We start from the raw sequence: 55,595 nt of genomic DNA on the forward strand, positions 1-55,595 counted from the left end.
CGTCAGAACGTTAGAGACGTCGCCGGCCTTCGCGCGGTCCGTCGGCCGGACCGGGCGACCTCCGGCAGAGCGGCATGCTCAGTGCCGGAAGTGGCGCATGCCGGTGAACACCATGGCGATGCCGTGCGCGTCGGCCGCGGCGATCACCTCGGCGTCACGCATGGAGCCGCCGGGCTGGATCACCGCGGTGGCGCCGGCCTCGATCGCCGAGATCAGGCCGTCGGCGAAGGGGAAAAAGGCGTCGGAGGCGACGACCGAGCCATGCGTCAGCGGCGTGATGGCATGGCCGGCGGCGAGCCCCGCCACCTGCTCGGCGCCGCTGCGCTCGGTCAGAAGCGCCTTCGCCGCGTCCTCGGCCTTACGGGCGGCGATACGCGAGGAATCGATGCGGCTCATCTGCCCCGCGCCGATGCCGACGGCGGCAAGGTTCTTGGCATAGACGATGGCGTTCGACTTCACGTGCTTGGCAATGCGGAAGGCGAATTTCAGGTCCGCCATCTCCGCCTCGCTCGGCGCCCGCTTCGTCACCACCTTCAGCTCGATGTCGTCGATCACGCCATTGTCGCGCGACTGCACCAGGAGGCCGCCGGCGACCGACTTCACCATTGTGCCGCGGGCGCGGGGATCGGGCAGGCCGCCGGTGAGGAGGAGGCGGAGGTTCTTCTTGCCCGCGACGATGGCGATGGCGGCCTCGTCGGCATCGGGCGCGATGATCACCTCGGTGAACACCTCGACGATCGCCCGCGCCGCCTCGGCGTCGAGCGTGCGATTTATCGCGACGATGCCGCCAAAGGCCGAGACGGGATCGCAGGCGAGCGCCGCGCCATAGGCCTCGGCAAGGCTCGCGCCTTCCGCCACGCCGCAAGGATTGGCGTGCTTGATGATGGCGACCGCGGCGGTGCGCGCCGGGTCGAACTCGGCGACCAGCTCGAAGGCGGCGTCGGTGTCGTTGAGGTTGTTGTAGGAGAGCTCCTTGCCCTGCAGCTGGCGGGCGGTGGCAACGCCCGGCCGCTCGTCGCCATTGCGGTAGAAGGCCGCCGTCTGGTGCGGGTTCTCGCCATAGCGCAGCGTCTGGGCGAGCGTTCCGGCAAAGCTCGCTTGGCGGGGCGCGGCATCCTTCAGCGTTTCAGCGAACCAAGACGAGATCGCGCTGTCATAGGCGGCGGTCCGGGCAAAGGCCTTCGCCGCCAGCTGCTGGCGCAGCGCGAACGGCGTCTCGCCCGCGCCCTCCGTCAACGCCTCGAGGATCGCCGCATAGTCGGCGGGGTCGGTCGCGACGGTGAGATAGGCGTGGTTCTTCGCCGCCGCCCGGATCATTGCGGGACCGCCGATGTCGATGTTCTCGACCGCCGCGGCATAGTCGGCGCCGGCCTTCACCGTCGCCTCGAAGGGGTAGAGGTTGACCACCAGGAGGTCGATCCCGGCAATGCCGTGCGCCGCCATGGCCTCGGCATGGGCGGGATCGGCGCGCACCGCCAAAAGCCCGCCATGGACGCCCGGATGCAGCGTCTTCACCCGCCCGTCCATGATCTCGGGAAAGCCGGTGAGCTCGGCGACGTCGCGCACCGCAAGCCCCTCGCCCTCCAGCGCCTTGCGCGTGCCGCCGGTCGACACCAGCTCGACGCCGGCCGCCGCCAGTGCGCGGGCGAACTCGGCAAGGCCGCTCTTGTCGGACACCGAGAGCAGCGCCCGCTTCAGCGGCAGGCGGTCGGGCGCGGGATAGGCGTTGGCGGTGACGGCCATGGGAGCGGATCCTTCAGGAGAGGCGTGCGGGACCGGCCCCGCTGTTGCCGCCCTGATACCGCCCGCAGCCCGCGGTGACAACGCCGCAACATCGTGCGCGCGCGGTCTGGCGGGCTGCGGCAGCGTCCTTCCCGCCGTGGGCGCCCCCTCATCGGCCTGCCGGCCACTTCTCTCCGGAGGGGCGAAGAACGCAGTGCCTTCCAGCCCGCATCACGCCGCAACTGCTTTCTTCTCCCCAGCGGGGAGAAGGTCGCGGCAGCGGGATGAGGGGCGGTGCAAGCCTTGCAGGACGACGCACCAAAACTGTCGGCCGTTCCAGCCCGGCAGGCGGCCAGAGCCGCGCCCGCCTCAGCCCGCCGGCGGCACGCCCGGCGCCGGCGCCGGCGGGGTCTCGCCCCGGGCGGCGGCACGCTTGGCGGCGAGTTCGTCGAAGGTGTTCGGCAGGACGCCGACCGCGCGGTTCATGCCGCCGCAGCCGGCGAGGAGAAGGGCGAGGCAGAGGAGAGTGAGCTTGGCCATGGCTGGAGTGTAGCCGGGCTTTCGGCGTTTGTCAGGCCGGAGCGGGCGCTGGCGCCCTCACCCCGGAATACGGGCGATCACCTTGATCTCGAAGTCGAAACCGGCGAGCCAGGTGACCCCGACGGCGGTCCAGTTCGGATAAGGGGCGGCCGGGAAGACCTCCCCCTTCACCGCCATGACCGCGGGGAACTGGCGCTCGGGATCGGTGTGGAACGTCGTCACGTCGACGAGGTCCGCCATGGTGCAGCCGGCCGCGGCCAGGACCGCTGCGAGATTGTCGAAGGCGAGACGGACCTGGCGCTCGAAGTCCGGCTCCGGCGTGCCGTCGCTAAGGCTGCCGACCTGGCCGGAGACGAAGAGCAGGTCGCCCGACCGGATGGCGGCAGAATAGCCGTGCTGTTCGTAGAGAGCATGGCGGTCGGCGGGAAAAATGGTGTCGCGCGGGATCATGGCAGGGTCCGATGTCAGGCCGGCGGTCACCTCAGCCAGAAGCGATGGGAAGGCCGGGAGGCTACAGGAATGCGCCGAAGTCTGATATACGACGCGTATCCGAGTTACGCGGCATACGCCTCGTATGTCAACTCACATGCACTGCGTATCTCGATGGAGGGCCCGCCATGCCGCCCAGGCGCCGTCTCGAAACCATGGAAGAAAACCGCGCCAGACTGCTGGCGGCGGCGCGCCTTGCCTTTGCGGAAAAGGGCTTTGCCGCGGCGTCGATGGACGAGCTGACCGCTGCTGCCGGGCTGACGCGCGGGGCGCTCTACCACAACTTCGGCGACAAGAAGGGGCTGCTGGCCGCCGTGGTCGCCGCCATCGACGGCGAGATGGCAGCAGCGGCCCACAAGGCCGCGGCGGCAGCACCGACCGCCTGGGAAGGCCTTCTGGCGGAAGGATCGGCCTATATCGAAATGGCGCTTGATCCCGAGGTTCGCCGCATCGTGCTGCTCGACGGGCCCGCCTTCCTTGGCGATCCCTCGCAATGGCCGAGCCAGAACGCCTGCCTTGCCCTGACGCGGGAGGCCGTGGCCGGACTGATCGCGGACGGGATCGTCAGGCCGGTCGATACCGAGGCGGCGGCCAGGCTCCTCAGCGGCGCGGCGATGAACGCGGCCCTGTGGGTGGCCGCGAGCGAGACGCCGAGCGCCGTGCTGCCGGTCGCCGTCGAGGTGTTTTGCCTGATGGCGGCGGGGCTTCTGGTGGACGGCCCGGCAGCGGTAGCGACCGGAACCGCCCCTACCGCTTGACGAAGCGCCAGGCGATGTCGGTGCGCGACGCCGGGTCGAAGGTCACGACGATCTGCGTCGTGCGGCGGGCGCCGGCGCTGTCGGCGAAGAAGATGCTGTCCTCGAGTTCGACGTCGGCATCGCAGTGGAACTGCCAGACCTCCTTGCGCGCGGTGAGGATCACGCCGTCCGCCGTGCGCTCGGCGGATACGCCGGGGTGGAGGTGGAAGCGGATCGCCGCCGGCATGCGCGGCCGCGGCGACTTGGCGCTCGCCGCAAACAGCCGGTCGGTGCCCTCGATCACCCGCCCGTCGCGGGACAGGAACAGCGAGCGCTCGTGCACGAGGCCGTAGCGCTGGCGGTAGCCGTCATGCGCGGCGGTGAAGCGCTGGCCGGCATCGCTGTCCTCGCGCGTCGTCGGCACCCGTGTCGGCCCGGCGATCAGCGGCGCGCCGAGAAACCGCTCGACGAGGCCCGATTGCGAGAACCGCGCGGAGGAATGGTCGGCGACCGTCAGCGTCGAATGCGCCGCGGTGGTGCGGGCGAGCCGGCGCCAGTCCTCGTCCTGCCGCGCCGGGGCGCCACAGTTCACCACCAGGCGGCTCGATCCGGAGGAGAACTCGAAGGCGAGCGTCCCGGCATGCGCCTCGCCGGAAAGGTTGGAAGCCGGCGGCAGGCCGGTATCGGCGATCAGCACCGTGCCGGCGGCCGACAGCCGCTGGTAGCCGGACTGGCGGGCATGGCTGATCGGATCGCCGAGCGTCTCGTCATGGCGCAGGAGCGCGGTGATCAGCTGGCCCTCGGACACGCCGGCACCGTTGAACAGCGCCACCGCGCCATCGGCATGGCGGAAGAAGCGCAGCGCCGGCAGCATGCGGTCGATCGCGCGGATGAGGCCCTTCGGCACCGGCTGGTTCTGCTCGGCAAACGTCTGGCGCAGCGGCAGGAGCTCGGCGAGGATCTCGATATTGGCCGCCGGGTTGCGCGAGACATGGCCGCCATCGGCAAAGATCTGCCGGTCGAGCTCGTCGGACAGGTTGCGCGCGGCGACCCGCATGTGCCCGCCGCCGGTCGGCATGCACAGCGACAGGAAGGCCAGCGCGATGCGCGCCCGGAGCCGCGGCAGGCCGTCCGGCGCCTCGGCGGCGATCGAGCGGAGATAGCGCATCTCGCGCGACAGGCTGCGCAGGAACTTGCGGTAGAAGGCAAAGTCCGCGTCGACGAGGATCAGGTTGGAATGCGTCAGCCAGGCGATCACCCGCCGGGCGGTCACGTCGACCTCGTGCGTGCGCGGTCCCAGTGAAAAGCCGGTCTCGCGCTGCCAGTCGGCGATGAGGGCGCGGGCGTTGGCAGCGGCCAGCGCGTCGCCGGCCTCGCTGAGATGGCGCAGCCAGCCGAAGGAGTGCAGCTCGGCCGCCCAGCCGCGCGAGGGCGGCGTCACCTGGAAGGGCGAGCCGGTGTCGATCTCAACCAGCTGTCCGGCGAGGTAAAACTTGCCGGCATAGATGTCGGCCGCGATGATCGGGTCGCCGCGGCGCAGTTCGGGCGGGGTGACCAGCAGGCGATCGGGCGCGCTGCCGGCGAACCGCCAGCGGTGCAGGGGCCCGATGCGCAGCCGCCGACGGACCCGCCGCCAGGCTTCCGAGATCATCAATGCCGCTAGGCGCGGTCGATCCGCCAATTCCGCTGCCACTCCCGAATCCTGCCCGTGCCGGTTCCCGTACGCAGGCGAGCTGCGGGCGAACACGGCTGCATCCACCATGAAGACCTTTCGCAGATCAAGGTAAACGCAATGATAAGATCGGGTTCCTGACCGTTCGGATGCCCCGCGCAAAGCGGTATCGCGCGCCGGCCAGCCGGCCTTTCAAAGGCGCTGGTAAGCCGGCGCACTGCCTCTTTCTGAGGGCCCAAAATACCTGTGAACCAGACGGCGATACCGTCTCTCATCCGCGACGGCGGCCGACCGACGACGAATGTCGCCCTGTCGTCCTGTGTCTTACTGCCGCGTCGGCTTTGGCTGTCGGACCTAGCCCTGGAGGTCCGACAGCAGCCCTGCCGCCACGGTCAGGCGGGCGACCGATGTGTCGCCGCTGCCGGCGAGCGCCGAGATCTGCGCGACGATGCGCGAGACCACCGCCTGGCGGCTCTCGGCCCAGGCGGCAACCGGATCTTCCGCCGCGCCGAAATCGGCCAGTGCCCGTGTGGTAAGACGCCGCCTGGCGCCGGCGATCTGGCTGCCGGCGCGTTCCAGCGCCAGGATCTCGTAATAGTCCGTCGGCTCCAGCCGGTGGAGCGCCATCTCGAGCCGGCCGATCTCGAACAGCCGGGTAATGCCGAAATAGCTGGCGACGGCGGATTCCAGCGGCGTCGATGTTTCACGTGAAACATCGGCAATGTCCGGCACCAGGGCCACCAACGGCAGCAAGGTGACGTCGGCGGCCAGCGCCTCCGGCACCGCCGCCTCGGTCCATTTGGACTGCCGCTCAGTGGCGATCTCGCGCGCCCGCTCGCTGGCGAGACCGAGAAGCTTTGGCCGTAGCATTGCCACTGTGTCGCGGATTCCCTCGACCGCCGCGGTCAGGCCGCGGCCGGCCGCGCCGTTCTGCACATACCAGCGCGTCGTCGCTTGCAGGAACTGGCCGACGGCCTCGTAGAGCGCATTCTGTGTGTCGCCGTGGATCTGCCCGTCCAGCGCGTCGATGCGGGTGTAGAGCGCATCGGCGCCGAGCCCGTCATGCGCGGCGACGAAGGCCGCCACGATCTCGGCCGGTGACGCGCCCGTCGCCTCGCGCACCGCCGTCACATAGGTCGGCCCGAGACGGTTGATCGCGGCATTGGCAAGGATCGTCGCGACGATCTCGCGGGCCAGCCGGTGGCCCTCGATGTCGGCGGCATGACCGCCCCGCATGGGCGCTGGGAAGTAGCCGAACAGCCGCTCCCTGAGATAGGGGTCGTCCGGCAGGTCGCTGGCGATCAGCTGGTCGAAGAGGACGATCTTGGAATAGGCGACGAGGACCGCGATCTCCGGCCGGGTCAGCCCGCTGCCGGAAGCGCGCAGATCCGCGAGTCCCGCTTCGGTCGGCAGCGTCTCGACCTCGCGGCTGAGCAGCCCCGCTTCCTCCAGCACGGTCATGAAGCGCGACTGCAGCGGCAGTGCCGAGACGCCGCGGCGCTGCTCCAGCGACAACGCCAGCGACTGCTCGTAATTGTTGGCGAGCACGAGCTCGGCGACCTCCGCCGTCATCGACGCCAGCAGCACGTTGCGCGCCTCGCGCGTCAGCCGACCCTCGGCCATGGCGCTCTTCAGCGCGATCTTGATGTTCACCTCGACGTCGGACGTGTTGACGCCGGCCGAGTTGTCGATTGCGTCGGTGTTGATCCGCCCGCCGGCCCGCGCGAACTCGATGCGGCCGCGCTGGGTGACGCCGAGATTGGCGCCCTCGCCCACCACCTTCGCCCGCACCTGCGCGCCGGTGATGCGCACCGCGTCATTGGCGCGATCGCCGACATCGGCATTGGTCTCGGCGGTCGCGCGGATATAGGTGCCGATGCCGCCGAACCAGAGCAGGTCGGCCGGCGCCTTGAGGATCGCGGTGATGATTTCCGCGGGCGTGCCGGACGTCCGGTCCCAGCCGATCGCCGCAGCGGCCTCCTTTGACAGCCGGATCAGTTTCTCGCGCCGCGAGAAGACGCCGCCGCCGGCTGAGATCAGCGTCTTGTCGAAATCTGCCCAGGACGAGCGCGGCAAGGCGAACAGCCGCCGGCGTTCGGCGAGCGTCGTCGCTGCATCCGGCGAGGGATCGATAAAGATGTCGCGGTGGTCGAAGGCGGCGACGAGCCGGGTTTCGGGCGAGAGCAGCATGCCGTTGCCGAAGACGTCGCCCGACATGTCGCCGCAGCCGACGACGGTGAACGGCGTCGTCTGGATGTCGCGGTCCATCTCGCGGAAATGCCGCTTCACCGTCTCCCAGGCGCCGCGCGCCGTGATGCCCATCGCCTTGTGGTCGTAGCCGACCGAGCCGCCCGAGGCGAAGGCATCGTCGAGCCAGAAGCCGTTCGACTGCGCGATCGCATTGGCGGTGTCGGAGAAGGTCGCGGTGCCCTTGTCGGCGGCGACGACGAAATACGGGTCCTCGGCGTCGAAGCGCTTTACCCGGTCTGGGGTCACGATATCAGCGCCGTCGATGTTGTCGGTGACAGACAGGAGCGAGGCGATGAACACGACATAGGCCGAGCGGCCGGCCTCGAACCAGCTGTCGCGGTTCGCCGGATCGCCGAGGCGTTTCGGGAAGAAGCCGCCCTTGGCGCCGACCGGCACGATCACCGCGTTCTTCACCTGCTGCGCCTTGACGAGGCCGAGCACCTCGGTGCGGTAGTCCTGGCTGCGGTCGGACCAGCGCAAGCCGCCGCGCGCCACCCGGCCGAAGCGCAGGTGCACGCCCTCGACGCGGGCGTCGAAGACGAAGATCTCGCGGAACGGGACCGGCGCCGGCAGGCCCTCGACGAGGTGCGAGTCGAGCTTGAAGGCGAGCGCCGGCTGGACATGGCCGGGCTTCGAGCCCTCCTCGGCCGAGGTGCCGTCGACGGCGTAGAAATTGGTGCGCAGCGTCGCGAGAATGGTCGACAGGAAGCGCCGGAGGATGCGGTCGTCGTCGAGGCTCTCCACCGCGTCGAGCGCGGCGGTGATGGCGGTGTAGGTGGGCAGCGTCCCACGCGTGGCGGCCAGCTGCTTCAGCCGGTCCTCGGGTTCGGCCGGGGCCCCCTCACCCGCTTCCACCGGCGTCTCGGCAGCGGGGATCGGCCGCGCCGGGTCGAAGGCGGCATCGAACAGCTGCCAGAGCAGGCTGGCGATGCCGGGATGGCGCAGGAGCGTCGCGGCGATGAAGTCTTGGCCGAAGGCGATGCCGGCCTGTCTGAGATAGCGCGAATAGGCGCGCAGGACGTTCGCCTGGCGGTAGGCAAGGCCGGCCTCCAGCACCAGCGCGTTCAGCGGATCGTTCTCGATCTGCCCGGCCGAGACGGCGGCAAAGGTCTGCTGCAGCGCGTCGCCCTCGTCATCCAGCGCGATGTCGCCGCCGCTCTGGCGCACCAGGTCCATGTCGTGCAGGTGCACCGCGGCGCCGTCCGGCCGCAGGATCTCGAAGGTCCGTTCGGAGACGACGCCAAAGCCCATGTTCTCAAGGATTGGCACGCGCGTCGAAAGCGGCACGGCGCTGCCGAGATGATAGATCTTCAGCCGCAGCAGCGTGCGGGGGTCGCCCGGGCGGCGGTAGAAGTCGATGGCGAGGGCGTCGTCCGTGCCGAGCCGCGCCATCCGGCGGGTGTCGGTCACCGCCTCGGCGGGCGCCACCGCGTCGCGATAGCTCTCGGGCAGGCCGGGGGCGAAGCGGATCAGATCGGCGGTCCCACCGGCATCCTGCACGGCCCGGACGAAGCCGTCCTCCCAAGCCTTCGCCATCTCGGCGATCTCGGCCTCGAGCCGGGTGGCGTCGACCACCGGCGTCTGGCCCGACTTGCGGCCGATGATGAAATGGATGCGGGCGAGCGACCCTTCCGGGAAGCCCGGATAGACCGCCGAGACATGGCCGTCATAGGCTTCGGCGAGGAGATGGCCGATCCTCTCGCCGAGGCGGGAATCATAGCGGTCGCGCGGCACGAAGACGAGGATCGAGACGAAGCGGTCGAACCGGTCGATGCGCGGCAGCACGCGCACGCGCGGCCGCTCGCCGAGCTCCAGCACCGTGCCGGCAAACCGCTCGAGGCTGTCGACATCAATCTGGAACACCTCGTCGCGCGGATAGGCCTCGAGCACGTTGAGGAGCGCCTTGGCGCTGTGCGAGCCAGCCGCGAGGTCGAAGCGCTGGATCACCGTCTCGGCCTTCAGCCGGAGATAGGGAATGGTCAGGATCGAGCGGGTGTAGGCGGTGGAGGTGAACAGGCCGACGATGCGCAGCTCGCCGGCAAAGTTTCCGGCGGCGTCGTACTGCTTGACGCCGATATAGTCCATGTAGGCGCGGCGGTGCACCGTGGTGCGGCTGTTCGCCTTGGTGACGATCAGCGGGTTCGGCGCCTGCAGGAAGGCGCGGATTTCCGGCGTCACCGTCTGCGGCTGGCCGGCTCGGCCAAGCACGCGCACATCGGGGTCCGCAAGGATGCCGAGCGCCGGCTCGTCGCTGCGCTCGAGCGCCTCCTCGTTCTCGGCGCCGACATAGACGAACTCACGCGCGCCGAGGAAGATGAAGTTGTCGGCGAGCAGCCAGTCCAGGAGCTTCGCCGCCTCCGCGACCCGCACGGCCTCGGTGCCGTCGAGCATGGCGGCGCGGGCTTCCAGCGCAAGCTTGGCGGTACCGACGCGGGCGCGCATCGCCTTGAAGTCGCCGACCGCAAGCCCGACCTGGCGCAGGATTTTGAGGATCGCGGCGATTAGGTCGGCATTGCTGTGCGGGCCGCGCTCGATCGCCACCTGGATCAGGCTGACCCGCTCCGCCTTCTCTACCCCCGATCCCGGCCCCGGTCGGGTGGCGGTGAAGCCCGAGATACGGCCCTCCCCGTCGCGGACGATGTCGAGGATCGGGTGCGAGATGTAGAGGATTTCCGGCGCGCGCTCGGCGATCTCGGCCATCACCGAGTCGAACAGGAAGGGCATGTCGTCGTTGACGACGGTGATGAGGTCCATCGCCCCAAGGCCGTGCAGCGGCTCGATGGTGACCACCGGCGTCGCCGGGCGGTGCGCGTCGAGCGCCACCGCGGCGCGTTCGGCCGCCAGCGCGAGGGTCTTCGGCGAGAACACTGCGAGATCCTCGGCCGGCGGGCGCGCAAACAGCAGCGGTGCAAGGCTCGCCGCCGGGCTGCCGCCGGCGAGGACGCCAAGGATTCCCGTCAGAATGTTCGCCTTCGCCTGGCCCATGCTCGTCGCTCCCGCTGAGTCCGGCCGCGGATCGTCGCGGCCTTGATTCATCATGACGGCCGGTCAACCGGCCGCGAATCGCCATGGTTGTGCCGGACGAAGATGACGAGAGGATGCCGGATGGGGCTTGCATGCAAGCTGCGCTCCGTCAGCCCGTGCTGCCCGCCGGCGGACTTCCCTCTTCCGCCGGCCTCCATCGCCTTCAACCGGCCGCGTGGCCATAATCGCGCGCGCCAAAGATTGCCGATCCGACGCGCACGCCCGTCGCGCCCTCCGCCACCGCGACGGCGTAATCGCCCGACATGCCCATCGACAGCTTCGCGACGCCCGCTGCCTTCGCGAGCTCCGCCAGCCGCCGGAAATGCGGCGCCGGATCCTCGTCCGCCGGCGGAATGCACATCAGGCCCTCGATGGCGAGGCCGTGCACGTCGCGGCATCGCGCGACGAAGGCCACCGCCTCGTCCGGCGCGATGCCGGCCTTCTGCGGCTCCTCGCCGGTGTTCACCTGGACGTAGAGCCGAAGCGCCCTGCCCTGCGTGGCGATCTCGCCGGCCAGCGCTTTGGCGATCTTCTCGCGGTCGACGGTCTCGATGACGTCGAAAGTGGCCACCGCCTCGGCGGCTTTGTTCGACTGCAGCGGGCCGATGAGGTGCAACTCGATCCCCTCGAACCGCTCCCGCAGTTCCGGCCACTTCGCCATCGCCTCCTGCACCCGGTTCTCGCCGAACACCCGCTGCCCGGCCTCCAGCACCGGCGCGATCGCCTCGGCCGCATAGGTCTTCGACACCGCGACAAGGGTCACCGACCCCGAAGCCCGGCCCGCGGCGGTTTCGGCGTCGCGAATGGCGGCGGTGACGGCTTGGTATTGCTGGACGGACATAGTGGCTTTCAGAAAAGCGAGAGGCGACGGGAGCAACGGACGCGGCTTTGAAATATGGGCCGGAATGGCGTATATGAAAGGAGTGGGTGCCGGCCGAAGCGACCTGAGGTCCCCGAAGCCGACACCCTTGGTCAGACGATGAATTGGACCCGGAGACAGACTCGCCAGCCGCTCCGGGTCCTTTTCACCTCCAACGTGATGCTCAGCGGCAGAAACCACATCGCATCACCTCCTCTTCGAGAGCGAGGCTGTCGCCACAGCCGGGGAAGCCCGTTCTCCCCGGTCCGCCGCTGGCCCGGCGTGCTGCTTTCCCTCTCGAAACTCACCGCCTGCATCTCAGCGCAACAGCCGCCGCCGCGTCCAGCGTGAAGCGCTGAGCCGCCTCTCGGTTGACGCTGGCGCGCAGGCGGTGTTGAACGACGGCAATCCCTTCCGACGTCGGCCCCTCGATCGGGCCTGGCGTAAACCGACGAGCCCTCCGCATGTCCATCGAACGCTACAATCCGCGCGAAGCCGAACCCCGCTGGCGGGAGGCGTGGAACGCGGCGAAACTGTTCGAGACTGAGGACGATGCGCCGGGCGAGAAGTACTACGTCCTCGAGATGTTCCCCTACCCGTCCGGCCGCATCCACATGGGACATGTACGCAACTACGCGATGGGCGACGTGGTCGCGCGCTACAAGCGCGCCAAGGGTTTCAACGTCCTCCACCCGATGGGCTGGGACGCCTTCGGCATGCCGGCGGAAAACGCCGCGATGCAGAACAAGGTGCATCCGCGCGAATGGACCTATGCCAATATTGCCACCATGCGCGGCCAGCTGAAGTCGATGGGCCTGTCGCTCGACTGGTCCCGTGAGTTCGCCACCTGCGACGTTGACTACTACCACCGCCAGCAGATGCTGTTCCTCGACTTCCTGGCCAAGGGCATCGCCTATCGCCGCAAGTCGAAGGTCAACTGGGACCCCGTCGACAACACCGTGCTCGCCAATGAGCAGGTGATCGACGGCAAGGGCTGGCGCTCGGGCGCCGAGGTCGAGCAGCGCGACCTCACGCAATGGTTCTTCCGCATCACCGACTATGCCGAGGACCTGCTGTCGGCGCTCGACACGCTGCCGGAATGGCCGGAAAAGGTCCGGCTGATGCAGAAGAACTGGATCGGCAAATCGGAAGGCCTGCTGGTGCGCTTCGCGCTGGAGAAGGCGCCGGACGCAGCGGCCGACGTCACCGTGTTCACCACCCGGCCGGACACGCTGTTCGGTGCGTCCTTCCTCGCCGTCGCGCCCGACCACCCGCTGGCGACCGCCGCGGCGCGCGACAATCCGGTGCTCGCCGAGTTCATCCTCGCCTGCAAGCGCGGCGGCACCACGGCGGCGGCGATCGAGACCGCCGAGAAGCTCGGCATGCGCACCGGAATCGAGGCCGTGCACCCGCTCGACCCCAGCTGGAAGCTGCCGGTCTATGTCGCCAACTTCGTGCTGATGGACTACGGCACCGGCGCGATCTTCGGTTGCCCGGCGCATGACCAGCGCGATCTCGACTTCGCCCGCAAATACGATCTGCCGGTCACCCCCGTCGTCCTGCCGCCGGATGCCGACACGGCAAGCTTCAGCGTCGGAACCGAGGCCTATGTCGGCGACGGCACGCTGTTCCAGTCGCGCTTCCTCGACGGCATGAGCCCGGCCGAGGGCTTTGCCGCCGTCGCCGACCGGCTGGCGGCGAGCGATCTCGGCGGCCGGCCGCAGGCCGAGCGCAAGGTCAATTTCCGCCTGCGCGACTGGGGCATTTCGCGCCAGCGCTACTGGGGCTGCCCAATTCCCGTCCTCCACTGCGAGGCCTGCGGCGTCGTGCCGGAGGCGCGCGAGAACCTCCCCGTCAAGCTGCCGGACGACATCGACTTCGACAGCCCCGGCAACCCGCTCGACCGCCACCCGACCTGGCGCCACGCCTCGTGCCCGCAATGCGGCGGCAAGGCCCGGCGCGAGACGGACACGATGGACACCTTCGTCGACAGTTCCTGGTATTTCGCGCGCTTCACCGCGCCCCACGCCAACGAGCCGACCGATCCGCAGCGCGCCAATGCCTGGCTCCCCGTCGACCAGTATATCGGCGGCATCGAGCACGCGATCCTGCACCTCCTCTACTCCCGCTTCTTCGTGCGGGCGATGCAGGCCTGCGGGCATCTCGCCATCGACGAGCCGTTCAAGGGCCTGTTCACCCAAGGCATGGTCGTGCACGAGACCTATCGGCACGGCCGCGACTGGGTCTCGCCCGCCGAGATCCGCATCGACGAGGTCGACGGCCTGCGCACCGCGACCCGGATGGCGGACAACGCCGTGCTGGAGATCGGCGCGATCGAGAAGATGTCGAAGTCGAAGAAGAACGTCGTCGACCCCGACGACATCATCGCTTCCTATGGCGCCGACACCGCCCGCTGGTTCATGCTCTCGGATTCCCCGCCGGAGCGCGACGTGATCTGGACCGAATCCGGCGTCGAGGGCGCGCACCGCTTCGTCCAGCGGCTCTGGCGCCTCGTCGCCGAGCTCGCGCCGAAGCTCGCCGCCACCGCGGGCGACACCGCCGATGCCCCGCGCTCGACCGAGATCCGCCGCGCCGCGCACCGCACGGCGTCGGGCGTTGCCGACGACATCGAGCGCCTCGCCTTTAACAAGGCCGTCGCCCGGCTCTATGAGCTCGTCAACACGCTGACCGCGTCAACCTCGGGCGACGCGCGCGACGTCACGGGCGTTGCGGACGCCGTCGCCGAGGCGCTGTCGGTGCTGGTGCGGCTGATCGCGCCGATGATGCCGCATCTTGCCGAAGAATGCTGGACGGTGCTGGGCCATACTGGTCTCTGCGCCGAGCAGAAGTGGCCGGAGATCGATCCCGCGCTGCTGGTCGTCGACGAGGTGGTTCTCCCCGTCCAGCTCAACGGCAAGAAGCGCGGCGACTTGACCGTTTCGGTCAAGGCCGGCAAGGCTGAGATCGAAAGCGCCGTCATGGCGCTCGACTTCGTGCAGACGGCCCTCGAAGGTCGGACGCCGAAGCGCATCGTCGTCGTCCCCGGAAGGATCGTCAATGTCGTCGTCTGATCGGGCGCTCCGCCCGCGGATCGCCGGGCTCCTCGCCCTCGTCCTTCTCGGTGGCTGCACCGTCTCGCCGATGTACGGCACATCCAGCCAGGCGGCACTCGCCAGCGGCACCAGCGGCCAGAGCCTCGGCGACCTCCGCGGCCAGATCGCCGTGGCGCCGGCCAACACGCGCACGGCGCAGCTGTTCCGCAACGCGCTTCTGTTTCGCCTCAACGGCGGCACGACGCCGTCCGCTCCGGTCTACGAGATCCGGTACTCCGTGACCGGGCAGGAAAACGTCGTTTCGATCGAGCGCGGCTCGGGTGTTCCCGCCGCAAGCCTTTACCGGATGGACGCGACCTACCAGGTCGTCCGCCTGTCCGACCAGAAGGTGATCGGCACCGGTCTGCGCTTTGCCTCGGTGCCGTTCGACCGGTCGGAGCAGCTCTTCGCCTCCTCGCGCGCCCTCATCGACGCCCGCGAGCTCGCAGCGAAGGAAGTGGCCGAAAAGGTGCAGCTCGGCGCCGCCGTCACCATCCGCAAGGACCTGCGCAAGTGAGCCTTGCCGGCGCAAAACGGTTGCCCCGCCGCGCGCCGGCATCAAACCACCTCCGGCGCGCCTGATGGCGGAAAAGAAGGCAGGTGAGGTCGAGGCCTTCCTGTCGCGGCCCGACACCAGCTTTCCCATCGTGCTGCTCTACGGCCCCGATGCAGGGCTCGTCTCGGAGCGGGCGGCAAAGGTGGCGGCGCTCTCCGGCGTCGACCCGAAGGACGCCTTTGCCTTCATCAGCCTCAATGCGGACGAGCTGGAAAAGGACATCGGCCGCCTGTTCGACGAGGCGCGGACGATCTCGATGTTCGGCGGCCGCCGGCTGATCCGCATCCGCGGGGCCGGCACCGGTTCCGGCAAGGCGCTGTCGGCCGCGGTCACGGATCTTGCCAAGGACCCCCCGCGCGATGCGGCCGTGGTCATCGAGGCCGGTGATCTCAAGAAGAGCGCACCCTTGCGCATCGCCGTCGAGCGCGGCCGGGCCGCCATGGCGCTGCCATGCTACCAGGACGAGGGCAGGGCGCTCGACCTGATGATCGACGAGGAGCTGAAGCTCGCCGGCCTGTCGATCGACCGCGATACCCGCGATATGCTGCGCGCGCGCCTCGGCGCCAACCGGCTGGCCTCGCGCGGCGAGGTGCAGAAGCTCTGCCTCTATTGCTACGGCAAGTCGGCGGTCGAAGCTGCCGATATCCTGGCGATCGTCGGCGACGTCTCGGCTGATACGCTGGAGGAGACGATCGATGCGGCCGCCACCGGCGAGGTACGCAAGCTGCCGGAACTGATCGAGCGGCTGACCTCCGCCGGCACCCAGCCGTTCCTGTTGCAGCAAGGATTGCTTCGCCATTTCCAGGGCTTGCAGCTGATGCGCTTTGCCGTCGAGCACGGCGACCAGAGCGTCGCCCGGGCGGTGGAGGGGCGTCGCCCGCATTTCCGGCGCAAGGCGGCGCTCGAAACCGCACTCGGGCTTTGGACCCTCGACGCCCTCGCGCCAGCGCTCGCGGCGATCGAGGCCGATATCCTGCACAGCCGCAAGGAGGCCGCGCTCTCGCACGTTATCCTGCGACAGACCTTGCTCGGTACCGCCGTCGAAGCCGCGCGCCTTCGAAAAAAGGTCCGCTGAGTTCACCGTGAAGGTGTTTCGATCCAGCGCTCTCTCGGTGGGAACAGGTTCACCAGCCGCGACCCATTCTGCAACAATCGGGAATACTTGAGTCCGCGCGAACTCTGGCTCATTGCGAGAATGAGCCTACCGTTACGCCGCCGAATCGATGGCTGATCAATTCTTCGGAAAAGAGTTAAAGCGTGCGGATGCGGGGTTCCGGGGGACGGTTCTGCTTGGCCTGCAGGAGCCGGCAGATCTCGTCCAGCTGTTCCAGATTGCCGTAGTCGATCCGCAGGTCACCACCATCTTCCGGCAGCCGGATCTCGACCCGCATGCCGAGGGTTTCCGAGAGGAGACGCTCGAGCGCTCTCGTATCGGCATCCTTCTCCTGCCCAAGCGGCTTCGGCGGTTGCTGCTTCGGCCGGGCCGCCGGGCGCTGCCGGGCAGGGAGCCCGGTGACCGACGGCGGCACGGGCGTCCGCGCCAGATCCTCGGCCTCGCGGACCGACAGGCCACGCTCGATGATCTCTCGGGCGAAGGCCTCCGGGTCCTCCGCCGAGACCGCCGTGCGGGCATGGCCGGGTGACAACTCGCCCCGCGACAGCATGCCTTGCACGCCCTCGGGGAGTTTCAGGAGCCTCAGCGTGTTCGCGACATGGCTGCGGCTCTTGCCGAGCACATCGGCGAGATCGGCCTGCGTATAGGCATGCTCCTCGATCAGCATCTGGTAGGCCTGCGCCTCCTCGATGGCGCTGAGGTCCGCGCGCTGCACGTTCTCGATGATCGCGATCTCGAGCGACTCGCGGTCCGAGATATCCCGCACAACGACCGGAACCTCGGTGAGGCCCGCCTTCTGGGCAGCACGCCAGCGGCGCTCGCCGGCGACGATCTCGTAGGCCTCCATGCCATTGGCCCGTTCGCGCACGAGGATCGGCTGCACGACGCCATGGGTGCGGATCGAGGCCGTGAGTTCGGCGAGGTCGGCCTCGTCGAAATGCCGGCGCGGATTGCGCGGGTTCGGCGACAGGCGGGAAACCGCAATTCGACGCTCTCCAGCGGACTCTTGCGGCGCAAAACCGTTCGAGGCCCGCGCAGGAGAGGCGCCGCCGCTGCCGATGAGCGCTGCCAGTCCGCGTCCGAGACGCTGCCGCGACTTATCCTCGTTCATCTCCGTCTCCCCGTCGTGCCGGCGCCGGGCGCCGACCGGCCTGTCTCAGTGCGGCAAGACGTCATGCGACCTCCAGCCGGCGTTCGCGCTGGATCACTTCCGAGGCCAACCGGATATAGGCCTGGCTGCCCGGACATTTCATATCGTAGAGAATCGCAGGCTTGCCGAAGGACGGCGCCTCGGAGACCCGCACATTGCGCGGGATCACCGTGTCGTAGACGTGCTTGCCCATATAGGAACGGACGTCATTGACCACCTGCGCGGCCAGGTTGTTACGGCCGTCATACATGGTGAGGACGATGCCGTGCAGGTCGAGCGCCGGGTTCAGCGTGTCCCGCACCTGCTCGACCGTCTGCAGCAATTGGCTAAGCCCCTCCAGCGCAAAGAACTCGCACTGCAGCGGGACGAGGATCGAGTCTGCTGCGGCCATGGCATTGACCGTCAGAAGGTTCAGCGAAGGCGGGCAGTCGATCAGCACGAAGTCGAACTGCGGGACTTCCATGACATGGAAATGCAGCGCGTCGCGCAACCTGTAGGCGCGGCCAGGTGCGCTGGCGATCTCCATTTCGAGCCCGAGAAGATCGAGCGTCGATGGGACCAGCGACAAGTTCGGCACGGCGGTCGCCATCGCCGCCTCGCTGATCGAGGCGGACTCCACCAGCACGTCGTAGGATGAGACCTCTCGGTCCTCCTTGTCGACGCCGAGCCCTGTCGACGCATTGCCTTGCGGGTCGAGATCGATCAGCAGCGTCTGCTTGCCCACGGCCGCGAGTGCGGTCGCAAGGTTGATCGCGGTCGTCGTCTTGCCCACGCCACCCTTCTGGTTGGCAATGGTGATGACCCGCATGCGTCTTGGTGCCCTGGCATCCATCGGCTCGCTCCCTCAGCCCGCGATGTTTCACGTGAAACATTCGCTCTGGGTCGGCACTTCCGGTTCAACGCGGCGCGATATCCCCGATTTCCAGGATCACCGATTCTGCGTCGACCGTCGAAGAGTGCTTTAGCACTGTGAATCGCCATTCGGCCGATGCGTCAACGATTTCTTCATCATGACGCCGGCCCTTGGCGAAATAGCAGGGGATTTCAGGTCGTACCCGACCACTGACAAAGCCGAGCAGCACGTCGAGTGAGGCGAGGGCGCGAGCGCTAATAGCGTCCGCCTGGGCCAGTACTGCGCCGCTGTCCTCGATCCGCTGTGCATGGACGGTCGCGGAGATGCCGGTTTCGCGGATGACCGCGCGCAGGAACGCAGCCTTCTTGGCGTTGCTCTCGACGAGATCGACATGCGCACCCGCTTCGCCGCGCTGGGCGATGCCGAGAATGATGCCAGGAAAGCCGGCACCCGAGCCGAGATCAACCCAACGTCTTGGCTTGGGGGCAACATCGACCAGTTGGAGGGAATCGGCGACGTGCCGGTGCCAGATCTCGCCAAGCGTGGAAGGCGCAACGAGGTTGGTCTTGACTTGCCACTCCAACAGGAGCGCGACGTAACGATCTATACCCTCGAGTGTTTCACGTGAAACATGACGTTGGTCCAGCAACGCCGCTCGTCCCGCCGCGATCTCTTCCGCCGCCGGTAGGGCCTGTGCCCGCTTGGTCCGGGGCACGGCGATGCGGCGCGGGGCTTCTTCCTCGTCGCTACGCCGCATGGGAAAGCCTTTGCTGCTTGCGAAGGTGGACAAGGATCAGCGCCAGCGCCGCCGGCGTCATCCCGTCTATGCGCTCGGCATCAGCGAGCGTCGCCGGCTTGCGGGCTGCAAACTTGTGCTTCAGTTCCGATGAAAGGCCCGGAAGCGCCGAGACGTCGAAGCCATCGGGGATCGCCACGCCTTCGTCGCGGCGCAGCCGGGCCTGGTCACGGCGCTGGCGATCGAGATAGACGTCGTAGGCCGCTTCGATTTCGATACGCTCCCGAATCGACAGCTCAATCGAAGCTATTTCTGGCCAGATTACGGCAAGGCGTTCGAACCCGATCTCGGGTTGCGACAACAGCTGGAAGGCGGAGCGCGACCTCCCGTCCCGGTTGAGATGCAGCCCGCGCTTTGTGGCTTCGCTCGGCGTGATCGTCGATGCTTCCAGCAAGGCCTTTGCCGCCTGGAGCTTCGCTTCGCTGGCTCGGAACACGGCTTCGCGGCGCGGCCCGATCAGGCCTAAGTCTAGGCCGAGGGGGGTCAACCGGCGGTCGGCATTGTCGGCACGGAGCGACAGCCGGAACTCGGCGCGAGAGGTAAACATCCGGTAGGGTTCGGTGATCCCAGTTCTCGTCAAATCATCTAGCATCACGCCGATATAGGCATCGGACCGGCTGATCGTCACGCAGCCGAATCCACCGGCGCGACGTGCGGCGTTGAGCCCCGCCCAGAGACCTTGCGCGGCCGCCTCCTCGTAGCCGGTCGTGCCGTTGATCTGGCCCGCCAGGAACAGGCCGCGGGTAGCCCTGACCTCAAGGGTCGGATGCAACTCCCGCGGGTCCACGTGGTCGTACTCGATGGCATAGCCGGGCTTGAGGATCTCCACCCGTTCGAGGCCGGGGATCGACCGGAGGAACGCCTGCTGGACATCTTCGGGCAAGGAGGTCGATAGGCCGTTGGGGTAGACGGTGTCGTCGTCGAGACCTTCGGGCTCCAGGAAGATCTGGTGGCCGTCGCGTTCGCCGAACTTGACGATCTTGTCCTCGATCGAGGGACAATAGCGTGGGCCGACGCCCTCGATCTCACCGGAATAGAGCGCGGAGCGGCCGAGGTTCTCGCGGATAATGCGGTGGGTCTCGGGCGTGGTGCGCGTGATGCCGCAAGCGATCTGGCGGTTGGCGATGTACGTGGTGAGATAGGAGAAGGGTGTCGGCACATCATCCGCCGCCTGGCTGTCGAGCCCGGACCATTCGATCGTGCGCCCGTCGAGCCGCGCGGGGGTTCCAGTCTTCAGGCGGCCGAGCCGCAGCCTGAGACGGCGCAGCGTGCCGGAGAGGCCGAGGGAGGGATCCTCGCCCATGCGACCGGCCGGGATCTTCTTGAGACCGATATGGATGAGGCCCGAGAGGAAGGTGCCGGTGGTCAGCACCGCGGACCCGCAGGACAGCGTCCGCCCATCACTGAGGATCACGCCGGCAACGCTGCCGTCCTCGGCAAAGCTCAGATCAAATGCGTCACCCTCGACGACTTCGAGATTGGCGGTTGCCCGGATCATCGCCTGCATGGCGGCGCGGTAGAGCTTGCGGTCGGCCTGGGTGCGGGGGCCGCGCACCGCGGGGCCCTTGCTGCGGTTGAGCAGCCGGAACTGGATGCCGGCCGCGTCCGCCGCCTCGCCCATCAAGCCGCCCAGCGCATCGATCTCGCGCACGAGATGCCCCTTGCCGATGCCGCCGATCGCCGGGTTGCAGCTCATCGCGCCGATGGTGTCGAAGCTGTGGGTGAGAAGGGCGGTGCGCGCGCCGAGCCGCGCGGCGGCGCCGGCCGCCTCGCAACCGGCATGGCCGCCGCCGATGACGACGACGTCGAATGCTGTGGGGGATCTGCTGTGCATCGTCTGGTTAAGCCCAAAGCCCGCCGGCCTGTCAATGCGCGAGGCGGAGTGCGTCAGTCCAGAAATGTCGTCTGCGCGGCGCTCGGAGCGAGGGTAGCCGCGCCTGTTTCACGTGAATCACTTGCCGATGCAGAAGGCCGAGAAGATGACGTCGAGGAGGTCTTCAACGCCGACCCGGCCAGTTAGGGCGCCGAGGCGGTCGGTGATCTCGCGCAGGTCGTCGGCGGCGAACTCGGGAGGCTGGCTGGCCGCGATGGTCTGGTCGAGGAGACGCAAGGCGTCCGACACGATATCGCGGTGGCGGGTCCGAGCCGGGACCAGCGCCGAAGGGTCGCCGGCAGCCGCTGTCGCGGCGACGGCGATGGCTTCAACAAGTGCTCTCAGTCCGGTACGGGTATGCGCGGACAGCGTAAACGCCGGTGTTTCGTCACCGAGGCCGTTGGGCGTTATTGTATCGGATCCGAATCGTTCAGGCTTCAGGTCGATTTTCGTTCTGATGAACCAGGTCGGCGGTGCGGCGTTCCCGGTACGGGTCCGAATCGACCGCTCTAACTGAGCAGCCAGCGGCGACGTCTCCGGATGTTTCACGTGAATCCCAGTCTCACAAGACCGGAGATCGAGGATAAGGTCGGCATCCTCAGCCGTTGCCAGAGCGCGATCAATGCCGATCGCCTCGACAGCGTCGGCGGTATCCCGGAGACCGGCCGTGTCGAACAGGCGCACCTTCACCCCGCCGAGGTCCAGGGCGACCTCGATGACGTCGCGCGTCGTTCCGGCAATGGGCGAGACGATGGCCGCGTCGCGGTCGGCGAGGGCGTTCAGGAGGCTCGATTTTCCGGCATTCGGCGGGCCGATGATCGCCACCTTGAAGCCATGCCGCAGGATCTCACCGCGTCCGGCGCCGGCCAAGTGGGTCCGCATTTCAGAAGCGAGCGCCTGCAGAGCCGGTCGGACGCTATCGGCGACGTCCTCCGTCACGTCGCCCTCGTCGGCGAAGTCGAACGAGGCTTCGAGCATGGCGCGCGCGTGGACGAGGCGCTTCATCCATCCCTCATAAAGGGCCCGCAGTGCCCCGCCGGACTGTGCCACCGCCTGGATGCGCTGCGCCTCGGTTTCCGCGGAGAGGAGGTCGGCAAGTCCCTCGGCCTCGGTCAGATCGATGCGACCGTTCTCGAAGGCGCGGCGGGTGAACTCGCCAGCCTGCGCCAGCCGGACATCGGGGAGGGCGAGGGCGGCGTCGAGACAAGCGGCGACGACGGCACGGCCGCCGTGCAGATGGAGTTCGGCGAGATCCTCGCCGGTGACGGTCGCGGGGCCCTCGAAGAAAAGGACCAGCGCATGGTCGATCGTGTCGCCCCGTGCATCCCGGATGCGGCGCAGGCTGGCCTGGCGGATCGGCGGGACGCCGCCGGCGAGGCGTTCCAACACGGTGCGGCTGGCGGTGCCGCTGATGCGGATGACGGCGATGCCAGCGGGGAGGGCACCGGATGAGAGGGCGATGATGGTGTCGTCGGCGATCATGGCATCGGTCATCATGGCGTCCGCTTCCCGTCAGTACCTTCACCCAAAACGCAAACGGCCCGACCCTTTCGGATCGGACCGCTGCCGAATCGATCGGTGAGACCGATCAGGTGTTCATGGAGTCGAAGAAGTCCGAGTTCATCTTGGTCTGCTTCAGCTTGTCGTTCAGGAACTCGACCGCATCGGTCGTGCCCATGGGCGCGAGGATCCGGCGCAGGACGAAGATCTTCTGCAGGTCGGCGCGCGGGACGAGGAGGTCCTCCTTGCGCGTGCCGGACTTGAGGATGTCCATCGCCGGGTAGATCCGCTTGTCCGCCACCTTGCGGTCGAGGACGATTTCGGAGTTACCCGTGCCCTTGAACTCTTCGAAGATGACTTCATCCATGCGGCTGCCGGTATCGATCAGCGCGGTGGCGATGATCGTCAGCGAGCCGCCTTCCTCGATGTTACGGGCGGCACCGAAGAAGCGCTTCGGGCGCTGCAGGGCGTTGGCGTCGACACCGCCGGTCAGCACCTTGCCGGAGGACGGCACGACAGTGTTGTAGGCGCGGCCGAGGCGGGTGATGGAGTCCAGCAGGATGACGACGTCACGGCCGTGCTCGACGAGGCGCTTGGCCTTCTCGATGACCATTTCGGCGACCTGCACGTGGCGGACCGCCGGCTCGTCGAAGGTCGAGGAGACCACTTCGCCGCGCACCGAGCGCTGCATGTCCGTCACTTCCTCCGGCCGCTCGTCAATGAGCAGCACGATGAGGTAGCACTCCGGATGGTTGGCGGTGATGGAGTGCGCGATGTTCTGCAGCAGCACCGTCTTGCCGGTGCGGGGCGGCGCGACGATCAGCGCGCGCTGGCCCTTTCCGAGCGGGGCGACGAGATCGATGACACGGGCCGACAGATCCTTCGAGGTCGGATTGTCGAGCTCCATCTTGAAGCGCTCGTTCGGGTAGAGCGGCGTCAGATTGTCGAAATGGCTCTTGTGCTTGATCCGCTCCGGGTCGTCGAAGTTAATCGTGTTGACCTTCAGAAGCGCGAAATAGCGCTCGCCGTCCTTCGGCGAGCGGATCGGTCCCTCGACGGTGTCGCCGGTCTTCAAGGAGAAGCGGCGGAGCTGCGAAGGCGAGATGTAGATGTCGTCGGGGCCCGGCAGGTAGTTGGCATCGGGCGAGCGCAGGAAGCCGAAACCGTCCTGCAGCACCTCGACGACGCCCTCGCCGATGATCTCGACGCCCTGGGCCGCAAGATTCTTCAGGATCGCGAACAGCAGCTCCTGCTTGCGCAGGACAGGCGCGTTCTCGACCGCGTTCTCCTCGGCAAAAGCGATGAGCTCGGGGGCTTTCTTGTTCTTCAGGTCCTGAAGCTTCATTTCCAACATATGGTTTTACGGCTCCGTCCCGCTGATGTGATCGGGCGATCGGTGGGGGGACTGCACTTGCGTCAATGGTAAGACGGGGGAAGACGGTATCGGGAAGGCGGGATGGGGAGAGCCGATGCCAGCGACTGAACACGTGCGGCAACGGAAAGGGTGGTGGCGGAACTGATTCGGCCAGCGCCCCTGAGGCAGGGTATCCCGATTGCCTATACCGGCAAGGCTGCCGGGGTGCAAGCAGGTTGTCAGCCAGCGAGGTATTCCGCGCGGCGGCGTATCGCTGGTTACCGGGTACCGTGCCGAGAGGTCCCGCAACGCCGTTGGTTTCTGGCACCGCACGCCTTGACGAAGCCAGCTACAGGCTCACTTGCCCGCGCGGGGATCACGAGAGCGAAAAACGCTGCGCCGCCCTGCTTTCGCCAGCGCTGTGGCAATGCCGCAGTTCCGTTCAGGGACGAGCCATGCGAGGGTCCGTCCATCCAAGCCTGTGAAGTGACGAGGTCAACATGCCCACCGGCCGCTCTCCCGCCCTCTGGATCGCCACGATCCTCCTCGTCCTCTTCGGTGTCGCCTCGGCCATCGGCGGCGTCTGGCTGATCAGCGCCGGCGACTCCTGGTACTATCTCGCCGCGGCCGTGCTCTTCTTCGCCACCGCCGGCCTGCTGCTGGCGCGACGCGAGGCAGCGCTCTGGGTTTACGCCGCGCTGGTCTTCGGGACGCTCGGCTGGGCGCTGTGGGAGGTCGGCCTCGACTGGTGGCCGCTCGCGGCGCGCGGCGACGTGATCTTCCTGATGGGCCTGTTCCTGCTGACCCCCTGGATCACCCGCCGCCTCTATGTGCCCGACGTGCGCGCGGCGATGGACGGCATCAAGGGTGGCCCGACGGCGTTCAGCGGCGGCGGCCTCGCGCTCTCCGCCTCGCTGGTCCTGGTGCTCGGCGTGGCGGTGACGTCGTGGTTCACCGACCTCCACCGCATCGAGGGCACCGTGCCGGCCCCGACGGGCCGCGTCGCCGGCGACGCCGCCAGCATCCCCGCCGACGAATGGCGCGCCTATGGCCGCACCGGCTACGGCCAGCGCTTCTCGCCGCTTGACCAGATCACCCCGAAGAACGTCAGCACCCTCGAGACCGCCTGGACATTCGAGACCGGCGACGCCAAGCAGGAAGGCGATCCGCTGGAGACGACCTTCGAGGTCACCCCGCTGAAGATCGGCGACAAGCTCTTCCTCTGCACGCCGCACCAGAGCGTCATCGCGCTCGATGCCGACACCGGGAAAGAGATCTGGCGCTATGACCCGAAGGTGCAGGGCGCGCTCGCGCTGCAGCACCTGACCTGCCGCGGCCTGTCCTACCACGCCGCCACCGCTTCATCGGATGCCGCAGCCCCCGCTGCTGCGGCGACCCCGGCGGCCCCGACACCCGCGCCGACCGCAGCGACGCCCCCCGGCGCCACTGCCGCCGCGCCTGCTGGCGATGCCGCGGACCCGGCGCTTCCGGTCGCCACCGCCGGTGCCGCCGTCACCGGCACCTGCGCTGCCAAGCTGTTCATGCCGACGGCCGATGGCCGGCTGATCGCCCTCGACCCGGAGACCGGCGCCGTCTGCAGCAATTTCGGCGGCGGCGATGGGCAGATCGACCTCTGGCAGAAGATGCCCAACGTTAATCCGGGCGCCTACTACTCGACCTCGCCGGTGGTCGTGACCGCCAACATCATCATCGTCGCCGGCACCGTCCTCGACAACGTCTCGACGGCGGAAGCCTCGGGCGTCATCCGCGGCTATGACGTCAACACGGGCGATCTCGTCTGGGCCTGGGACAGCGCCAAGCCGGACCAGACGGCGCCGCTGCCGGAGGGCCAGACCTACACCGCGAACTCGCCGAACTCCTGGTCGATCTTCTCGGTCGATGAGAGCCTCGGCATGGTCTATATCCCGATGGGCAACCAGCCGCCCGACCAGTTCGGCGGCAACCGCTCGCCGGAAGTCGAGCGCTTCTCGTCCTCGGTGGTGGCGCTCGACATCGCCACCGGCACGGTGAAGTGGGTGTTCCAGACCGTCCACCACGACCTCTGGGACTATGACGTGCCGGCGCAGCCGAGCCTCATCGACCTCACCCTCAACGGCCAGACCGTGCCGGCGCTGGTGCAGCCGACCAAGCAAGGCGAGCTCTTCGTGCTCGACCGCCGCTCTGGCACCCCGGTTCTGCCGGTGACCGAAATCGCGGCGCCCACGGGCGCGGCCAAGGGCGACCGGACCGCGCCCACCCAGCCGAAATCGGCGCTGTCCTTCGACCCGCCCGCGCTCACCGGCAAGGACATGTGGGGCGCCACGATGTTCGACCAGTTGGCCTGCCGGGTGGCATTGACGCGGCTGAAATATGACGGCCGCTTCACCCCGCCCTCGCTGAAGGGATCGCTGATCTATCCCGGCAATTTCGGCGTGTTCAACTGGGGCGGCGTCGCCGTCGACCCGCAGCGCCAGATCGCCTTCACGACGCCGACCTACCTCGCCTTCACGTCGCAGCTGGTGCGGCGCCAGAACGAGACGGAACTCTACGTCCAGGACGGCGGCGAGAAGCCGGCGGGCGCGCTGCCCTCGCTCAACGAGAACTTCGGCGCGCCCTATGCGATCAAGCTTGCGCCCTTCACCTCGCTGCTCGGCCTGCCTTGCCAGTCGCCGCCCTGGGGCTATGTCGCAGCGGCCGACCTCACCACCGGCAAGGTGATCTGGCAGCACAAGAACGGCACGGTGCGCGACTCCTCGCCGATCCCGCTGCCGTTCAAGATGGGCGTGCCGAACCTCGGCGGCCCGATGATGACGGCCGGCGGCGTCGCCTTCCTGTCGGGCACGCTCGACCAGTACCTGCGCGCCTACGACGTCTCGACCGGCAAGGAACTCTGGAAGGGCCGTCTGCCGGCCGGCGGCCAGGCGACGCCGATGACCTATGCCGGCCGCGACGGCAGTCAGTACGTGCTGGCGGTCGCCGGCGGGCATGGCTCGCTCGGCACCAAGACCGGCGACTCGGTGATCGCCTACAAGCTGCCGAAGCCGTAACGGCGGCTTCGGACCCGACATGAAAAAGGGCGCCTCTCGGCGCCCTTTTTCATGTCTTCGAAAGGATGGAAATCAGACCGTCTGGACCTGCGCCTTGGCGCGTTCCTCGGACATCCGCTGGGCGAACAGCGCGGCGAAGTCGATCGGATCGATCATCAGCGGCGGGAAGCCGGCATTGCGGGTGACGTCGGCGACGATCTGGCGCGCGAACGGGAAGAGCAGACGCGGGCACTCGATGAACAGCACCGGCAGGAGATGCTCCTGCGGGAAGTGCTGCAGCCGGAACACGCCGCCGTATTCGAGCTCGACGTGGAACAGGAGATCCTTGTCGTCGCCGGCCTTGGCGTTCAGCGAGAGCTTGACGTCGTAGTCGCCGTCCTCGGCATTGACCGGGTTGGCGGTAACGTTGACGCCGATGTTGATGCCGGGCGCCTTGGCCTGGTTGCGCAGGGCCGCTGGCGCGTTCGGGCTCTCGAACGAGAAGTCCTTGATGTACTGGGCGAGGATGTTGATCGACGGCGCCTGGCCGTTGGGCAGACCTTGATTGGCCTGGTCGATGTCGGACATGAAAGCCTCCGCTTGGATCCCGGGCATGCCCCGCTGCGCGGCCGGCATGGTCCCCATATCTGTCCCGCTCGCCCGCCCCGGCACGCCGGCACGCGGCACGGTCGCCCGCTGCGGTGGCGCGAGCGCTAACACTTCGCGCAAGGGGAGACAAGTTCGCGCCCGGCCGCCCGCGTTGCCGGCGAAACGCCGGGCTGGCGGTTATGGCGTGGGCTTGTCGCCGCGCCAGGGACTGTCGGGGTTCGGCCGCCGGGCATACTCGTCGTCGTCGAGCTCGATCACGCCGGCGGGTGCGACCGGCCCGGACGCCGGGCGGCGGAGCAGGTCATCGGACGGCATCGGGCGCCGTCGGAAGCCGGTACCGCCGGGCATCGCCATCACGGTGACGCGTCCCTTCAGGAACCGCCAGGCGAGATCGCGCACCGGCGGGATGAAGAGGAGATAGCCGATGAGGTCGGTGACGAGGCCGGGCACGATGAGCAGGAACGCCGCCAGCACGATCATCACCCCGTGCACCAGCTCACGCCCCGGATTCTGCCCGGCCTGAACCTCCTGGCGGATGCGCAGGAGCGTCGACAGGCCTTGCCGCCGCAACAGGAGCACGCCGATCACCGCATTGCCGACGACGAGGCCGAGCGTCGGCAACAGCCCGATCCGGTCGCCGACGAGGATGAACACGGCGATCTCGACGATCGGCAGCAGCAGCATCGAGAGCGGGAGCAACAGCAGTCGCAGGGGAATTCTCCAGGTTGGGAGCTCGGCCAAAAAACAAGAAGAGGCCGGCATCCTACTCAATTTCGCCTATATCGGCACGATCCGTTCATTGCCGCCGCATAATTTGCGCGAATGCACGTCACAAAGAAGATAGGATCGGCCAACGGCAATTTGAATGAGCGACCGGCTCACTTATATGCAGGGTCTGCGGCGGCGGCGGATCCGTTGCCACCTTCTTCCACCGCACCAGGCGAACACACAGGGATTGCGCACAGGATGACCTTCGGGACGATCTTCTTCATCATCGTGGCGGCGATCGTCCTGTTCCAACTGCGCAACGTGCTGGGCCGGCGTACCGGCAATGAGCGGCCTCCCTTCGATCCCTATGCCCGGCCCGAGAAGACCATCGAGGCACAGGGCAACGTCGTGACGCTGCCGAACCGGCGCGAGACCGGCGTGACCGAGGCCGTGGTGGTTGACCGCTATGCGGCGATCGACAAGATCGTGCCGCCTGCCGAGCCCGCGAATGCCGAGCTCCGCCGCGTCCAGGACGCCGACCAGACCTTCGACGCCAAGGGCTTCATCGATGGCGTGAAGATCGCCTACGAGATGATCGTCGGCGCGTTTGCCAGCGGTGACCGCAAGACGCTGAAGAGCCTGCTCAGCCAGGAAGCCTATGCCGGCTTCGAGGCGGCGATCACCGAGCGCGAGGCGCGGTCGGAGAAGATGCAGTCGACCTTCGTCGGCATCGACGACGCGAAGATCGTCGCCGCCGAGACCAAGGACCGCGAGGTTCTGATCACCGTGCGCATCGTCTCCCAGCTGATCACCGCGGTGACGTCGAACACCGGCGAGGTGATCGACGGGGATCCCGAGACCGTCGTCGAGGTCAAGGACGTATGGACCTTCGCCCGCGACACGCGCTCAAAGGATCCGAACTGGAAGCTGGTCGAGACGCAGTCAGAAGCCGCCTGAGCCAGACTGCGACGGCGAGGTGCCCGTGCTGACCGACCTTCTGGCGAAACGCCGCTTCGATGACCTGCCCGGATGGGCCGCGGCAGACCACGCCGCGGCCTTTTCGGCGTTCAGGCGCTCGGCCGAACGGTTCATGGCCGAAGCGGTCAAGACAGGGACGCTCGGCGTCGAGGCCGACGATTTCCGCCCGGCCGCGGAAGCCGCGCTGTCCGCCGCCGCCGAGATCGGCCCGGCGGAGGCTCGCTCCTTCTTCGAACGGCATTTTCAGCCGGCCTTCCTGTCGGCCAAGGCCGATGATCCCGCCGCACGCGGTTTCCTGACCGGCTATTACGAGCCCGAACTCGACGCCGCGCTGACGCGTGACGCCCGCTTCTCCACGCCGCTCTACGGCGTGCCGCACGACCTCGTTCCCGTCGACGACGTGTCGCGGCCGGCGGGGCTCGACCCGTCCTTCCGCTACGCTTGGCGCCGGCCGGACGAGCATCTCGACGAATATCCCGACCGGGAGGCGATCGAGGCCGGCTTCCTCCACGGCCGCGGGCTGGAGATCGCCTGGCTCAACAACCCCATCGATGCCTTCTTCGTCCACATCCAGGGCTCGGCCCGGCTGCGGCTGGCCGACGGGCGCCGCTTGCGCGTCACCTATGCCGCCAAGACCGGGCACCCGTTCACGGCGATCGGTCGGATCCTGGTGCAGGAGGGCGCGCTGACGCTCGCCGAGGCCGACATGGACGGCATCCGCGCCTGGCTGGCCGCCCATCCCGAGCGCGTCCGCGGTCTCCTCGACCGCAACCGCTCCTTCATCTTCTTCCGCGAGGCGGAGGTGGTCGACGAGAGCCTTGGACCCGTCGCGGCCGCCAAGGTCCCGCTGACGCCGATGGCCTCGATCGCCGTCGACCGCCTGCTCCACACTTTCGGCACGCCGTTCTTCATCGACGCGCCCGATCTGGTGCTCGCCGGCGCGCCGTTCCAGCGGCTGATGATCGCGCAGGACACCGGCTCGGCGATCCTCGGGCCGGCGCGGGCCGACATCTTTGTCGGCTCCGGCCTCGTTGCAGGACAGGCGGCGGGACGCGTGCGCCATCCCGGCGACTTCTATCTGCTGCTGCCGGCTTCCGTTCACGCCGGGATCGAGCGATGAGGCGCCGGCGGGGCCTCAGCGACGACGAGCTGCGGCTGTGGGTCGGCGTCGCCCGGCAGGCAAAGCCGATGCCCGGCAAGGATCTGCCCGACCTGCCGCCGGCCGAGCCGGTGATGGCGCCAGCGCCGCCCCCCGTGCCCCGCCCCGCTTCCGCCAGACACGTCCGGATGCCGGCACCGAAACCCGCCGCGATCGCCGTCCCGAAGCCGAGCCTGATGCCCGCCTACCAGGCGCCGGCGATCAAGGCGAAGCCCATGCGGGCGCTGCCGGGCCTCTTCCCGATCGAGAAGCCGGTCAAGCGCAAGATCGCCAAAGGACGGGTCGAGATCGACGACCGCATCGACCTGCACGACAAGACGCAGATCGTCGCGCATTACGCGCTGCTGGGCTTCCTGCGCCAGGCACAGGCCCACCACATGCGGCACGTTCTGGTGATCACCGGGCGCGGCGCCTCGTTCGGCTCGCGCGGGGTGATCAAGCGCTCGCTGCCGCACTGGTTCGACACGCCGGAGTTCCGCAGCCTCGTCGCCGGCTTCGAGCCCGCGGACCGCAGCCATGGCGGCGACGGCGCCTTCTACATCCGCATCCGCCGGCGATGAACGGCGTCTCCTGCAGGGCGCCGGGGAGGCAAGGCCGGTGACGCCGTTCGGCGAACGGATCCGCGCCTTGCGGCGCGAGAAGGGCGTTACCCAAGGCGAGATGGCGAAGGCCCTGCGCGTCTCCAGCGCCTATCTCTCGGCGCTCGAACACGGCCGCCGCGGCCGCCCGACCTGGCAGCTGCTACAGCGGATCATCGGCTATCTCAACGTGATCTGGGACGATGCGGAGGAACTCGAGCGGCTCGCGGAACTCTCCCACCCGAAAGTCACGGTCGAGACCGCCGGCCTCAGCGCCGACGCAACCGCGCTTGCCAACCGTCTCTCCGAGACCATCGCGATTCTGGCTCCGGAGGATCTGGTGCAGCTTCGTGCGGCGCTGGATGTGGCTGCCGCGAAGGCCGAGGCGATCCGGGCGGCGAAGCGGCGGCGGTAGGTGCGGGGGCGGGGTCGCGGCGGCGGTGGAGAGATTGGGGTAGCGGGCGCGGAGTAGCGAGAGCGAAGGGTAGTGAGAGCCGGGGTAGCGGGCGCGTTGTAGAGGCGCGGAGGTGTTATCCTTCGTGCATTGGCGAGGTGAGGCCCTTGGGGTGAGGACGACTTCGGTCCGTTTCGGCAATGATGCACGTCCTTGGGGCGGCCTACGCTTCCAAGTGCCTCCATCGGACAGACGGAGCTGCCGTGACGCCGGCCCCTCAATTTCGTCATCCCGGACTTGATCCGGGATCCATTCCTCTACGCTGAATAGAGTTTGTCCAGTGCAGAACCAGCCTGCGGCGACAAGGCGGGAAGGTCGCCGGTACCATGTGTGATGGACGATTTGGAATGGATACCGGTGCAAGCCCGGGATGACGAGGATTTGGCGTTTATGTTAGGCCTTCCAACGTTCTTCAGTTCCTTCCGAACGTTCGGTGTCCATCACAGATTCAGAAATCGTATAGTGAATAATGGCTATACCGGCCCACCACGCAGTCTACACCGGGCTGTCTAGTCGTCGCAAGCATCCAGCTACTCCGCCCGAAACCGCACCTCACAGCGGTTCGCCGTCCTCGTCCCGCTCGTCCTCGTCATATTCCTCGATCGGAATATCGCGGCCGATGAGGCTCTTGTCGGGCTTGCCGGCGAAGGTCGCGTCGGTCTGCCGGACGAAGTGTGAGACAAGGTCGGGCTTGTCCGACTCGCTGCCCACGGCAGGGACGGTGTCGGCGGGGTGGATTTTCTTGTCGGACATGTTGGCCTCCCGGATCGGCCGACCTCCAGAAGTCGGCACACACCAAAAGTCGGCACGGTCAGCAGATGTTCCCGCGACAGCCTGCCGCGTCAGACGGCCGCGGCGATTTCCGGCGGGGTCGCGGGCTCGAGGAAGCTCAGCCAGAGGGCATCGGGTCCGAGCGTCTCGATGAAGGCACGGTGGCGCAGCGCCTCCTCGGGCGTCACCCGCGGCGCCAGCGGCACGCGGCGCGGGGCGAGGCGGAGGACGGCGCCGTCGGCGTCGCGCTGCTCTTCCTGGTGCGAGGAGACGAGGCCGAGCGCGGCCTGGCGGCCGCCGATGAGCTCGATGTAGACGCCGGCGAGAAGCTCGGAGTCGACCAGCGCGCCGTGCTTGTCGCGCTTCGACGTATCGATCGAGAAGCGCGAGCAGAGGGCGTCGAGCGTTGCCGGTGCCATCGGGAATTTCCGCCGCGCCATCTGCAGCGTGTCGATGACGCGCTCCATGTCGATCGGCGGCAAGCCGATGCGCTTCAGCTCGGCATTGAGGAAGCGGATGTCGAAGGTGGCGTTGTGGGCAATCAGCACGCTGTCACCGAAGAACTCGGTCATCTCCGTGACGACCTCCTCGAACAACGGCTTGTCCTTCAGGAAATCGTCGGAAATGCCGTGCACGTCGAAGGCGCCGGGATCGACCCGGCGACCCGCCGGCCGCGCGAAGGCGTGCCAGGACCGGCCGGTCGGAATATGGTTCCAGAGTTCGATCGCGCCGATTTCGATGACGCGGTCGGCCTCGAAGTCGAGGCCGGTGGTTTCCGTATCGAAGACGATCTCGCGCATGACTTCATCCCGTTGGTGTCCCGGTGTCGCGCATCGACCGGCGAAGTTCAAGCGAGAGCTTCTCGGCGGCGAGGTTGTCCCCCGAGGCTCGCCAGATGTTCTTACTTTGTTCTTAACGTTTACTCGGTAGCCGTGAGTTTGGCGATGAGTTCGGCGATGGCAACGCGGGCCGTTTCGATGCCGCCGGCGGTGTCGAGCACGAAGTCGGCGCGGGCCCGCTGCTCGGCGTCGGGCACTTGGCGGGCGAGGATGGAGGCGAGCTTTTCGGCCGTCATCCCCGGCCGGGCGAGAACGCGCGCGCGCTGCACTTCCGGTGGCGCTGAGACCACCAGCACCTTGTCTACCCGCTTCTCTCCACCCGTCTCGAGCAGGAGTGGGATGTCGAGCACCACCAGCTTCCTGCCGGCCTTGCGGGCCTCTGCCAGAAAGGCCTGCTCCTCGGCCCGCACCAGCGGATGCACCAGCGCCTCCAGCGCCTGCAAGGCCGCGGGATCGCCGAGCACCCGGGCAGACAGTGCCGTGCGGTCTACGACGCCGTCGCGCACGACGCCCGGAAACAGCGCTTCTACCATGGGCGCGGCCTTGCCGGCATAGAGGCGGTGGACGGTCTCGTCGGCGGAATGGACGGGGATGCCGCGCTCGGCGAAGAGGCTTGCGGTCGTCGACTTGCCCATTCCGATCGTGCCGGTGAGGCCGAGGATGATCATCGCGCGGTCCTGCCGGCAGCGCCCGTCATGACGCGATGTCGGCGACGAGCCGCGCCCTCAGCGCTGCGTCGACGGTCGGGCGCTGGCCGAACCAGCGCTCGAAGCCCGGCACCGCCTGATGCAGCAGCATGCCGAGCCCGTCGGCATGGCGCAGGCCCCGCGCTTCGGCCGCCCGCAGCACCGGCGTCGCCAGCGGGACGTAGACGATGTCGGTCACCAGCGATGTGTCGGGAAGGGTGGAAAGGTCCGGCAGCCCGCCGTCCTCTGTCGCCGAGGTCGGTATCGTGTTGACGAGGAGATCGGCCCCGGCGAGCAGCGCCGGCTGCGCCTCCGCGCCATGGCCGCTGACGCGGGCGCCGAAGCGCTCTGCCAAGGCGGACGCGCGGGCCTCGGTGCGGTTGACGACGTGGACGCGGGCGACGCCGGCCGAGAGCAGCGCGAAAACCACCGCGAGCGCCGCGCCGCCGGCGCCAAGCACCACGGCAGTCTCCGCATCGCGCCAGCCGGGCAGGCGCTCGTCGAGATTGGCGGAGAAGCCGTAAGCGTCGGTGTTGCCGCCGGTGAGGACGCCGTCCTCCCACCAGAGCGTGTTCACCGCCCCGATCGCCTCGGCCGCCTCATCCCGCCGGCCGACGGCGGCAAACGCCGCCTCCTTGTGCGGCAGCGTGACATTGCCGCCGACGAAGCCGCTGCCGGCAAAGCCCTCGAGGAAGTCGCCGAACTCCTCGGGCGGGATGCCGAGCCGCTCATAGGAGCCGGGGAGGCCGTAGCGCTGCAGCCAGTCGCCGTGAATGAGCGGCGAGCGCGAGTGCCAGACCGGCCAGCCCGTTACGAAGGCACGCGGACCCTCTGGGGGCTCGCGGGGCGTCTCGTCGTCGTGGAAGACATGCATGGCGGTTCCGGCTGCGGGCTTTCGATATTCCCGCAGCGTTACCCAATCGAGCGCCTGACCGCAAACCCCAGCGAACCAAGGCTTCGCTGAGATGCAATGACCGGCGTGCGCTGTGTCTCACGTGAAACATTCGGCGGACCGGCTCGCGCCCGAGGGAGTAGAAAGGCGTGCGGCGTCAGTCCGCGTCGAGTTCGGGGTAGTGGCGGAAGATGCCGTCCTCGCTGAACGGCAGGCGACGATCGCTGGCGAGATAGGCGGCGATGTTCGGCAGCGCGGCGACGGTCGCCGCCAGCGCCACCACGCGTGGATAGTCCGCCTCGATAACGGCCATGCGCCGAGGAAAGGCGTAGCGCAGACCTTCGACCAGCTGGAACAGACCGATGTCGGCATAGCTGAGTTGGCGGCCGGCAAGGAAGCCGGAGGCATCGATCAGGCTCTCGTACCAGCCGAGGTATTTCGGCATCCGCTCCGCCCGGAACCCCTTGGCCCGGCGCAGGGCCTCGGGCTTCTGGTCCTCGTAGTAGAGCCCGGTACCGACGGGATGATGGACCTCGTGCGCCTCGGAAACGATGTCGGCCGTGGTCGCCGCGATCGACCGGGCGAACAGGCGGGCGGCCGGATCCTCGGGGGCGAGCCCCAGCGTCTCGCCGAGATGGGCGGCGATGACGGCGGTCTGCGAGAGCATGAGGTCGCCGTGGACGAGGAAGGGCGGGGCGAAGGTGCGGGCGCCGCCCCAGCCGGCCTTCATCATCGCCATCATGCCGGCGATGCCGCCACCGGGAATGTCTAGCCGGGCCATGTCGCGGTAGTCGGCACCGGCGGCTTCGAGCACCAGGCGGACGAATTCTCCGCGGCCCTGGATGCCCGGCCAGTAGTAGAGATCATAGATCATGCCGGTTCTCCTTATCGGCTTGGCTTCCCCGCCCCGCTTCTGTCCGCGGGACGGGTGCCGGAGCCATTCCAGAGGCTAGCAGAACTAGATGCCGATATCCTCGGCAGTCTTCGGCTGCATGATCGGGCAGCCATTGTGCGCGGCGCGGAAGCCGGAGGACATCTCGTAGGCCGGCTTGCGTACCCGCATGATCGAGCCGAGCGGGCGGTGCTCGGTGATGCCGTGCCAAGGCGAGAAGGCCATGCCATTGTCGACATGGCGCTCGGCCGCATCGCTCCAGGCATCCTGCGGGCCGACGGTGACGCGGCCGACGGTGATGAAGGGGCTCTCCTCCTCCGACCACGGCACCGAGGCATCCTCGATCGGCATGGTCTTCGGATCGGTCATCAGCTGCACCCGCAGCTCCCATTCGCCGGACTGCGTGGCGAACACCTCCGACACCGCCTCGCGCAGCGCGTTCGGCTTGCCGGAAACGTCGACCTTGGCGCCGGTGAGGGCCCTCAGGTTGGCGCTGACCGGGGCAAGCGATAGTTTCGCGACGTAGCGGCCGTAGAGGAGGGGGGCCTGGGTGTAGAAGGTATCGCCGAGCACATGGGTGTTGGGATGGCCGCCCATGGCGATGAGGGTCGAGCTCTTTCCGCCGGCCGCCTCGACCAGCGTCTCGGCGCCGCGCAAGGCCGCCGACACCGCCTTCTTCAGGAACTGTGGCGTGTCAGTGGTCTTGGCGAGAAGCTTCAGATTGCCGAGGAAGGCCTTGGCGGTGGAGGCGGAGAAGGCGGGGCCGTTGACCATGACGAAATCCTGGTCGGCGCCCGGCGATTCCGGCAGGCGCTCGCCGGGAACGCCAACGATCTTCATCGCCATGCCACGTGGCAGCGAGATGGAATCATCGAGGATGTCGCCGGGATTGGTGGAGAAGCGCATCACCACCGGGTAGGTCGCCGCTTTCGCGAAAATCCCTTGCGCAAGCTCCGGCGGAAGCCCGTCGGCGATGGTCAGCGTGCCCCGCAGGATGCCGTGGCTCTTGGCATGGACGCTGCGCACGGCATGTCCATAATCCTTGGCGGTGATCTCCATGATGCCGCGCAAGGTCTCCACGAGTTCACGTGCCGTCTCGGCCTCGTCGAACTCGAGATGCTCGAAGCGTGGGTCGAACGGGACAGGCGGGTTCTGGAACGGAACATGGCTCATGGGACATCCAGTCTTGCAAAACGGTCTCCCTCGAATGGCTGGGAAGCGTCGCCGTTCCCCGGCAACACTGGCTTGTGAGCGTTATGTCGCACTGTTGCCGGCCGGCACCCGTTTGCGCTGCGTCATGGCGCCACCGGCGACAAGCCGCTGTGGACGGGTGGACAGGCCGGCCGCACTTGCCTAACCAGACGCCGGGGCCCCGCCGGTTCGTCCGCCGTGCCTCTCCCGTATTGACGACCCCGAGGAAACACCATGGACGCCGCGCGTTCGTTCGAACGGCCGGCCGTGGCGCCCGACAACAGCTGGGGCCGGCACCTCAAGGCGACGCTGGTGCTCGGCCTGCCGCTGATCGGCGCGCAGCTGGCGCAGATGTCGATCCACGTCACCGACACCGTGATGATCGGCCAGCTTGGCCCCGAGCAGCTGGCGGCCGCCGTGCTGTCGACGCAGGCCTTCTTCCTCGTCTGGATCTTCGGCTCGGGCTTTGCCCAGGCAGTGATGCCGCTCGCCGCCAACGCCGCGGGGCGCGGCGACATCAGGGGCGTCCGGCGGTCGGTGCGGATGGGGCTCTGGGTGATTACCCTCTACGCCATCGCGGTGATGCCACCGCTCTGGCACTTCGAGGCGATCCTCGTCTCGCTCGGCCAGGACCCGGCCGTCGCCGCGCGCGCCGGCGCCTTCATGCGCGTCCTGCAATGGGGCATGTTCCCGGCGCTCGGGATCATCGGCCTGCGTTCCTATCTCAGCGTTCTCGGCCGCGCCAACCTCATCCTCCTCGTCACCGTGGCGGGGGCGCTGATCAACGGACTCCTCGCCTATACCTTCATCTTCGGGCATTTCGGCGCGCCGGCGCTCGGCATGCAAGGCGCCGCCTACGCCTCGCTCGGCACCAATACCGCGATGGCCGCGATCACCGTCGCCTATGCCGTGCTGAACCCGCATCTGAAGCCCTACGAGCTGTTCGTGCGGTTCTGGCGGCCGGACTGGCCGGCCTTCTTCGAGGTGTTCCGCCTCGGCCTGCCGATCTCGCTGACGGTGATCGCCGAGACCGGCATGTTCGGCGCCTCGACCATCATGATGGGCTGGCTCGGCGCGGAAGTGCTGGCCGCGCACGGCATCGCGCTGCAGCTCGCCTCGATCGCCTTCATGGTGCCGCTCGGCCTGTCGAACGCCGGGACGGTCCGGGTCGGGCTCGCCTACGGCCGCAAGGACTGGCCGGGCCTCGGCCGCGCCGGCTATGTGGCGCTGGGGCTGACGGTGATGACCTCCGGCGTCGGCGCGCTGCTGTTCTGGCTGGTGCCGGGCACGCTGATCGGGCTCTACCTCGACCGGGCCAACCCGCAGAGTGCCCCGGTGCTCGCGCAAGGCATCGCGATGCTGATGATCGGGGCGGTGTTCCAGCTGGCCGACGGCCTGCAGGTGACCGGCTCGGCCCTCTTGCGGGGCCTCAAGGACACGCGGATCCCGATGCTGATCGCCGCCTTCAGCTATTGGGTCGTCGGCGTCCCCGTCGCCTATGTCCTCGCCTTCCCGCTCGGGCTCGGCGGCCCCGGCATCTGGTGGGGCCTCGCCGTCGGTCTTGCGCTGGCCGCCATCCTGATGTGCTGGCGCTTCCACCGCCGCGCTTCGTTCGGCCTGACGCCGCCCTGAAGCCGGCAGGCTGCGTTCGCCAGCAGGTGCGACCGCCACGGCATGAGTCTTTGGCCGCATAGAGCGCCAAAACCGGTTGCGGCATGTTGACCCACGGAAACGGCGAAACTAGCGTCGACCCGAGCAAAACCCCGGCCAAGCAGACGCAGCGCTGCACCGGGGCACTTCGCGCAGGAATGGGTCTGGGAGGACGTCCAATGAAGCTTGCATCCCTTATCGGCGCCGCCGCCCTGGCGTTCGCCGTCGGCACAGCCGCCGCGCAGGACTATCCGGCGCAACCGATCACCATCGTCGTGCCGTTCGCCGCGGGCGGGCCTACCGACACGGTGACGCGCCTCATCGCCGAGCCGATGGGCCGCGAGCTCGGCCAGCAGATCGTGGTGCAGAACGTCGCCGGCGCCGGCGGGACGCTCGCCGCCGGCCAGGTCGCGAAGGCGACGCCCGACGGCTACACCATCCTGATGCACCACATCGGCATGTCGACCGCGCCGACGCTCTACCGCAACCTCGACTTCGACCCGCTTAAAGACTTCGCCACCATCGGCCTGGTCACCAACGTCCCGATGACGATGATCGGCCGCAAGGATCTCGAGCCGAACACGCTCGCCGAGCTCGTCGAGTACGTGAAGGCCAACAAGGACAGCGTCGTCTACGCCAATGCCGGCATCGGCGCGGCGTCGCACCTCTGCGGCATGCTGTTCATGAACGCCATCGGCACGGCGGTCACCACCGTTCCCTACAAGGGCACGGGCCCGGCGATGACCGACATCCTCGCCGGCGAGGTCGACTTCATGTGCGACCAGTCGACCAACACCACCGGCCAGATTAAGGGCGGCGAGGTGAAGGCCTTCGCGGTGACGACGCCGGCGCGGCTCGGCAACCTGCCGGACGTGCCGACCTCGATCGAGGCGGGCCTGCCGGACTTCCAGGTCGGCGTCTGGCACGGGCTCTACGCCCCGGCCGGCACGCCCGACGCCGTGGTCGAGAAGCTGTCCAAGGCGCTGCAGACAGCGCTCGCCGACAAGACGGTGATCGAGCGCTTCGCCGAGCTCGGCACTGCCCCGGTGGCGCTCGACCAGGCGACGCCCGCCGCGCACAAGACCTACCTCGCCGACCAGATCGCGCTGTGGAAGCCGATCATCGAGAAGGCTGGCGTGTTCGCTGATTGATGCTGGGGTGGGGGTGTCGACAATGGCGGCGCACCCACCCCCCTCTGCCTGCCGGCATCTCCCCCTCAAGGGGGGAGATCAGGCGCGCTGAGGTTGGCGACTGGCCGATCTCCCCACCCGAGGGGGAGATGCCCGGCAGGGCAGAGGGGGGCGAACCGCCGCACCGTCTGATGCCGAGCCGCCCAACCACCCGCCACCCGGCCGCACCCGCAAGCCCCCCTCTGAAAGGCCCGCCGTGGAACTGCAGAAATCGCGCAAGGACCTTCTTTCCGGCCTGATCTTCCTCTGTTTCGGGGCAGCCTTCGCCGTCACCGCGCTCGGCTATCCCATGGGAACGGGCCTGCGCATGGGCGCCGGCTTCTTTCCTTTCGTGCTCGGCCTCATCCTCTGCGGCTTCGGCATCGCCGTCATGGTCAAGGGCTTCCTGCACCGGGGCGAGGCGGAGGATCTCGGCACCATCCCCTGGCGCGGCGTGGTGCTGATCCTCGGCGGGCTGATCTTCTTCGGCGCCTGCGTGCGCGGCCTCGGCCTCGGGCCCTCGCTGTTCACCACCGTGCTCGTCAGCGGCCTTGCCAGCCGCACGCTCTCGCCCGTCACCGCCCTCATTCTCGCCGCGGCGACGACGGTGATCTGCTACGTCATCTTCGTGCGCGGCCTCGGCGTCACCGTCCCGATGCTCGGACCCTGGATCGGTATCTGATGGATCTCGTCGCCAACCTCGCCCTCGGCTTCCAGACCGCGCTCGAGCCGACCAACATCCTCTACTGCTTCGTCGGCGTGCTGCTGGGCACCCTCGTCGGCGTGCTGCCGGGCATCGGCCCGACCGCGACGATCGCCATGCTCCTTCCGATCACCTTCGCCTTCGCCCCGGTGACCGCGCTGATCATGCTCGCCGGCATCTATTACGGCGCCCAGTATGGCGGCTCGACCACGGCGATCCTGATCAACCTGCCGGGCGAATCCTCCTCGGCGGTGACGGCGATCGACGGCTACCAGATGGCCAAGAAGGGCCGCGCCGGGCCGGCGCTCGCCACCGCCGCGCTCGGCTCCTTCTTCGCCGGCACGGTCGCGACCTTCATCCTGGTGCTGGCCGCCCCGCCGCTCGCCGCCGTCGCCCTCTCCTTCTCGGCGCCCGAATATTTCTCGCTGATCATCCTCGGCCTCCTCGCCTCGATCGCGCTGGCGCAAGGTTCCGTGCTGAAGGCGATGGGCATGATCGTGCTCGGCATCCTCCTCGGCACCGTCGGGCAGGACGGCTTCGACGGCACGCCGCGCTATTCCTTCGGCTTCCGCGAGCTCTATTCCGGCATCAGCTTCGTGTCGGTGGCGATCGGCATCTTCGGCGTCGCGGAAATCCTGCGCAATCTCGAGAACGAGACGACGCGCGACGTCATGGTCAAGACGGTGAAGAACCTCTGGCTGACCAAGGACGACTTCAAGCGGATCATCGCCCCGGTGCTGCGCGGCACGGCGCTCGGCTCGATCCTCGGCATCCTACCGGGCGGCGGCCACGTGCTCGCGTCGTTTGCGTCCTATGCCTTGGAAAAGCGGGTGTCGAAGCACCCGGAAGAGTTCGGCAACGGCGCGATCGAGGGCGTCGCCGGGCCGGAATCGGCCAACAATGCGGCGGCGCAGACCTCGTTCATCCCGCTCTTGACGCTCGGCATTCCCGCCCATCCGGTGATGGCGCTGATGATCGGCGCCTTCATCACGCAAGGCATTACCCCCGGGCCGAACGTCATCACCGACGAGCCGGCGCTGTTCTGGGGCATCATCGTCTCGATGTGGGTCGGCAATCTGATGCTGGTGATGCTGAACCTGCCGCTGATCGGGCTCTGGGTGAAACTCCTCACGATCCCCTACAAGGTGCTCTTCCCCGCGATCATCGCGTTTGCCTGCATCGGCAGCTACTCGATCGACCAGAATGCTTTCGATATCTACGCCATCGTGTTCTTCGGCGTGCTCGGCTACGGCCTGATGAAGCTCGGCTGCGAACCGGCGCCGCTGCTGCTCGGCTTTGTGCTCGGCCCGCTCCTGGAGGATCATTTCCGCCGCGCGATGATCCGCTACCGCGGCGACCCGATGATCTTCCTTGAACGCCCTATCTCGGCGGCGCTGCTCGCGCTGGCGCTCGCCGCCGTAATCATCGCCGTGCTGCCGCAGATTCGGCGCAAGCGGCAGGAGGTGTTCGTCGAGGACGAGTGAGGGTTAAGGGTGTAAGGAACCCTACATTCCAAACTTCAAAGCGGGTGTGGGTTCGATAGGCCAATAGATCGCTTCATACGCCTCCACCGCATCGCAAAGGGCTTTGAACGCCTTTCCTTCGGCCGTTCCGGGGATCGGCTCGTCGCGAAGCATGCGTTCGATCTCGGCGAGGGCATTCGCGTAGGCTTCCTCGGAATCGATCTGCCGCATCACACCACCTCCGGATCAATGTCGTCGTATTCGGCATGCGTCCCGACAAACTTGATGTAAACAATGCCATGCCGATAACCGATATGCGCGACCAAGCGATACTTGTTGCCGCCCAGATCGAAGATCACCCGGTTGTCTGCGACGAAGTCGATATTGGAGCCGAACTGATTTTTGACATCAGATGGTGATTTCCAATCCGCTGAACAGACGATGTCATACCAGGCCTGCAGGGGTGCGTGAGCCCGATGATGCGCGCTCCAGAACTGCTTCAAGGCCTTCTTCGACAGGACACGCATCGGGTCTCGCTACACGGCACCGGCAGATGCTGTTGTCCCAGGCGCTAAACGTCAAGCAGGCAGACGGCAGTGAGGCGGCAACCGGCTCAGGCGCAGCTCTTCGAACCGCCGCCTTCGGGCTCGATCTGGACGCGGGTGTGGCCGGCGCCGATGAAGCCGAGGCGCTGGGCGGCACCCTTGGAGAGGTCGATGAGACGGCCCTTGATGAAGGGCCCGCGGTCGTTGATGCGGACGACGACGGCCTTGCCATTGTTGAGGTTGGTCACCTTGACCCTCGAGCCGAGCGGCAGCGTCTTGTGCGCGGCGGTCATGGCCGAGGGGTTCATCATCTCGCCGGAGGCGGTGCGCGAGCGCAGAGCATACCAAGAGGCACCACCGCAGGAAGTGCGGACCAGGGGCTTGATCGGCCGGGCATCGGCCGTGACGGCGAAACTGGCGGTGAACAGGGTGGCCACGAGGGCGGTGGCAGCCAAAACAGTCGTCGTCTTCAAGAACTCCGGTCCTTATCCCGTTGATTTCCCACGGGTGACCGAGCCTTGCCTCGTGGCCCCCGTGTTTGACGGGGACTCAGTGCGGGGCTGATCGGGCGAGAAAAAGGACCGTTCCATCACGAAGCATTTCAGCGCGTTATCCTAGCGCGGTTTTTGTGAGGCATGCGCGGCGTAATCGCCTGTGAGCGCTGACAGTGCTTCCCTGTAGGTCGGATAGCGAAACGTGTACCCCGTGCGCTTCATCAAGGCGTTGGAGACGCGCTTGTTCTCGCCGTAGAAGCTCCGCGCCATCGGCGACAGCGTCGCGGTGTCGAAGTCGACGGCCGGCGGAACAGGGAGACCGACGAGCCAAGCGGCATGCTCGACGACGTCCTGCGGGGGGGCCGGCTCATCGTCGGTGACATTGAAGATGCCGCCGATCCGCTGACCCGCCAGGAGTGCCAGCGCGCCCGCGATATCGTCGACATGGATGCGGTTGAACACCTGGCCCGGCTTCACCAGCCGACGCGCTTTGCCCTCGGCAAGGTTGACGAAGGCGTTGCGGCCGGGGCCGTAAATGCCTGACAGACGCAAAACGGCCAGCGGCACGCTGCGCTGGGCGGCAAGGTCGGCCCAGCCATTTTCGGCCTCGACGCGCTCGAGCGAGCGCTGCGAGACCGGCTTCACCGGCGTCGTCTCGTCTACCCGGGCGCCGCTATGGTCGCCATAGACGCCAACGGTCGAGAGATAACCGATCCAGGCAAGCTTCGGCATCCGCGAGAGCACGGTGTCGCGGTAGGCTGACAGCACGGGGTCACCGGCCTCGCCGGGGGCGATCGAAACGAGGAGATGCGTCGTCTCTCCGAGCGCGGTCTCGATCTCGTCCGCCCCGGACGCCGTGCCGCCAAAGAGGAGCGGCTTCCAGCCCTTTTCCGCCATGACGGCGGCCTTGTCAGCCGAGCGCGTCGTCACGCCCGCCAGAAGGGCGGGATCGAGCGGGGCGACGAAGGCGCTGGCAGAATAGCCGCAGCCGAAGACGAACAACCGGTCGCTGGGGTTCATGACGCGCTCCCTGCTTTGCCTCTGGTCAGCGCGCCCCGCTCAGTCCATCCCGTCCAACGCATGCCACTCGCTCCTCACCGTCTCATCCTCCTCCCTATGCAGGGCGGCGGCCCGGCCTGCCAAGACCCCCGGCGGATCGAGCTGCCCGAGTGCCCAGACCGCCATCGCCCGCACCAGGGGCGCGGCGTCGAACAGCAGAGCCTGAACTTGCGGCAAAAACCCAGCATCGCCCGAATTGCCGGCGGCGATCAGGCAGTTCGACAGGAATTTGTCGCGCCCCACGCGCTTCACCGGCGAGCCGGAGAACAGCGCGCGGAAGGCCGCGTCGTCGAGCGCCAGGAGATCGGCGAGACGCGGCGCCTTCAGATCCTCGCGGGCGACGAGCTTGGCCTCGCGCGCGTCTTCCGCGAACTTGTTCCAGGGGCAGACGGCAAGGCAGTCGTCGCAGCCATAGATGCGGTTGCCCATCGCCCGCCGGAACTCGGCCGGGACAAGGGCCTTGGTCTCGATGGTGAGGTAGGAGATGCAGCGGCGCGCATCCAGCCGGTAGGGCGTGGGGAAGGCTGAGGTGGGGCAAGCGGTCTGGCAGGCGGTGCAGGAGCCGCAGAGGTCGCGGCCGGGCGCGTCTGGGGCAAGGTCCAGCGTCGTGAAGATCGAGCCGAGGAAGAGCCAGGAGCCGAGCTCGCGCGAGACGAGGTTGGTGTGCTTGCCTTGCCAGCCGAGCCCCGCCATCTGGCCCAGCGGCTTCTCCATGACCGGCGCGGTGTCGACAAAGACCTTCATCTCGCCGCCGCCGGCTTTGGCGATCAGCCGGGAGCCAAGTTCCTTCAACCGCCCCTTGATCACGTCGTGATAATCGCGGTTGCGGGCATAGACCGAGATCGCCCCGCGGTCCGGCCGCCCGAGGATCGCCAGCGGGTCCTCGTCCGGGCCGTAGTTCATGCCGAGGACGACGATGGAGCGCACGTCCGGCCAGAGCGCCCGGGCCGAGCGGCGGCGCTCCAGCGTCTCCGGCATCCAGCCCATCGTGCCGTGCCGCCCATCCGCGACGAACTCTTCCAGCCGCCCGCCCGCCGCGACATCGCCTTCGCCCGGCGCGACGCCGACCGCATCGAAGCCGAGGCGGCGGGCATCGGCGTCGAGGAAGGCGCGGAGGGCGGCGGGGGTGGTCATGTCAGGGATATAGCCGATCTCGGGCGAAGGGCGGTAGCGTGACGGGGACGCGCCCGTCCAGTACGGTTGCGCTCTTGCGAAAACCTCCTCATTGGGCGCAGAATTCCCGCTCGAGCGGGAGAACCCCCTATGAACTTCGTCCTCAAAGTTAGTGAGACCGGTCATCTCGACCTGCCGGAGAACGTGCGGATCTCGATGGGTCTAGAGCATGGCGGACAGGTGAGTGCCTGGGTAGAGGAAGGCGAACTGCGCATCCGCCCCCTCGCGAGCGTTCTGGACGACCTGCAGGAAGAAGCCTCGAAAATCCTGGCCGGTGACAGCGTCGATCTCTTCCTCGCGGATCGACGACGGGATGAAGCTCGGGAGTAGACGGTGCTCCTCGATGCGTCCGCGGTCCTCGCCTATTTTCGCAAGGAAGCGGGCGCCGATCGCGTTCGGGAAGCACTGCTGTCCGACGCCACCATGAGCACGGTCAATTTCGCTGAAGTGGTCACCCGATACGTCAGAGAGGGCGCTGACGAGGATGCCGTTCGCCGGCTGCGGGATCGGCTGATGGTCCGCATGCTTCCGCTCGACGCCGCGATGGCACTGGAGGCAGGCCGATTGACGAGTGCTACCCGTCAGTTCGGCCTCTCGCTGGGCGACAGGTGCTGCCTCGCCACTGCAAAAATCGCCGGATACCCCGTTTTAACCGCCGACCGGGTCTGGCGGGACGTCGGCCCTTTGATCGGCGTCGACGTCCACCTCATTCGGTGAGGCGGCGCCGCGTCCCTGTCGTCAGAAGTCCAGCTCGGCATAGTGCGCCACCGGCGGGATGCCGCGGATGCGCTCGGTGAGGAGGGGGCGGAAGGAGGGGCGCGACTTGACGCGCATGTACCATTCCTTGGCCAGCGGCTCCTTCTCCCAAGCGATCTCGCCGAGATAATCGAGGATCGAGAAGGAGGCGGCCGCGGCGAGATCGGCGTAGGAAAGTTTCGGGCCGGACAGCCAGTTGCGGCTCTCCGCCAGCCAGCCGACATAGCGCATGTGGTGCTTGAGGTTGGCGCGGGCGGCGCGGATCGCGGAAGCGTCGGGCGAGCCGCCGCCCTCCTCGGGGCGCATCTCCAGCTTGAACACGCGCTCGCGCACGAGATAGCGCGTCACCTCGCCGTCGAGCTTGATCAGGAACCACTCGGTCAGCCGGCGGATTTCCGCGCGCTCCAGCGCCTTCTCGGCCAGAAGCCGCTTCTCGCGCTGGAAGGCGCCGCGGGTCTCGTCGAGATATTCGGCGATCACCATGCCGCCGACGATCGGCGCGCCGGAGTCCTCGGAGAGGATCGGCAGCGTGCCGGCCGGGTTCAGCGCCAGAAACTCGCGGCGGCGCTCCCAGGGGCGTTCGTCGACGAATTCGGCCCGCTCGCCGTATTCGCCGAGCACGAGCCTGACAAAGCGCGACGCCGCCGACATGGGATGATGATGGAGCCTCAGCATGGGTGCGCGATGGGTTCTTTCGTGGGAAACGGGGCCTGCGAAGGATCGCCGGTTCGAGGCCGGTCCGCCGGCGCTGCGGAACGGCCAAAACTGAAACTCTCATTAAAAGGTCAAGGAAAGGAAAACTACCTTTCCGAAACCCATCGACCTTGCGCGACCCTGTCGGCACCGATCGTCCCCGCCGGCTACGGTGCCTCTGACCGAAGCCTGGCGTGACGACATCCTCAGTGTGGACCGCGCCCTCAACGCCGGACATAGCAGGTCGATCCCAATCAGCAAGGCCTGCGAACCATCCGGGCCAATGTCGATCGGTGCCGCGCGTCCGCCAGATACTGCTTCATTTTTCCGACACAGCCCGAAGGCAGAGATGGTTAAGGCTTTTTCGATAGCAGGAAGACGGCCGCCCGCGTCGGGGATATACGACCGCGCCGCGCGCCGAACGCGCAGCCGGACTGCAGGGGAACTTTCATGGACATCGGCTCCGCCGCCACCGCCACCTTTCTCGGGTTTCTCGAGGGACTGACCGAGTTCATCCCAGTCTCCTCGACCGGGCACATCCTCCTCGCCGGTCATTTCCTCGGCTTCCATTCCAAGGCTGGCACGTTCGAGGTGCTGATCCAGCTCGGCGCGGTGCTGGCGGTGCTCTCGGTCTACTTCGCCAAGCTCTGGCAACTCGTCACAACCTTGCCGACGAGCGCCGAAAGCCGTCGGTTCATCGGCGGCGTACTCCTCGCCTTCCTGCCGGCGGCGGTCATCGGCATGATCGCGCACGACTTCATCAAGTCGGTGCTGTTCGAATCGCCGATGACGATCTGCGTCGCGCTTCTCGTCGGCGGCATCGCGCTCCTCTTCATCGACCGCCTCGCGCCGAAGCCGCGCTATACCGACATCATGCAGTTCACACCGGGGCTCTGCCTGAAGATCGGCTTCTTCCAGTGCCTCGCCATGATCCCCGGCACCTCGCGCTCGGGCGCCACGATCGCCGGCGCGCTGCTGCTGGGCACCGACAAGCGCTCGGCGGCGGAGTTCTCCTTCTTCCTCGCCATGCCGACCATGGCCGGCGCCTTCGCGCTCGACCTCTGGAAGAACCGCAACGTGCTGTCGGCCGACGACATCTCGCTGATCGCCATCGGCTTCGTCGTCTCCTTCATCACCGCGCTGTTCGTGGTGAAGTACCTCCTCGACTTCGTCTCCAAGCACGGTTTTGCGCCCTTTGCCTGGTGGCGTATCGCGCTCGGCAGTGTCGGGATCGTGGCGCTGATGGTCTGGGGGTAGGGCGCTCCGCCCGTCATGCAAAAGGCCGCCCCGATGGCTCGGGAGCGGCCTTTTTTTGTTGGGTGCGAATGGCGCTGGTGCTGCTGGGAATGTCCACCGGACTGTATGTGTGTGACGGTTTGGAATGGATCCCGGATCAAGTCCGGGATGACGAAGCTGCAAAGCTTTCGCCTGCTGATCAATCGAAAAAGCGTTTCAGAACTGGAATGTCTACTCGGCGTTCGTCATCCCGGACTTGATCTCTGCGAAACCATCGGTTTCGCTGGGATCCATTCCAAGCCGCCAAAACAAGTGGGGTCCGGTAGACCTTGGCCTTCCCCGCACAAAAAAACCCAACCCTTACGCCGCTTCTTCCTCGCGCTTCAGCCCGCCCGCCTGCGGCTCGGGCGTGGTGAACTGGCCCTGGGGGCGGAAGCGGATGAGGTAGGTGGGCAGGATCGACTGGATCGGCTGCGGCTTGATGCCGAAGGCGGCGAGCGTGCGGTGTTCGGCGATCGCGGCGTCCGAGACAACGTTGTCATGCTTCAGCTGGTCGACCTGGTCGGGCGTCAGCGGCGCGCCGGGCAGGTACTGCATCACCCGCGCCATCTGGCCGGCGGCGCCGAAGGGGATGTTCACCAGCCGGCGCTTGCGCTGCACGACGGTCAGCATCGCCTCCATCATCGCCTTGAAGGTGAGGATGTCGGGACCGCCGAGCTCGTAGACCTTGCCGCCCTCGATCGTGCCGTCGACCGTTGCCGCGACAGCTTCGGCGACATCGTTGACGTAAACCGGCTGGAAGCGCGTCAGCCCGCCGCCGATCAGCGGCAGGAAGGGCGAGAGCCGCGCCATGTCGGCGAAGCGGTTGAAGAACTGGTCCTCGGCGCCGAAGACGATGGAGGGGCGCAGGATCGTCGCCCCCGGCACGATCTCCAGCACCGAGCGCTCGCCTTCGCCCTTGGTGCGGGCATAGCCCGAGGTCGCGGCCGGGTCGGCGCCGATCGCCGACATCTGCGTCAGCCCGGCGCCGGCGCCGCGCGCGGCTTCCGCCACCGCACGGGCGCCGAACGACTGCAGCGCGTCGAAGGTCTGGCGGCCGGATTCGGCGAGCACACCGACGAGGTTGACGACGTGGTCGGCACCCTCGACCGCGCGGTCGATCGACCAGCGGTAGCGCAGGTTCGCCTGGATCGGCATGACCTGGCCCATATTGCCCGCGGTCTGCAGGTGGTAGGCGAGGTCCGGCCGGCGCGACGCGACGCGGATGCGGTGGCCGCGCTTGGCCAAGGCCCGCACGACATAGCGGCCGAGAAAGCCCGAGCCACCGAAAACCGTGACCGTCTTTTCCGTATCGATCGTCATGCCGCTCTCCGTCCTCGCCGGCGTCCCGGCACCGATGTCCGGCGCCGAATGGGGTTGGCGCGTCATACCGCGGAACGGTTGCAAGGTGAAGCACCAAGGCTGTCGCACCCTTGCCGACGCCATCAACACTGCGACAGCGGGGACGACAGCGAAATCCGCGTTGACAGCCCGCAAACGAGACTCTAAAGCTCCCGGCAAGTGCCCAGGTGGCGGAATTGGTAGACGCGCACGGTTCAGGTCCGTGTGCCGCAAGGTGTGAAGGTTCGAGTCCTTTCCTGGGCACCAATCCATTCCCGATCGTGATCGAAGTTCCCGCAACGCGGGCAGACACCTCGAAGACGTCGGAATGGTCCCGCTAGACAACCATCAGAGATATTTCATCAGACGATGACGCCCCGCTTTCAGCGGCGGTGCTTCTTTGGCGTGCCGTACCTCGTCCCGCTTCAGTTTTGCCACTTCGGGACTTGGTCGTCTGAGCGTGATCTACCGTTCGCCGGCCGAGGCCGGCAGGTCATCACCTGACGCTTCGGCAACATTTTGCGCACTTCTCCGTTGCTACAGACGAAACAGCAACGGAGTGCCTCATGCGCAAGACCCTCATCGCCGCCACGCTCGCCAGCTTCACGCTCATCCCCGCCGCGTTCGCGCAGCAGACGATCGTCGTGCAGCAGCCTCCGGCCGCCATCGTGACCGAGCAGCCGGCGACGACGACGATCGTCACAGAGCAGCCCGCGCGCCGCGTCATCGAGGTGCCGGCGCAGGTGCGCACCTACGTCACGCAGCAGAGCCGCCCCTCCGTCGTGCTGGAAGGCCCCGTGGTCGTCGGCCAGGCCCTGCCGGACACCGTGGAGTACCAGGTGATCCCCGACGCCGATGGCTATGCCTATACGGTCGTCAACGACCAGAAGGTGCTGATCGACCCGAAGACCCGCAGCGTGATCGAAGTCTACGACTGATTGTCGGCCAGTCGTCGGCGAGCTGCTGACGATGGATCACCGGAAACGAGCGATCTCAGAATGAAAAAAGCCGAGGCAGCGTCCGCTGTCTCGGCTTTTTCGTGTTCGGTAACAGGTCAAATCAGAACGGCTTGACGATCACCAGGATGACGATCAGCACCAAGAGCACCGTCGGCACCTCGTTGACCACCCGCCAGTGCCTGGCGCTCTTGAGATTGGCGTCGCGGGCGAACTTTTTCGTCGCGGCCGAGAGGTAGCCGTGCAGGCCGGACATTGCGAGCACCAGCGCGATCTTGGCATGCAGCCAGCCGCCCTGGAAGGCGAAGGTCGAGTAGGCAAGCCAGAGGCCGGCGACCCAGGTGATCAGCATGGCCGGGGTCATGATCGCCTTGAGGAGCCGGCGCTCCATCACCTTGAACGTCTCCGACTGCGGCGTGCCCGGTCCCGCTTCCGCGTGGTAGACGAAGAGCCGCGGCAGATAGAGCATGCCCGCCATCCAGGCGATGACGGCGATGACGTGCAGCGCCTTGATCCAGATATCGAAGTCCATGCTCAATCCTAGCGGTTTCGAACGCGGGCGATCAACGCCTCGACGTGGGCGATCGGCGTCTCCGGCGTGATGCCATGGCCGAGGTTGAAGATGAGGGGCCCGTGCCCGAGCGTTGCCATGATCCGGTCGACGCCTTCCTCGAGCGCCGTCCCGCCCGCGACGAGCCGCAGCGGATCGAGATTGCCCTGCACGGCGCCAGCCTGCTGCAGCTCGGCACCGAACGACAGCGGCACCGACCAGTCGAGCCCGACGCCGTTGACGCCGGTCTTCTCGCGGTAGTTCTTCAGGAGCGGCCCCGCGCCCTTCGCAAAGCCGATGATCTTGGCACCGGGAATGGCGGCGCGGACCTTGTCGACGATCGCCTTGGTCGGCGCCACCGAATAGGCCTCGAACTGCGCCTCGTCGAGCACGCCCGCCCAGGAGTCGAAGATCTGCACGCAGTCGGCGCCGGCCTGCAGCTGGCGGATCAGATACTCCGCCGACATGTCGGCGAGCATCCAGATCAGTTCCTTCATCGCCTCAGGGTGCTGGTAGGAGAACATCCGCGCCGGCGCCTGATCCGGCGTGCCGTGCCCGGCGATCATGTAGGTCGCCACCGTCCAGGGCGCCCCGCAGAAGCCGATCAGCGTCGTCTCGTCCGGCAGTTCCTTGCGCAGCCGCGCCACCGTCGCGATCACCGGAGCGAGATGCGTTTCGGCGCGGCTCGGATCGAGGTTGCGGATTTCCTGCGGCAGGATCGGCGTCAGTTTCGGACCTTCGCCGGCGACGAAGTGGAGACCTCGATCGAGGGCATCCGGAATGACCAGAATGTCGGAGAACAGGATCGCCGCATCGAAGCCGAAGCGTCGGATCGGCTGCAGCGTCACCTCGGTGGCGAAGTCCGGATTGTAGCAGAGGTCGAGGAAGCCACCGGCCTGCTGACGCAGGGCGCGGTACTCCGGCAGATAGCGTCCGGCCTGACGCATCAGCCAGATCGGGGGCGGCAGGCCGGTCTCGCCGTCCAGCACGCGGAGCAGTCGGCGATCAGCCATCTTGTCCCTCTTTCTAAGAGTAATTTCGATTGAGAAATCTCTTTTAGTTCTATGAGTCGGTGGATAGCCGGAATCCACAGAGCGGAGAAGATGGACGCAAGGTCGGCAAAGTCCATGCCTTGCCGTCAGCCGTCAGGCCGTGCCCGGGATAATTCCGGGACTGGTGCCGATTTGTCGATCAGAAAGAGAGGCTTGCGGCGCCGAACCGCTCGCGCCGGGCTGTGGACGGCGAGGGGACGAGCGAAAGGCAGACGATTTATCCCCGGAGTTCACAAGCGTGCTTTCACAGCCGTACCCATGCATGGAATTGTGGATGAAACCGGACTTGTTCACGCCCTGCCGGCGCGCGCCGAAAGCGCCCGGGATAAACCCACCGTCATCAACAGGGGGCCGAGAATCGCGGGGGCAAAGAGGCGCACCTCTTGCGCTTCTCCGGCGAATCGAGTCGCGGGATGAAAACCGGCCCTTTCCGACATCCGCATTTGACCCGAAGAATCTGAATAAAACTTTAAGGAAACCGCCATGCCGATCATTCTCGCCTCCGGCAGTCCGCACCGCCGCCTCATGCTGGAAAACGCCGGCATCGCCTTTGCCGTCGAGGCTTCGACGCTGGACGAGCGGGCGCTGGAGGCGCCGCTCGCCGCAAGCGGCGCGGGTCCTGAGGATGTCGCCCTCGTGCTGGCCGAGGCGAAGGCAGTGGACGTGTCCGGCCGGAACCCTGGCGCGTTGGTGATCGGCGCCGACCAGACGCTGTCGCTCGGCGACCGCGTCTTCCACAAGCCGGCGGACATGGAAGCGGCGCGGCGAACGCTGCTGGCGCTGTCGGGTGAGACGCACCGCCTGAACAGCGCGGTGGTGCTGGCCAAGGACGGCGTCGTGCTCTGGCGGCATGTCGGTGTCGCCGAGATGACGATGCGCGCCGTCGATCCCGGCTTCATCGGCCGCCATCTCGCCCATGTCGGCGACCGCGCCCTCGGCAGCGTCGGCGCCTATCAGATCGAGGGGGAGGGGATTCAGCTGATGGAGCGGATCGACGGCGACCTCTTCACCATCATCGGCCTGCCCCTGCTGCCGCTGCTCGCCGAGCTGCGGGCGCGGGGGGCGATCGACGGGTAGGGGGAAGGGAGCGCGGGCATGCCGGGATCGGAGGGCGGCAGCTTCCAGAAGTTCGTCATCCTCGCGCACCGCGCGGGGATCCATGCCGGGGCGGGAAGACAACGTCTTCGGTCGGCGCGGCTCGAACCATTCTGTGCCCAGAGCAGTCGTGGATAGGGAAGGGCATGGGTCCTTGCGCGGTGCGCGAGGATGACGATCTCGCGCGCTGTGCCGTCTTCAAGATAGCTTGCAGCTCCGTTGGCTAAACCGATGCGGCGGCTCTGTGCGCAAAGGCCGGTCGTCGTTCTGCGCCCAACGCGGTATCGTTGTTTGGATGGTGCCGATCCAAAAGGTCGTCATCCTCGGCCGCAGGCCGGGGACCCATGCCGGGGCGTGGACGTAACTTGGGGCGGTGGAGGTTGTCCACGTTGCTGAGCACATCTGGAAAGGGAGAGGCATGGGTCCCCGCGCGGTGCGCGAGGATGACGACCGTTGAGGTTTCAGCCTGCGAGTGCTGCGGCTGTCACTGACCGCCAGAGGTATTCCGCAGAGATCGAAGCGGCATTTTCAGAAGGGGCGGGCGTAAACAAAAACGCCGCGCCGGGGTTTCCGGCACGGCGTCAGGCATCACGCTTCATCTGGCCAGGCGCAAACGCCGCGCCAGAAACTGCAGTCTCAGTTCGCCAGCTTGTCGGCAAACAGCGCGAGGGCCTTCTGGTAGACGCCGGCGCGGTTCCAGTCGGCGAAGACGGCGTTGTTCGGCTCGCCGGGATTGTAGCCGGCGCCGGCCTGCCAGCCGTGACCCTTCAGGAAGTTAGCGGTCGAGGCGAGGACGTCGGCCTTCGAGCGGATGAGGTCGGAATGGCCGTTGCCGTCGCCGTCGACGGCGTAGCGCAGGTAGTTCTTGGCGAGGAACTGGGTCTGGCCGATCTCGCCGGCCCAGGCGCCGACCATCTGGCTCGCCTGCATGTCGCCGCGCTCAACGATGCCGAGCGCTGCCAGCAGTTCCTCGGTGAAGAAGTCCGAGCGGCGGCAGTCGTAGGAGAGCGTCGCTAGCGAGCGGAAGACGTTCATGTTGCCGGAATTGGCGCCGAAGCCGGTTTCCATGCCCCAGATCGCGACCAGCACTTCCTTCTGCACGCCGTAGCGCTTCTCGATGGAGTTGAGCATGCCGGCATTGTCGCGGATGATCTTCTTGCCCTTGTTGACGAAGGAGGCCGGCGCGCGGCGGGCCATGAACTCGTCGAGCGAGAGCTTGAAGCTCTTCTGGTTGCGGTCGAGGCCGATGACCTTCTTGTCGTAGCTGACATTGCCGAGCGCCGACTGGATGGTGCCCTCGGAAATGCCGGCCTGGCGCGCCTCGCCCTTGAACTCTTCGAGCCAGGCGGGAAAGCCGTTCGCATTGTTGCCGCAGGTGGCGGCGAGCGCCGGTGCGGACGCGATGCCGACGAGGGCAATGCCGGCGAGCGCCAGAGCGCGGGCGGCCTGTCCGATGATCTTCATGAATTGTTCCTCGTTCTGACGCCGCGGAGCCGGGCCCGCCTCGGTCTGGTTTGATCGGCCGCGGCCTGGCCGCAGCTGTCGGTTTGCATCCTGCGGGTTCCCTAACCCATTGCGATGCTTCTGCGAAGGGCAAGAGACTGCGAAGGACCCGGGATAGTCTTCGCAGGACATGCGCTCACGGCGTCGTGTAGAGAAAATCCAGGCGGACACCGAAACGACATCTGCGGCATCTGGCTTAAAGCCGGGTTACCAGCGCGATAACGAAGGCGAAATGCGTCGCCTGGTGCGCGCTCTGGTCGAGCCCGAAAGCCCACCAGAACTGCGGCCTGTCGAAGGCGAAGCCGCGTGTCGAGAGCGCCTTGATCCGGTCGATGGCGGCGTGCACGGCAAGGTCCACCAGCGCCAGCCAGGCAAGCGCTGGAACGGTGGCCAGCGCGATCGCGAGCGTTCCCGCGGCGTGCAGGGCGGCATGGGCGGCGAGCGGCGCCCGCCAGCCGGAGACGGCGCCCTTGCCCCGCACCATCCAGGCCGTCTGCAGCAGGTAGTCGCAGAGAAAATGCTTGGCCATGAAGGCGGCGTAGACGAGGCAAAGCGAGGCAAGCGAAATCTGCACGTGACGGACCCGTGCCGCAGAGGCACGGCAGATGAAGCATCTAGACAAAACACTAACGTTGCATTGCGCCCGCGCATGTCGCATCGCTGCTTCATCTCTCCGATGGCGACGCCCGCAATGTCCAGCTCTCCGCTCGAAACGCCCAGCCCTCTCGCGCCGGCCCTCGGCACATCCAGTGCTGCCGGCCCTCTCAGCGCCACCGGCACTGTGAGCGCGCCCGGCGTCCTCGGCGTTCCCGGCGACCCGGCGGTGCCCGTCGCGCCGGTTCAGCCGGCGCCGACCGTCGCGCCGGCCACCCGCACCGGCCTCGGCATCCTCCTGATGCTCCTCGCCATGCTCGCCTTCTCGCTCAACGACACCATGGGCAAGTGGCTGGTTGCCACCTACACCGTCGGGCAGGTGATGCTGCTGCGCAGCGTCGCCGCGCTCGTCGTGCTCGCGCCGATGATCTGGCGGATCGGGCCGCGCCGGATCCTCGCCGTCGACCGGCCGCGGCTGCAGCTGCTGCGCGTCGTGCTCTCGACCTTCGAGGCCTTCTGCTTCTATGCCGCCGTCGCCTCGCTGCCGCTCGCCGACGTGATGACCTACTGGCTGGCCGCGCCGATCTACGTCGCCGCACTGTCGCCGCTGATGCTCGGCGAAAAAGTCGGTTGGCGGCGCTGGACGGCGATCGCGGTCGGCTTTGCCGGCGTCATCGTGGCGCTCGAGCCCTCGGCCGCGAGCCTGACGCTTCCGGCGCTGATCTCAGTCGTCGGCAGCTTCGTCTTCGGCCTCACCATCATCCTCGGCCGGCAGCTGCGCGGCACGCCGGATACGGTGCTCGTCACCTGGCACTTCGGCGCCTCGTTCCTCGCCGGTCTTGCCACCGTCCCCTTCGCCTGGGTGACGCCGACCCCGCTCGATTTCGGCCTGCTCAGCCTCCTCGGCGTCGTCGCCATGCTCGCCCATGTCGCGATGAACCGCTCGCTGAAGCTCGCCGACGCCTCGCTGGTGGCGCCGCTGCAGTACACGCTGCTGTTCTGGGCGCTGGTGTTCGGCTTCGTCTTCTTCGGCGAGGTGCCCCGCCCGACCATGCTCGTCGGCGCCGCCATCATCGTCGCCTCCGGGCTGTTCATCGTGTTTCGCGAGCGCCAGCTCGGCAAGCCTGCGGCGCGGGCGGTGGATCCGCACTAGGCACTAG

At 67.5% G+C, this 55,595-nt stretch carries 51 protein-coding genes and 1 tRNA gene; 20 read left to right on the plus strand and 32 right to left on the minus strand.

What is annotated here, in order from left to right; translation table 11 throughout:
- Window positions 1-78 precede the first annotated feature (78 nt).
- The 3 genes from purH to ACZLZQ_RS23285 form a co-directional block, all read right to left on the minus strand.
- Window positions 79-1,743 (minus strand): bifunctional phosphoribosylaminoimidazolecarboxamide formyltransferase/IMP cyclohydrolase, encoded by a 1,665-nt coding sequence (gene purH, locus ACZLZQ_RS23275; RefSeq protein ID WP_472951589.1) that lies wholly within the window; start codon window positions 1,741-1,743, stop codon window positions 79-81.
- Window positions 1,744-2,091: 348 nt separating this feature from the next.
- Complete coding sequence (locus tag ACZLZQ_RS23280) at window positions 2,092-2,262, minus strand: hypothetical protein (protein ID WP_472951591.1); 171 nt, start codon at window positions 2,260-2,262, stop codon at window positions 2,092-2,094.
- A 57-nt stretch (window positions 2,263-2,319) separates the two neighbouring features.
- Window positions 2,320-2,712, minus strand: a complete 393-nt coding sequence (locus ACZLZQ_RS23285; RefSeq protein ID WP_472951593.1) for a RidA family protein — start codon at window positions 2,710-2,712, stop codon at window positions 2,320-2,322.
- A gap of 167 nt (window positions 2,713-2,879) precedes the next feature.
- Here ACZLZQ_RS23285 and ACZLZQ_RS23290 point away from each other — a divergent pair, with 167 nt between their 5' ends.
- Window positions 2,880-3,509: a TetR/AcrR family transcriptional regulator gene (locus ACZLZQ_RS23290; RefSeq protein WP_472951595.1), complete on the plus strand. Its 630-nt coding sequence runs from the start codon at window positions 2,880-2,882 to the stop codon at window positions 3,507-3,509.
- On the opposite strand, the gene ACZLZQ_RS23295 is transcribed toward ACZLZQ_RS23290, so the two are convergent.
- From ACZLZQ_RS23295 to ACZLZQ_RS23305, 3 genes are all read right to left on the minus strand, one after another.
- Window positions 3,499-5,181 (minus strand): heparinase II/III family protein, encoded by a 1,683-nt coding sequence (locus ACZLZQ_RS23295; protein WP_472951597.1) that lies wholly within the window; start codon window positions 5,179-5,181, stop codon window positions 3,499-3,501. The genes ACZLZQ_RS23290 and ACZLZQ_RS23295 overlap by 11 nt on opposite strands.
- Before the next feature lie 333 nt (window positions 5,182-5,514).
- Entirely contained in the window at window positions 5,515-10,395 is a 4,881-nt protein-coding gene (locus ACZLZQ_RS23300; RefSeq protein ID WP_472951600.1) for an NAD-glutamate dehydrogenase, read from the minus strand.
- A 202-nt stretch (window positions 10,396-10,597) separates the two neighbouring features.
- On the minus strand, window positions 10,598-11,275 hold the full coding sequence (locus ACZLZQ_RS23305) for a YggS family pyridoxal phosphate-dependent enzyme (protein WP_472951602.1): 678 nt from the start codon (window positions 11,273-11,275) through the stop codon (window positions 10,598-10,600).
- A gap of 482 nt (window positions 11,276-11,757) precedes the next feature.
- On the opposite strand from ACZLZQ_RS23305, the gene leuS reads away from it, so the two are divergent.
- The 3 genes from leuS (at window position 11,758) to holA (ending at window position 16,016) form a co-directional block, all read left to right on the plus strand.
- Complete coding sequence (gene leuS / locus ACZLZQ_RS23310) at window positions 11,758-14,364, plus strand: leucine--tRNA ligase (RefSeq protein ID WP_472951604.1); 2,607 nt, start codon at window positions 11,758-11,760, stop codon at window positions 14,362-14,364.
- Window positions 14,351-14,902: a hypothetical protein gene (locus tag ACZLZQ_RS23315; protein ID WP_472951606.1), complete on the plus strand. Its 552-nt coding sequence runs from the start codon at window positions 14,351-14,353 to the stop codon at window positions 14,900-14,902. The genes leuS and ACZLZQ_RS23315 overlap by 14 nt, the downstream gene beginning before the upstream one ends.
- A 64-nt stretch (window positions 14,903-14,966) precedes the next feature.
- Entirely contained in the window at window positions 14,967-16,016 is a 1,050-nt protein-coding gene (gene holA, locus ACZLZQ_RS23320; protein WP_472951608.1) for a DNA polymerase III subunit delta, read from the plus strand.
- A gap of 175 nt (window positions 16,017-16,191) precedes the next feature.
- Here the strand turns inward: holA and ACZLZQ_RS23325 are convergent, their stop codons facing one another.
- The 6 genes from ACZLZQ_RS23325 to rho form a co-directional block, all read right to left on the minus strand.
- On the minus strand, window positions 16,192-17,166 hold the full coding sequence (locus ACZLZQ_RS23325) for a ParB/RepB/Spo0J family partition protein (protein WP_472951610.1): 975 nt from the start codon (window positions 17,164-17,166) through the stop codon (window positions 16,192-16,194).
- A 61-nt stretch (window positions 17,167-17,227) separates the two neighbouring features.
- Window positions 17,228-18,037 (minus strand): ParA family protein, encoded by an 810-nt coding sequence (locus ACZLZQ_RS23330; protein WP_472936377.1) that lies wholly within the window; start codon window positions 18,035-18,037, stop codon window positions 17,228-17,230.
- A gap of 64 nt (window positions 18,038-18,101) precedes the next feature.
- Window positions 18,102-18,815 (minus strand): 16S rRNA (guanine(527)-N(7))-methyltransferase RsmG, encoded by a 714-nt coding sequence (rsmG, locus tag ACZLZQ_RS23335; protein WP_472951613.1) that lies wholly within the window; start codon window positions 18,813-18,815, stop codon window positions 18,102-18,104.
- On the minus strand, window positions 18,805-20,688 hold the full coding sequence (mnmG, locus tag ACZLZQ_RS23340; RefSeq protein ID WP_472951615.1) for a tRNA uridine-5-carboxymethylaminomethyl(34) synthesis enzyme MnmG: 1,884 nt from the start codon (window positions 20,686-20,688) through the stop codon (window positions 18,805-18,807). The genes rsmG and mnmG overlap by 11 nt, the downstream gene beginning before the upstream one ends.
- A 117-nt stretch (window positions 20,689-20,805) precedes the next feature.
- Window positions 20,806-22,224 (minus strand): tRNA uridine-5-carboxymethylaminomethyl(34) synthesis GTPase MnmE, encoded by a 1,419-nt coding sequence (gene mnmE / locus ACZLZQ_RS23345; protein ID WP_472951617.1) that lies wholly within the window; start codon window positions 22,222-22,224, stop codon window positions 20,806-20,808.
- Between the two features lie 91 nt (window positions 22,225-22,315).
- Entirely contained in the window at window positions 22,316-23,581 is a 1,266-nt protein-coding gene (gene rho, locus ACZLZQ_RS23350) for a transcription termination factor Rho (protein ID WP_472936381.1), read from the minus strand.
- Between the two features lie 500 nt (window positions 23,582-24,081).
- On the opposite strand from rho, the gene ACZLZQ_RS23355 reads away from it, so the two are divergent.
- On the plus strand, window positions 24,082-26,628 hold the full coding sequence (locus ACZLZQ_RS23355) for a glucose/quinate/shikimate family membrane-bound PQQ-dependent dehydrogenase (protein ID WP_472951619.1): 2,547 nt from the start codon (window positions 24,082-24,084) through the stop codon (window positions 26,626-26,628).
- Between the two features lie 72 nt (window positions 26,629-26,700).
- On the opposite strand, the gene secB is transcribed toward ACZLZQ_RS23355, so the two are convergent.
- Together secB and ACZLZQ_RS23365 are read right to left on the minus strand one after the other, a co-directional pair.
- Window positions 26,701-27,195, minus strand: coding sequence for a protein-export chaperone SecB (secB, locus tag ACZLZQ_RS23360; protein WP_472951622.1), 495 nt, complete (start codon window positions 27,193-27,195; stop codon window positions 26,701-26,703).
- A gap of 198 nt (window positions 27,196-27,393) precedes the next feature.
- Window positions 27,394-27,915: an FxsA family protein gene (locus tag ACZLZQ_RS23365; protein WP_472936384.1), complete on the minus strand. Its 522-nt coding sequence runs from the start codon at window positions 27,913-27,915 to the stop codon at window positions 27,394-27,396.
- A 267-nt stretch (window positions 27,916-28,182) separates the two neighbouring features.
- On the opposite strand from ACZLZQ_RS23365, the gene ACZLZQ_RS23370 reads away from it, so the two are divergent.
- The 4 genes from ACZLZQ_RS23370 to ACZLZQ_RS23385 are packed head-to-tail and all read left to right on the plus strand — an operon-like array spanning window position 28,183 to window position 31,054.
- Window positions 28,183-28,881, plus strand: coding sequence for a Tim44/TimA family putative adaptor protein (locus tag ACZLZQ_RS23370; protein ID WP_472951624.1), 699 nt, complete (start codon window positions 28,183-28,185; stop codon window positions 28,879-28,881).
- A 28-nt stretch (window positions 28,882-28,909) separates the two neighbouring features.
- The gene (gene mltA, locus ACZLZQ_RS23375) at window positions 28,910-30,022 is read left to right on the plus strand and encodes a murein transglycosylase A (RefSeq protein WP_472951670.1); all 1,113 of its coding nucleotides are present in this window, start codon (window positions 28,910-28,912) and stop codon (window positions 30,020-30,022) included.
- The gene (locus tag ACZLZQ_RS23380) at window positions 30,019-30,621 is read left to right on the plus strand and encodes a Smr/MutS family protein (protein ID WP_472951627.1); all 603 of its coding nucleotides are present in this window, start codon (window positions 30,019-30,021) and stop codon (window positions 30,619-30,621) included. The genes mltA and ACZLZQ_RS23380 overlap by 4 nt, the downstream gene beginning before the upstream one ends.
- Before the next feature lie 37 nt (window positions 30,622-30,658).
- Window positions 30,659-31,054: a helix-turn-helix domain-containing protein gene (locus ACZLZQ_RS23385; protein WP_472951629.1), complete on the plus strand. Its 396-nt coding sequence runs from the start codon at window positions 30,659-30,661 to the stop codon at window positions 31,052-31,054.
- A 591-nt stretch (window positions 31,055-31,645) separates the two neighbouring features.
- On the opposite strand, the gene ACZLZQ_RS23390 is transcribed toward ACZLZQ_RS23385, so the two are convergent.
- The 6 genes from ACZLZQ_RS23390 to ACZLZQ_RS23415 form a co-directional block, all read right to left on the minus strand.
- Window positions 31,646-31,846 (minus strand): hypothetical protein, encoded by a 201-nt coding sequence (locus ACZLZQ_RS23390; protein ID WP_472951632.1) that lies wholly within the window; start codon window positions 31,844-31,846, stop codon window positions 31,646-31,648.
- 89 nt (window positions 31,847-31,935) lie between these two features.
- Window positions 31,936-32,664 (minus strand): DNA polymerase III subunit epsilon, encoded by a 729-nt coding sequence (dnaQ, locus tag ACZLZQ_RS23395; protein WP_472951633.1) that lies wholly within the window; start codon window positions 32,662-32,664, stop codon window positions 31,936-31,938.
- 119 nt (window positions 32,665-32,783) lie between these two features.
- Window positions 32,784-33,371, minus strand: a complete 588-nt coding sequence (coaE, locus tag ACZLZQ_RS23400) for a dephospho-CoA kinase (RefSeq protein ID WP_472951635.1) — start codon at window positions 33,369-33,371, stop codon at window positions 32,784-32,786.
- A 25-nt stretch (window positions 33,372-33,396) separates the two neighbouring features.
- Window positions 33,397-34,263 carry a shikimate dehydrogenase gene (locus ACZLZQ_RS23405; RefSeq protein ID WP_472951636.1) on the minus strand — a complete coding sequence of 289 codons (867 nt, stop codon included), beginning with the start codon at window positions 34,261-34,263 and terminating at the stop codon, window positions 33,397-33,399.
- A 175-nt stretch (window positions 34,264-34,438) separates the two neighbouring features.
- Window positions 34,439-35,155, minus strand: coding sequence for a glutathione S-transferase (locus ACZLZQ_RS23410; protein ID WP_472951637.1), 717 nt, complete (start codon window positions 35,153-35,155; stop codon window positions 34,439-34,441).
- 84 nt (window positions 35,156-35,239) lie between these two features.
- On the minus strand, window positions 35,240-36,346 hold the full coding sequence (locus tag ACZLZQ_RS23415) for a catalase family protein (protein WP_472951639.1): 1,107 nt from the start codon (window positions 36,344-36,346) through the stop codon (window positions 35,240-35,242).
- Window positions 36,347-36,598: 252 nt separating this feature from the next.
- Here ACZLZQ_RS23415 and ACZLZQ_RS23420 point away from each other — a divergent pair, with 252 nt between their 5' ends.
- From ACZLZQ_RS23420 to ACZLZQ_RS23435, 4 genes are all read left to right on the plus strand, one after another.
- Window positions 36,599-37,996 (plus strand): MATE family efflux transporter, encoded by a 1,398-nt coding sequence (locus ACZLZQ_RS23420; RefSeq protein WP_472951640.1) that lies wholly within the window; start codon window positions 36,599-36,601, stop codon window positions 37,994-37,996.
- Between the two features lie 197 nt (window positions 37,997-38,193).
- Window positions 38,194-39,165: a tripartite tricarboxylate transporter substrate-binding protein gene (locus tag ACZLZQ_RS23425; RefSeq protein WP_472951641.1), complete on the plus strand. Its 972-nt coding sequence runs from the start codon at window positions 38,194-38,196 to the stop codon at window positions 39,163-39,165.
- Between the two features lie 235 nt (window positions 39,166-39,400).
- The gene (locus tag ACZLZQ_RS23430; protein ID WP_472951644.1) at window positions 39,401-39,865 is read left to right on the plus strand and encodes a tripartite tricarboxylate transporter TctB family protein; all 465 of its coding nucleotides are present in this window, start codon (window positions 39,401-39,403) and stop codon (window positions 39,863-39,865) included.
- A complete protein-coding gene (locus tag ACZLZQ_RS23435) occupies window positions 39,865-41,370 on the plus strand; it encodes a tripartite tricarboxylate transporter permease (protein ID WP_472951645.1) in 1,506 nt (501 codons plus the stop codon). The genes ACZLZQ_RS23430 and ACZLZQ_RS23435 overlap by 1 nt, the downstream gene beginning before the upstream one ends.
- A 21-nt stretch (window positions 41,371-41,391) precedes the next feature.
- On the opposite strand, the gene ACZLZQ_RS23440 is transcribed toward ACZLZQ_RS23435, so the two are convergent.
- From ACZLZQ_RS23440 to queG, 5 genes are all read right to left on the minus strand, one after another.
- Window positions 41,392-41,580, minus strand: coding sequence for a transcriptional regulator (locus ACZLZQ_RS23440; RefSeq protein ID WP_472951646.1), 189 nt, complete (start codon window positions 41,578-41,580; stop codon window positions 41,392-41,394).
- Window positions 41,580-41,876, minus strand: a complete 297-nt coding sequence (locus tag ACZLZQ_RS23445; RefSeq protein WP_472951649.1) for a type II toxin-antitoxin system HigB family toxin — start codon at window positions 41,874-41,876, stop codon at window positions 41,580-41,582. The genes ACZLZQ_RS23440 and ACZLZQ_RS23445 overlap by 1 nt, the downstream gene beginning before the upstream one ends.
- Before the next feature lie 86 nt (window positions 41,877-41,962).
- Window positions 41,963-42,367 (minus strand): septal ring lytic transglycosylase RlpA family protein, encoded by a 405-nt coding sequence (locus ACZLZQ_RS23450; protein WP_472936399.1) that lies wholly within the window; start codon window positions 42,365-42,367, stop codon window positions 41,963-41,965.
- A gap of 141 nt (window positions 42,368-42,508) precedes the next feature.
- Window positions 42,509-43,408 (minus strand): SDR family oxidoreductase, encoded by a 900-nt coding sequence (locus ACZLZQ_RS23455; RefSeq protein ID WP_472951651.1) that lies wholly within the window; start codon window positions 43,406-43,408, stop codon window positions 42,509-42,511.
- Window positions 43,409-43,447: 39 nt separating this feature from the next.
- Window positions 43,448-44,581 (minus strand): tRNA epoxyqueuosine(34) reductase QueG, encoded by a 1,134-nt coding sequence (gene queG / locus ACZLZQ_RS23460; protein WP_472951654.1) that lies wholly within the window; start codon window positions 44,579-44,581, stop codon window positions 43,448-43,450.
- A gap of 129 nt (window positions 44,582-44,710) precedes the next feature.
- Here queG and ACZLZQ_RS23465 point away from each other — a divergent pair, with 129 nt between their 5' ends.
- The gene (locus ACZLZQ_RS23465) at window positions 44,711-44,950 is read left to right on the plus strand and encodes a hypothetical protein (RefSeq protein WP_472951656.1); all 240 of its coding nucleotides are present in this window, start codon (window positions 44,711-44,713) and stop codon (window positions 44,948-44,950) included.
- Window positions 44,951-44,953: 3 nt separating this feature from the next.
- Window positions 44,954-45,337: a type II toxin-antitoxin system VapC family toxin gene (locus ACZLZQ_RS23470; RefSeq protein WP_472951658.1), complete on the plus strand. Its 384-nt coding sequence runs from the start codon at window positions 44,954-44,956 to the stop codon at window positions 45,335-45,337.
- Window positions 45,338-45,358: 21 nt separating this feature from the next.
- Here ACZLZQ_RS23470 and ACZLZQ_RS23475 read toward each other — a convergent pair whose 3' ends face one another.
- Window positions 45,359-46,051 carry a glutathione S-transferase family protein gene (locus ACZLZQ_RS23475; protein ID WP_472936404.1) on the minus strand — a complete coding sequence of 231 codons (693 nt, stop codon included), beginning with the start codon at window positions 46,049-46,051 and terminating at the stop codon, window positions 45,359-45,361.
- A gap of 468 nt (window positions 46,052-46,519) precedes the next feature.
- Here ACZLZQ_RS23475 and ACZLZQ_RS23480 point away from each other — a divergent pair, with 468 nt between their 5' ends.
- The gene (locus ACZLZQ_RS23480) at window positions 46,520-47,326 is read left to right on the plus strand and encodes an undecaprenyl-diphosphate phosphatase (protein WP_472936405.1); all 807 of its coding nucleotides are present in this window, start codon (window positions 46,520-46,522) and stop codon (window positions 47,324-47,326) included.
- 339 nt (window positions 47,327-47,665) lie between these two features.
- On the opposite strand, the gene ACZLZQ_RS23485 is transcribed toward ACZLZQ_RS23480, so the two are convergent.
- Window positions 47,666-48,667 carry a complex I NDUFA9 subunit family protein gene (locus ACZLZQ_RS23485; protein WP_472936406.1) on the minus strand — a complete coding sequence of 334 codons (1,002 nt, stop codon included), beginning with the start codon at window positions 48,665-48,667 and terminating at the stop codon, window positions 47,666-47,668.
- 200 nt (window positions 48,668-48,867) lie between these two features.
- On the opposite strand from ACZLZQ_RS23485, the gene ACZLZQ_RS23490 reads away from it, so the two are divergent.
- A tRNA-Leu gene (locus ACZLZQ_RS23490) sits at window positions 48,868-48,952 on the plus strand.
- A gap of 299 nt (window positions 48,953-49,251) precedes the next feature.
- On the plus strand, window positions 49,252-49,623 hold the full coding sequence (locus tag ACZLZQ_RS23495; protein WP_472936407.1) for a DUF1236 domain-containing protein: 372 nt from the start codon (window positions 49,252-49,254) through the stop codon (window positions 49,621-49,623).
- Window positions 49,624-49,744: 121 nt separating this feature from the next.
- Here ACZLZQ_RS23495 and hemJ read toward each other — a convergent pair whose 3' ends face one another.
- From hemJ to ACZLZQ_RS23510, 3 genes are all read right to left on the minus strand, one after another.
- Window positions 49,745-50,173 carry a protoporphyrinogen oxidase HemJ gene (gene hemJ / locus ACZLZQ_RS23500; protein ID WP_472951659.1) on the minus strand — a complete coding sequence of 143 codons (429 nt, stop codon included), beginning with the start codon at window positions 50,171-50,173 and terminating at the stop codon, window positions 49,745-49,747.
- Between the two features lie 8 nt (window positions 50,174-50,181).
- Window positions 50,182-51,204 (minus strand): uroporphyrinogen decarboxylase, encoded by a 1,023-nt coding sequence (hemE, locus tag ACZLZQ_RS23505; RefSeq protein WP_472936409.1) that lies wholly within the window; start codon window positions 51,202-51,204, stop codon window positions 50,182-50,184.
- 329 nt (window positions 51,205-51,533) lie between these two features.
- Window positions 51,534-51,737 carry a hypothetical protein gene (locus ACZLZQ_RS23510; RefSeq protein ID WP_472951660.1) on the minus strand — a complete coding sequence of 68 codons (204 nt, stop codon included), beginning with the start codon at window positions 51,735-51,737 and terminating at the stop codon, window positions 51,534-51,536.
- On the opposite strand from ACZLZQ_RS23510, the gene ACZLZQ_RS23515 reads away from it, so the two are divergent.
- Window positions 51,727-52,320 (plus strand): Maf-like protein, encoded by a 594-nt coding sequence (locus tag ACZLZQ_RS23515; RefSeq protein ID WP_472951662.1) that lies wholly within the window; start codon window positions 51,727-51,729, stop codon window positions 52,318-52,320. The two genes, ACZLZQ_RS23510 and ACZLZQ_RS23515, sit on opposite strands and share 11 nt — an antisense overlap.
- Window positions 52,321-52,974: 654 nt before the next feature.
- Here ACZLZQ_RS23515 and ACZLZQ_RS23520 read toward each other — a convergent pair.
- A complete protein-coding gene (locus ACZLZQ_RS23520; protein ID WP_472936411.1) occupies window positions 52,975-53,802 on the minus strand; it encodes a lytic murein transglycosylase in 828 nt (275 codons plus the stop codon).
- A gap of 235 nt (window positions 53,803-54,037) precedes the next feature.
- Window positions 54,038-54,415 (minus strand): DUF3307 domain-containing protein, encoded by a 378-nt coding sequence (locus ACZLZQ_RS23525; RefSeq protein WP_472951664.1) that lies wholly within the window; start codon window positions 54,413-54,415, stop codon window positions 54,038-54,040.
- A 117-nt stretch (window positions 54,416-54,532) separates the two neighbouring features.
- Here ACZLZQ_RS23525 and ACZLZQ_RS23530 point away from each other — a divergent pair, with 117 nt between their 5' ends.
- Entirely contained in the window at window positions 54,533-55,588 is a 1,056-nt protein-coding gene (locus ACZLZQ_RS23530) for a DMT family transporter (protein WP_472951666.1), read from the plus strand.
- Window positions 55,589-55,595 lie beyond the last annotated feature (7 nt).

The sequence above is a fragment of the Mesocryomonas lacus genome (assembly GCF_055730105.2).

What these genes read in the sequence shown, in the direction of transcription:
- ACZLZQ_RS23380 (WP_472951627.1), top strand. Translation starts at nt 30,019, where the DNA reads ATGAGGCGCCGGCGGGGCCTCAGCGACGACGAGCTGCGGCTGTGGGTC.
- ACZLZQ_RS23300 (WP_472951600.1), bottom strand. Translation starts at nt 10,395, where the DNA reads ATGGGCCAGGCGAAGGCGAACATTCTGACGGGAATCCTTGGCGTCCTC.
- ACZLZQ_RS23355 (WP_472951619.1), top strand. Translation starts at nt 24,082, where the DNA reads ATGCCCACCGGCCGCTCTCCCGCCCTCTGGATCGCCACGATCCTCCTC.
- rsmG (WP_472951613.1), bottom strand. Translation starts at nt 18,815, where the DNA reads ATGCGGCGTAGCGACGAGGAAGAAGCCCCGCGCCGCATCGCCGTGCCC.
- ACZLZQ_RS23285 (WP_472951593.1), bottom strand. Translation starts at nt 2,712, where the DNA reads ATGATCCCGCGCGACACCATTTTTCCCGCCGACCGCCATGCTCTCTAC.
- ACZLZQ_RS23280 (WP_472951591.1), bottom strand. Translation starts at nt 2,262, where the DNA reads ATGGCCAAGCTCACTCTCCTCTGCCTCGCCCTTCTCCTCGCCGGCTGC.
- hemE (WP_472936409.1), bottom strand. Translation starts at nt 51,204, where the DNA reads ATGGCTGATCGCCGACTGCTCCGCGTGCTGGACGGCGAGACCGGCCTG.
- ACZLZQ_RS23520 (WP_472936411.1), bottom strand. Translation starts at nt 53,802, where the DNA reads ATGAAGATCATCGGACAGGCCGCCCGCGCTCTGGCGCTCGCCGGCATT.
- ACZLZQ_RS23370 (WP_472951624.1), top strand. Translation starts at nt 28,183, where the DNA reads ATGACCTTCGGGACGATCTTCTTCATCATCGTGGCGGCGATCGTCCTG.
- ACZLZQ_RS23515 (WP_472951662.1), top strand. Translation starts at nt 51,727, where the DNA reads ATGCCGATCATTCTCGCCTCCGGCAGTCCGCACCGCCGCCTCATGCTG.
- rho (WP_472936381.1), bottom strand. Translation starts at nt 23,581, where the DNA reads ATGTTGGAAATGAAGCTTCAGGACCTGAAGAACAAGAAAGCCCCCGAG.
- purH (WP_472951589.1), bottom strand. Translation starts at nt 1,743, where the DNA reads ATGGCCGTCACCGCCAACGCCTATCCCGCGCCCGACCGCCTGCCGCTG.
- dnaQ (WP_472951633.1), bottom strand. Translation starts at nt 32,664, where the DNA reads ATGCGCGAGATCGTCTTCGATACGGAAACCACCGGCCTCGACTTCGAG.
- leuS (WP_472951604.1), top strand. Translation starts at nt 11,758, where the DNA reads ATGTCCATCGAACGCTACAATCCGCGCGAAGCCGAACCCCGCTGGCGG.
- ACZLZQ_RS23390 (WP_472951632.1), bottom strand. Translation starts at nt 31,846, where the DNA reads ATGTCCGACAAGAAAATCCACCCCGCCGACACCGTCCCTGCCGTGGGC.
- ACZLZQ_RS23330 (WP_472936377.1), bottom strand. Translation starts at nt 18,037, where the DNA reads ATGGATGCCAGGGCACCAAGACGCATGCGGGTCATCACCATTGCCAAC.
- ACZLZQ_RS23290 (WP_472951595.1), top strand. Translation starts at nt 2,880, where the DNA reads ATGCCGCCCAGGCGCCGTCTCGAAACCATGGAAGAAAACCGCGCCAGA.
- ACZLZQ_RS23530 (WP_472951666.1), top strand. Translation starts at nt 54,533, where the DNA reads ATGTCCAGCTCTCCGCTCGAAACGCCCAGCCCTCTCGCGCCGGCCCTC.
- ACZLZQ_RS23445 (WP_472951649.1), bottom strand. Translation starts at nt 41,876, where the DNA reads ATGCGTGTCCTGTCGAAGAAGGCCTTGAAGCAGTTCTGGAGCGCGCAT.
- ACZLZQ_RS23495 (WP_472936407.1), top strand. Translation starts at nt 49,252, where the DNA reads ATGCGCAAGACCCTCATCGCCGCCACGCTCGCCAGCTTCACGCTCATC.
- ACZLZQ_RS23510 (WP_472951660.1), bottom strand. Translation starts at nt 51,737, where the DNA reads ATGATCGGCATGGCGGTTTCCTTAAAGTTTTATTCAGATTCTTCGGGT.
- mnmE (WP_472951617.1), bottom strand. Translation starts at nt 22,224, where the DNA reads ATGATGACCGATGCCATGATCGCCGACGACACCATCATCGCCCTCTCA.
- mnmG (WP_472951615.1), bottom strand. Translation starts at nt 20,688, where the DNA reads ATGCACAGCAGATCCCCCACAGCATTCGACGTCGTCGTCATCGGCGGC.
- ACZLZQ_RS23315 (WP_472951606.1), top strand. Translation starts at nt 14,351, where the DNA reads ATGTCGTCGTCTGATCGGGCGCTCCGCCCGCGGATCGCCGGGCTCCTC.
- ACZLZQ_RS23485 (WP_472936406.1), bottom strand. Translation starts at nt 48,667, where the DNA reads ATGACGATCGATACGGAAAAGACGGTCACGGTTTTCGGTGGCTCGGGC.
- ACZLZQ_RS23440 (WP_472951646.1), bottom strand. Translation starts at nt 41,580, where the DNA reads ATGCGGCAGATCGATTCCGAGGAAGCCTACGCGAATGCCCTCGCCGAG.
- ACZLZQ_RS23420 (WP_472951640.1), top strand. Translation starts at nt 36,599, where the DNA reads ATGGACGCCGCGCGTTCGTTCGAACGGCCGGCCGTGGCGCCCGACAAC.
- ACZLZQ_RS23435 (WP_472951645.1), top strand. Translation starts at nt 39,865, where the DNA reads ATGGATCTCGTCGCCAACCTCGCCCTCGGCTTCCAGACCGCGCTCGAG.
- ACZLZQ_RS23480 (WP_472936405.1), top strand. Translation starts at nt 46,520, where the DNA reads ATGGACATCGGCTCCGCCGCCACCGCCACCTTTCTCGGGTTTCTCGAG.
- ACZLZQ_RS23410 (WP_472951637.1), bottom strand. Translation starts at nt 35,155, where the DNA reads ATGATCTATGATCTCTACTACTGGCCGGGCATCCAGGGCCGCGGAGAA.
- ACZLZQ_RS23475 (WP_472936404.1), bottom strand. Translation starts at nt 46,051, where the DNA reads ATGCTGAGGCTCCATCATCATCCCATGTCGGCGGCGTCGCGCTTTGTC.
- ACZLZQ_RS23425 (WP_472951641.1), top strand. Translation starts at nt 38,194, where the DNA reads ATGAAGCTTGCATCCCTTATCGGCGCCGCCGCCCTGGCGTTCGCCGTC.
- ACZLZQ_RS23455 (WP_472951651.1), bottom strand. Translation starts at nt 43,408, where the DNA reads ATGAACCCCAGCGACCGGTTGTTCGTCTTCGGCTGCGGCTATTCTGCC.
- ACZLZQ_RS23415 (WP_472951639.1), bottom strand. Translation starts at nt 36,346, where the DNA reads ATGAGCCATGTTCCGTTCCAGAACCCGCCTGTCCCGTTCGACCCACGC.
- hemJ (WP_472951659.1), bottom strand. Translation starts at nt 50,173, where the DNA reads ATGGACTTCGATATCTGGATCAAGGCGCTGCACGTCATCGCCGTCATC.
- ACZLZQ_RS23465 (WP_472951656.1), top strand. Translation starts at nt 44,711, where the DNA reads ATGAACTTCGTCCTCAAAGTTAGTGAGACCGGTCATCTCGACCTGCCG.
- holA (WP_472951608.1), top strand. Translation starts at nt 14,967, where the DNA reads ATGGCGGAAAAGAAGGCAGGTGAGGTCGAGGCCTTCCTGTCGCGGCCC.
- ACZLZQ_RS23305 (WP_472951602.1), bottom strand. Translation starts at nt 11,275, where the DNA reads ATGTCCGTCCAGCAATACCAAGCCGTCACCGCCGCCATTCGCGACGCC.
- secB (WP_472951622.1), bottom strand. Translation starts at nt 27,195, where the DNA reads ATGTCCGACATCGACCAGGCCAATCAAGGTCTGCCCAACGGCCAGGCG.
- coaE (WP_472951635.1), bottom strand. Translation starts at nt 33,371, where the DNA reads ATGATCATCCTCGGCCTCACCGGCACGATCGGAATGGGCAAGTCGACG.
- queG (WP_472951654.1), bottom strand. Translation starts at nt 44,581, where the DNA reads ATGACCACCCCCGCCGCCCTCCGCGCCTTCCTCGACGCCGATGCCCGC.
- ACZLZQ_RS23405 (WP_472951636.1), bottom strand. Translation starts at nt 34,263, where the DNA reads ATGCATGTCTTCCACGACGACGAGACGCCCCGCGAGCCCCCAGAGGGT.
- ACZLZQ_RS23325 (WP_472951610.1), bottom strand. Translation starts at nt 17,166, where the DNA reads ATGAACGAGGATAAGTCGCGGCAGCGTCTCGGACGCGGACTGGCAGCG.